This is a genomic window from Haloarcula sp. H-hyl6 (assembly GCF_056934455.1).
Map to the genome: position 1 here is coordinate 1,204,449 of NZ_JBRIIK010000001.1, position 54,344 is coordinate 1,258,792.

Annotated in this window: 56 protein-coding genes (2 of these 56 cut by a window edge); 32 read left to right on the top strand and 24 right to left on the bottom strand. The window is 68.0% G+C overall.

What is annotated here, in order from left to right; genetic code table 11:
- Positions 1-212, bottom strand: the 5' end (the start) of a protein-coding gene (locus Hhyl6_RS06325) for an inositol monophosphatase family protein (protein WP_483738369.1). It extends 577 nt beyond the left edge of the window; the window shows 212 of its 789 coding nt (coding positions 1-212); the start codon lies at positions 210-212; its stop codon lies off the left edge, out of view.
- A 116-nt stretch (positions 213-328) separates the two neighbouring features.
- On the opposite strand from Hhyl6_RS06325, the gene Hhyl6_RS06330 reads away from it, so the two are divergent.
- A complete protein-coding gene (locus Hhyl6_RS06330; RefSeq protein WP_483738370.1) occupies positions 329-1,102 on the top strand; it encodes a coenzyme F420-0:L-glutamate ligase in 774 nt (257 codons plus the stop codon).
- A complete protein-coding gene (locus Hhyl6_RS06335) occupies positions 1,089-2,072 on the top strand; it encodes a 5,10-methylenetetrahydromethanopterin reductase (RefSeq protein ID WP_483738371.1) in 984 nt (327 codons plus the stop codon). The genes Hhyl6_RS06330 and Hhyl6_RS06335 overlap by 14 nt, the downstream gene beginning before the upstream one ends.
- On the opposite strand, the gene Hhyl6_RS06340 is transcribed toward Hhyl6_RS06335, so the two are convergent.
- Positions 2,020-2,247: a DUF8024 family protein gene (locus tag Hhyl6_RS06340; RefSeq protein WP_483738372.1), complete on the bottom strand. Its 228-nt coding sequence runs from the start codon at positions 2,245-2,247 to the stop codon at positions 2,020-2,022. The genes Hhyl6_RS06335 and Hhyl6_RS06340 overlap by 53 nt on opposite strands.
- A gap of 91 nt (positions 2,248-2,338) precedes the next feature.
- Between Hhyl6_RS06340 and Hhyl6_RS06345 the strand changes: the two genes are divergently transcribed.
- The 6 genes from Hhyl6_RS06345 to Hhyl6_RS06370 all read left to right on the top strand — a co-directional run bounded on the left by Hhyl6_RS06345 (position 2,339) and on the right by Hhyl6_RS06370 (position 8,792).
- On the top strand, positions 2,339-2,638 hold the full coding sequence (locus Hhyl6_RS06345) for a DUF7573 domain-containing protein (protein ID WP_483738373.1): 300 nt from the start codon (positions 2,339-2,341) through the stop codon (positions 2,636-2,638).
- Positions 2,639-2,813: 175 nt separating this feature from the next.
- Positions 2,814-3,773 (top strand): AAA family ATPase, encoded by a 960-nt coding sequence (locus Hhyl6_RS06350; RefSeq protein WP_483738374.1) that lies wholly within the window; start codon positions 2,814-2,816, stop codon positions 3,771-3,773.
- Position 3,774: 1 nt separating this feature from the next.
- A complete protein-coding gene (locus Hhyl6_RS06355) occupies positions 3,775-4,749 on the top strand; it encodes a DUF58 domain-containing protein (RefSeq protein ID WP_483738375.1) in 975 nt (324 codons plus the stop codon).
- Positions 4,746-6,974 (top strand): transglutaminase TgpA family protein, encoded by a 2,229-nt coding sequence (locus tag Hhyl6_RS06360; protein ID WP_483738376.1) that lies wholly within the window; start codon positions 4,746-4,748, stop codon positions 6,972-6,974. Before Hhyl6_RS06355 ends, Hhyl6_RS06360 begins: the two co-directional genes overlap by 4 nt.
- A 54-nt stretch (positions 6,975-7,028) precedes the next feature.
- Positions 7,029-7,322 (top strand): stress response translation initiation inhibitor YciH, encoded by a 294-nt coding sequence (gene yciH, locus Hhyl6_RS06365; RefSeq protein WP_004516073.1) that lies wholly within the window; start codon positions 7,029-7,031, stop codon positions 7,320-7,322.
- Between the two features lie 105 nt (positions 7,323-7,427).
- The gene (locus tag Hhyl6_RS06370) at positions 7,428-8,792 is read left to right on the top strand and encodes a sensor histidine kinase (protein ID WP_483738377.1); all 1,365 of its coding nucleotides are present in this window, start codon (positions 7,428-7,430) and stop codon (positions 8,790-8,792) included.
- Positions 8,793-8,856: 64 nt separating this feature from the next.
- Here Hhyl6_RS06370 and engB read toward each other — a convergent pair whose 3' ends face one another.
- Positions 8,857-9,474, bottom strand: a complete 618-nt coding sequence (engB, locus tag Hhyl6_RS06375) for a GTP-binding protein EngB (protein WP_483738378.1) — start codon at positions 9,472-9,474, stop codon at positions 8,857-8,859.
- A 102-nt stretch (positions 9,475-9,576) separates the two neighbouring features.
- Between engB and Hhyl6_RS06380 the strand changes: the two genes are divergently transcribed.
- Together Hhyl6_RS06380 and Hhyl6_RS06385 are read left to right on the top strand one after the other, a co-directional pair.
- Positions 9,577-10,857 (top strand): TIGR00341 family protein, encoded by a 1,281-nt coding sequence (locus tag Hhyl6_RS06380; RefSeq protein ID WP_483738379.1) that lies wholly within the window; start codon positions 9,577-9,579, stop codon positions 10,855-10,857.
- Positions 10,858-10,918: 61 nt separating this feature from the next.
- Positions 10,919-11,632, top strand: coding sequence for an SIMPL domain-containing protein (locus Hhyl6_RS06385; protein ID WP_483738380.1), 714 nt, complete (start codon positions 10,919-10,921; stop codon positions 11,630-11,632).
- Between the two features lie 44 nt (positions 11,633-11,676).
- Here the strand turns inward: Hhyl6_RS06385 and Hhyl6_RS06390 are convergent, their stop codons facing one another.
- Together Hhyl6_RS06390 and Hhyl6_RS06395 are read right to left on the bottom strand one after the other, a co-directional pair.
- Positions 11,677-12,102 (bottom strand): hypothetical protein, encoded by a 426-nt coding sequence (locus tag Hhyl6_RS06390; RefSeq protein ID WP_483738381.1) that lies wholly within the window; start codon positions 12,100-12,102, stop codon positions 11,677-11,679.
- Positions 12,103-12,429: 327 nt separating this feature from the next.
- Positions 12,430-13,428 (bottom strand): NOG1 family protein, encoded by a 999-nt coding sequence (locus Hhyl6_RS06395; RefSeq protein WP_483738382.1) that lies wholly within the window; start codon positions 13,426-13,428, stop codon positions 12,430-12,432.
- Between the two features lie 147 nt (positions 13,429-13,575).
- Here Hhyl6_RS06395 and Hhyl6_RS06400 point away from each other — a divergent pair, with 147 nt between their 5' ends.
- On the top strand, positions 13,576-14,604 hold the full coding sequence (locus Hhyl6_RS06400; protein WP_483738383.1) for a DUF7972 family membrane protein: 1,029 nt from the start codon (positions 13,576-13,578) through the stop codon (positions 14,602-14,604).
- Positions 14,605-14,682: 78 nt separating this feature from the next.
- Positions 14,683-15,003, top strand: a complete 321-nt coding sequence (locus Hhyl6_RS06405; protein ID WP_483738384.1) for an ASCH domain-containing protein — start codon at positions 14,683-14,685, stop codon at positions 15,001-15,003.
- 36 nt (positions 15,004-15,039) lie between these two features.
- Here the strand turns inward: Hhyl6_RS06405 and Hhyl6_RS06410 are convergent, their stop codons facing one another.
- From Hhyl6_RS06410 to pdxT, 3 genes are all read right to left on the bottom strand, one after another.
- Entirely contained in the window at positions 15,040-16,917 is a 1,878-nt protein-coding gene (locus Hhyl6_RS06410; protein ID WP_483738385.1) for a PAS domain-containing sensor histidine kinase, read from the bottom strand.
- Positions 16,918-17,129: 212 nt separating this feature from the next.
- Entirely contained in the window at positions 17,130-17,423 is a 294-nt protein-coding gene (gene hisE, locus Hhyl6_RS06415) for a phosphoribosyl-ATP diphosphatase (RefSeq protein WP_483738386.1), read from the bottom strand.
- A 42-nt stretch (positions 17,424-17,465) separates the two neighbouring features.
- Positions 17,466-18,059, bottom strand: a complete 594-nt coding sequence (gene pdxT / locus Hhyl6_RS06420; protein WP_483738387.1) for a pyridoxal 5'-phosphate synthase glutaminase subunit PdxT — start codon at positions 18,057-18,059, stop codon at positions 17,466-17,468.
- A gap of 146 nt (positions 18,060-18,205) precedes the next feature.
- On the opposite strand from pdxT, the gene Hhyl6_RS06425 reads away from it, so the two are divergent.
- On the top strand, positions 18,206-19,240 hold the full coding sequence (locus Hhyl6_RS06425; protein ID WP_483738388.1) for a PrsW family intramembrane metalloprotease: 1,035 nt from the start codon (positions 18,206-18,208) through the stop codon (positions 19,238-19,240).
- On the opposite strand, the gene Hhyl6_RS06430 is transcribed toward Hhyl6_RS06425, so the two are convergent.
- A complete protein-coding gene (locus tag Hhyl6_RS06430; protein ID WP_483738389.1) occupies positions 19,237-19,872 on the bottom strand; it encodes a riboflavin synthase in 636 nt (211 codons plus the stop codon). The genes Hhyl6_RS06425 and Hhyl6_RS06430 overlap by 4 nt on opposite strands.
- Positions 19,873-20,016: 144 nt before the next feature.
- Here Hhyl6_RS06430 and Hhyl6_RS06435 point away from each other — a divergent pair, with 144 nt between their 5' ends.
- Positions 20,017-20,160: a hypothetical protein gene (locus tag Hhyl6_RS06435; protein ID WP_483738390.1), complete on the top strand. Its 144-nt coding sequence runs from the start codon at positions 20,017-20,019 to the stop codon at positions 20,158-20,160.
- On the opposite strand, the gene Hhyl6_RS06440 is transcribed toward Hhyl6_RS06435, so the two are convergent.
- Entirely contained in the window at positions 20,157-21,362 is a 1,206-nt protein-coding gene (locus Hhyl6_RS06440; RefSeq protein ID WP_483738391.1) for a phosphoglycerate kinase, read from the bottom strand. The genes Hhyl6_RS06435 and Hhyl6_RS06440 overlap by 4 nt on opposite strands.
- A gap of 162 nt (positions 21,363-21,524) precedes the next feature.
- The gene (gene gap / locus Hhyl6_RS06445; protein ID WP_483738392.1) at positions 21,525-22,532 is read right to left on the bottom strand and encodes a type I glyceraldehyde-3-phosphate dehydrogenase; all 1,008 of its coding nucleotides are present in this window, start codon (positions 22,530-22,532) and stop codon (positions 21,525-21,527) included.
- Positions 22,533-22,730: 198 nt separating this feature from the next.
- Here gap and Hhyl6_RS06450 point away from each other — a divergent pair, with 198 nt between their 5' ends.
- Positions 22,731-23,117, top strand: coding sequence for an Hsp20/alpha crystallin family protein (locus tag Hhyl6_RS06450; protein ID WP_483738393.1), 387 nt, complete (start codon positions 22,731-22,733; stop codon positions 23,115-23,117).
- A 181-nt stretch (positions 23,118-23,298) separates the two neighbouring features.
- Here the strand turns inward: Hhyl6_RS06450 and Hhyl6_RS06455 are convergent, their stop codons facing one another.
- Entirely contained in the window at positions 23,299-24,177 is an 879-nt protein-coding gene (locus Hhyl6_RS06455) for an ATP-grasp domain-containing protein (protein ID WP_483738394.1), read from the bottom strand.
- Between the two features lie 145 nt (positions 24,178-24,322).
- Here Hhyl6_RS06455 and Hhyl6_RS06460 point away from each other — a divergent pair, with 145 nt between their 5' ends.
- From Hhyl6_RS06460 to Hhyl6_RS06470, 3 genes are all read left to right on the top strand, one after another.
- Entirely contained in the window at positions 24,323-25,555 is a 1,233-nt protein-coding gene (locus Hhyl6_RS06460; protein WP_483738395.1) for a hypothetical protein, read from the top strand.
- Positions 25,556-25,640: 85 nt separating this feature from the next.
- Positions 25,641-26,000, top strand: coding sequence for an ArsR/SmtB family transcription factor (locus Hhyl6_RS06465; RefSeq protein WP_483738396.1), 360 nt, complete (start codon positions 25,641-25,643; stop codon positions 25,998-26,000).
- Between the two features lies 1 nt (position 26,001).
- Positions 26,002-26,334, top strand: coding sequence for a DUF7521 family protein (locus Hhyl6_RS06470; RefSeq protein WP_483738397.1), 333 nt, complete (start codon positions 26,002-26,004; stop codon positions 26,332-26,334).
- A 37-nt stretch (positions 26,335-26,371) separates the two neighbouring features.
- On the opposite strand, the gene Hhyl6_RS06475 is transcribed toward Hhyl6_RS06470, so the two are convergent.
- Both Hhyl6_RS06475 and Hhyl6_RS06480 read right to left on the bottom strand, forming a co-directional pair.
- Positions 26,372-26,578, bottom strand: a complete 207-nt coding sequence (locus tag Hhyl6_RS06475; RefSeq protein ID WP_483738398.1) for a hypothetical protein — start codon at positions 26,576-26,578, stop codon at positions 26,372-26,374.
- A 159-nt stretch (positions 26,579-26,737) separates the two neighbouring features.
- Positions 26,738-27,271 (bottom strand): 50S ribosomal protein L16, encoded by a 534-nt coding sequence (locus tag Hhyl6_RS06480; RefSeq protein ID WP_483738399.1) that lies wholly within the window; start codon positions 27,269-27,271, stop codon positions 26,738-26,740.
- A gap of 172 nt (positions 27,272-27,443) precedes the next feature.
- Here Hhyl6_RS06480 and Hhyl6_RS06485 point away from each other — a divergent pair, with 172 nt between their 5' ends.
- Positions 27,444-28,442 carry a glutathione S-transferase family protein gene (locus tag Hhyl6_RS06485; RefSeq protein WP_483738400.1) on the top strand — a complete coding sequence of 333 codons (999 nt, stop codon included), beginning with the start codon at positions 27,444-27,446 and terminating at the stop codon, positions 28,440-28,442.
- A gap of 86 nt (positions 28,443-28,528) precedes the next feature.
- The gene (locus Hhyl6_RS06490; RefSeq protein WP_483738401.1) at positions 28,529-29,029 is read left to right on the top strand and encodes a type IV pilin domain-containing protein; all 501 of its coding nucleotides are present in this window, start codon (positions 28,529-28,531) and stop codon (positions 29,027-29,029) included.
- On the opposite strand, the gene Hhyl6_RS06495 is transcribed toward Hhyl6_RS06490, so the two are convergent.
- Complete coding sequence (locus Hhyl6_RS06495) at positions 29,026-30,075, bottom strand: TrmB family transcriptional regulator (RefSeq protein WP_483738402.1); 1,050 nt, start codon at positions 30,073-30,075, stop codon at positions 29,026-29,028. The genes Hhyl6_RS06490 and Hhyl6_RS06495 overlap by 4 nt on opposite strands.
- Before the next feature lie 136 nt (positions 30,076-30,211).
- Here Hhyl6_RS06495 and Hhyl6_RS06500 point away from each other — a divergent pair, with 136 nt between their 5' ends.
- Both Hhyl6_RS06500 and Hhyl6_RS06505 read left to right on the top strand, forming a co-directional pair.
- A complete protein-coding gene (locus Hhyl6_RS06500) occupies positions 30,212-32,611 on the top strand; it encodes a glycoside hydrolase family 15 protein (RefSeq protein ID WP_483738403.1) in 2,400 nt (799 codons plus the stop codon).
- Positions 32,612-32,690: 79 nt separating this feature from the next.
- Positions 32,691-34,709, top strand: a complete 2,019-nt coding sequence (locus Hhyl6_RS06505) for a DUF7997 domain-containing protein (protein WP_483738404.1) — start codon at positions 32,691-32,693, stop codon at positions 34,707-34,709.
- A gap of 119 nt (positions 34,710-34,828) precedes the next feature.
- On the opposite strand, the gene Hhyl6_RS06510 is transcribed toward Hhyl6_RS06505, so the two are convergent.
- Positions 34,829-35,995 carry an ABC transporter ATP-binding protein gene (locus Hhyl6_RS06510; RefSeq protein WP_483738405.1) on the bottom strand — a complete coding sequence of 389 codons (1,167 nt, stop codon included), beginning with the start codon at positions 35,993-35,995 and terminating at the stop codon, positions 34,829-34,831.
- Between the two features lie 139 nt (positions 35,996-36,134).
- Here Hhyl6_RS06510 and Hhyl6_RS06515 point away from each other — a divergent pair, with 139 nt between their 5' ends.
- Positions 36,135-38,690, top strand: a complete 2,556-nt coding sequence (locus Hhyl6_RS06515; RefSeq protein ID WP_483738406.1) for a glycoside hydrolase family 15 protein — start codon at positions 36,135-36,137, stop codon at positions 38,688-38,690.
- Positions 38,691-38,710: 20 nt separating this feature from the next.
- Here Hhyl6_RS06515 and Hhyl6_RS06520 read toward each other — a convergent pair whose 3' ends face one another.
- Positions 38,711-40,780, bottom strand: coding sequence for an alpha-amylase family glycosyl hydrolase (locus Hhyl6_RS06520; protein ID WP_483738407.1), 2,070 nt, complete (start codon positions 40,778-40,780; stop codon positions 38,711-38,713).
- A gap of 297 nt (positions 40,781-41,077) precedes the next feature.
- Between Hhyl6_RS06520 and Hhyl6_RS06525 the strand changes: the two genes are divergently transcribed.
- The 3 genes from Hhyl6_RS06525 to Hhyl6_RS06535 are packed head-to-tail and all read left to right on the top strand — an operon-like array spanning position 41,078 to position 44,418.
- Positions 41,078-42,361 carry an extracellular solute-binding protein gene (locus Hhyl6_RS06525; RefSeq protein ID WP_483738408.1) on the top strand — a complete coding sequence of 428 codons (1,284 nt, stop codon included), beginning with the start codon at positions 41,078-41,080 and terminating at the stop codon, positions 42,359-42,361.
- Between the two features lie 12 nt (positions 42,362-42,373).
- Positions 42,374-43,336, top strand: coding sequence for a carbohydrate ABC transporter permease (locus Hhyl6_RS06530; RefSeq protein ID WP_483738409.1), 963 nt, complete (start codon positions 42,374-42,376; stop codon positions 43,334-43,336).
- Positions 43,336-44,418, top strand: coding sequence for a sugar ABC transporter permease (locus tag Hhyl6_RS06535; protein ID WP_483738410.1), 1,083 nt, complete (start codon positions 43,336-43,338; stop codon positions 44,416-44,418). Before Hhyl6_RS06530 ends, Hhyl6_RS06535 begins: the two co-directional genes overlap by 1 nt.
- Before the next feature lie 16 nt (positions 44,419-44,434).
- On the opposite strand, the gene Hhyl6_RS06540 is transcribed toward Hhyl6_RS06535, so the two are convergent.
- Positions 44,435-45,169, bottom strand: a complete 735-nt coding sequence (locus Hhyl6_RS06540) for a nucleotidyltransferase family protein (RefSeq protein ID WP_483738411.1) — start codon at positions 45,167-45,169, stop codon at positions 44,435-44,437.
- Positions 45,170-45,375: 206 nt separating this feature from the next.
- On the opposite strand from Hhyl6_RS06540, the gene Hhyl6_RS06545 reads away from it, so the two are divergent.
- A complete protein-coding gene (locus Hhyl6_RS06545) occupies positions 45,376-46,119 on the top strand; it encodes a DUF429 domain-containing protein (RefSeq protein WP_483738412.1) in 744 nt (247 codons plus the stop codon).
- 55 nt (positions 46,120-46,174) lie between these two features.
- On the opposite strand, the gene Hhyl6_RS06550 is transcribed toward Hhyl6_RS06545, so the two are convergent.
- From Hhyl6_RS06550 to Hhyl6_RS06560, 3 genes are read right to left on the bottom strand one after another with little or no spacing between them, the layout of a single operon-like run.
- A complete protein-coding gene (locus Hhyl6_RS06550; RefSeq protein WP_123537499.1) occupies positions 46,175-46,369 on the bottom strand; it encodes a cold-shock protein in 195 nt (64 codons plus the stop codon).
- Positions 46,370-46,371: 2 nt separating this feature from the next.
- Positions 46,372-46,566, bottom strand: a complete 195-nt coding sequence (locus tag Hhyl6_RS06555) for a cold-shock protein (RefSeq protein ID WP_220617916.1) — start codon at positions 46,564-46,566, stop codon at positions 46,372-46,374.
- A 2-nt stretch (positions 46,567-46,568) separates the two neighbouring features.
- Positions 46,569-46,763: a cold-shock protein gene (locus tag Hhyl6_RS06560; RefSeq protein ID WP_166968122.1), complete on the bottom strand. Its 195-nt coding sequence runs from the start codon at positions 46,761-46,763 to the stop codon at positions 46,569-46,571.
- A gap of 155 nt (positions 46,764-46,918) precedes the next feature.
- Between Hhyl6_RS06560 and Hhyl6_RS06565 the strand changes: the two genes are divergently transcribed.
- Together Hhyl6_RS06565 and Hhyl6_RS06570 are read left to right on the top strand one after the other, a co-directional pair.
- Complete coding sequence (locus Hhyl6_RS06565) at positions 46,919-47,983, top strand: ATP-binding protein (RefSeq protein WP_483738413.1); 1,065 nt, start codon at positions 46,919-46,921, stop codon at positions 47,981-47,983.
- Between the two features lie 38 nt (positions 47,984-48,021).
- Positions 48,022-48,531 carry a hypothetical protein gene (locus Hhyl6_RS06570; protein ID WP_483738414.1) on the top strand — a complete coding sequence of 170 codons (510 nt, stop codon included), beginning with the start codon at positions 48,022-48,024 and terminating at the stop codon, positions 48,529-48,531.
- On the opposite strand, the gene Hhyl6_RS06575 is transcribed toward Hhyl6_RS06570, so the two are convergent.
- On the bottom strand, positions 48,525-49,550 hold the full coding sequence (locus Hhyl6_RS06575; RefSeq protein WP_483738415.1) for an NADP-dependent oxidoreductase: 1,026 nt from the start codon (positions 49,548-49,550) through the stop codon (positions 48,525-48,527). The two genes, Hhyl6_RS06570 and Hhyl6_RS06575, sit on opposite strands and share 7 nt — an antisense overlap.
- 117 nt (positions 49,551-49,667) lie before the next feature.
- Here Hhyl6_RS06575 and Hhyl6_RS06580 point away from each other — a divergent pair, with 117 nt between their 5' ends.
- The gene (locus tag Hhyl6_RS06580) at positions 49,668-50,006 is read left to right on the top strand and encodes a hypothetical protein (RefSeq protein WP_483738416.1); all 339 of its coding nucleotides are present in this window, start codon (positions 49,668-49,670) and stop codon (positions 50,004-50,006) included.
- A gap of 82 nt (positions 50,007-50,088) precedes the next feature.
- A complete protein-coding gene (locus tag Hhyl6_RS06585; protein WP_483738417.1) occupies positions 50,089-51,084 on the top strand; it encodes a DUF7972 family membrane protein in 996 nt (331 codons plus the stop codon).
- A gap of 1 nt (position 51,085) precedes the next feature.
- On the opposite strand, the gene Hhyl6_RS06590 is transcribed toward Hhyl6_RS06585, so the two are convergent.
- Both Hhyl6_RS06590 and Hhyl6_RS06595 read right to left on the bottom strand, forming a co-directional pair.
- Positions 51,086-52,900: an outer membrane protein assembly factor BamB family protein gene (locus Hhyl6_RS06590; protein WP_483738418.1), complete on the bottom strand. Its 1,815-nt coding sequence runs from the start codon at positions 52,898-52,900 to the stop codon at positions 51,086-51,088.
- A 130-nt stretch (positions 52,901-53,030) separates the two neighbouring features.
- Positions 53,031-53,570 carry a hypothetical protein gene (locus tag Hhyl6_RS06595; protein ID WP_483738419.1) on the bottom strand — a complete coding sequence of 180 codons (540 nt, stop codon included), beginning with the start codon at positions 53,568-53,570 and terminating at the stop codon, positions 53,031-53,033.
- Between the two features lie 149 nt (positions 53,571-53,719).
- Between Hhyl6_RS06595 and Hhyl6_RS06600 the strand changes: the two genes are divergently transcribed.
- Positions 53,720-54,344: the 5' portion of a DUF5995 family protein gene (locus tag Hhyl6_RS06600; RefSeq protein WP_483738420.1), read on the top strand. Its footprint extends 245 nt past the window's final position; 625 of the gene's 870 nt are visible here — the first part of the coding sequence; its start codon is at positions 53,720-53,722; the stop codon falls past the right edge of the window.

Below are 54,344 nucleotides of genomic sequence, written 5' to 3' on the forward strand. Positions count from 1 at the left end.
TGGTGGCCGGACTCCTCGGCCGTGATGCCGTGGTCGGGGAACCTGTCGCGGACGGCCTCGACGGCCAACCGCTCGGCCTCGCGGTCTGCGTGCGCCTTCACGTCGGTCGTCAGGTAGTCTGCGTCGGTCGTCCCGTCGGTAAACCGCTCGCGGAGGTACCCTCCGGCGGCCTCCGCTGCGGTCCGAGCGACGGTGGCGAGTTCGTCAGTCACGCCCCCACCGACAGTCGCGTACCCCTCGGTCGTTTCGGTTCCCGGCAGCGATTGCCACCGTCCGACGCGCTTGCTACTAACGGCGTCCTTTTTCCCGCGGAACCCACAGGAGACGTATGGACGTCTCCGCGGTCGAGGGACTGCCCGAGGTGCGCCCCGGCGACGACGTGGCCGAACTCGTCGCCGAGTGTGCGGACCTGCAGGACGGCGACGTGCTCTGCGTGGCCAGCACCATCGTCTCGAAGGCGGCGGGCCGGCAGGCCGACCTCGACGACTTCGAGGCGAGCGAGCGTGCCCGGGACATCGCCGACCGCATCGCCGCCATCGCTGGCGAGGAGAAAGACCCCCGGTTCGCGCAAGCGGTCATCGAGGAGAGCGAAGAGATTCTGGTCGACGCGCCGTTCATCCTCGCGGTGACGCGCTTCGGCCACATCACGGTCAACGCGGGCATCGACCGCTCGAACGTGCCCGACGCCGACCTGCTCTTGCTCCCCGAGGACCCGACGGACTGCGCCGAACGGATTCGGGCGGGCATCCGAGAGCGAACCGGTGCGGACGTCGCGGTCGTCGTCACGGACACCTCGGGCCGGCCGTTCCGCCTCGGACAGCGAGGCGTCGCGCTGGGGTGGGCCGGCATCCACGCCGCCCGCGACTGGCGCGGCGAACACGACAGGGACGGGCGCGAACTCGGCGTCACCGTGCAGGCCGTCGTCGACGAACTCGCCGCCGCGGGCAACCTCGTCACCGGCGAGGGCGACGGCGGCACCCCGGTCGCTCTGATTCGGGGCTTCGAGTTCGGCGACCACGGCGGGAGCGACGACCTCTACCGCTCGCCGGAGAAAGACGTCGTCCGGCAGGCACTCAGGGAATGGTCTCATGTACGGGATTGAACTCACTCCGGAACACCCAGTCGCACAGCTATCCGACTTCGCCGTGCAGGCCGAAGAGGCGGGCTTCGACGCCGTCTTCGCCAGCCACCACTACAACAACCGCGACCAGTTCATGGCGCTGGGCGGGATGGCCAGTCGGACCGACGAGGTTCTGCTCGGCCCCGGCATCGCCAACCCCTACGAGACCCACCCGGTGACGCTGGCCTCGCGGGCCGCGACCCTCGCGGAGATGAGCGACGGGCGGGCCGTCTTCGGCGTCGGGCCGGGCGACAAGTCCACCATCCGCAACCTCGGGTTCGACCACGACGACGCGCTCCGTCGCGTGCTGGAGACGATGAAGGTGGCCCAGCGCCTCTGGGACGGCGAACGCGTGGACCACGACGGCACCTTCACGGCCGACGACGCGGGCCTGAACTACGAGGTCGGCGAGATACCGGTCTACGTCGGCGCGCAGGGACCGCACATGACGCGGATGGCCGCCAAACACGCCGACGGGGCGCTGTACAACGGCGCGCACCCGAAGGACCTCGCGTGGGCCCGCGAACAGGTCGAAGACATGGCCGACGACCGGGTGGCCGACAGCGAGTTCGACCTCGCGGCCTACGCCAGCGTCTCCGTCGCCGAGGACGCCGACGCGGCCCGGGAGGCCGCCCGCCCACCGGTCGCGTTCGTCGCCGCCGGGTCGCCGCCGCCGGTGCTGGACCGCCACGGCATCGACCGCGAGGTGGCCAGCGACGTCGGCGACGCCATCTCGGCCGGCGAGTTCGAGGAGGCGTTCGGGCTGGTCACGGAGTCGATGCTAGAGGCGTTCTGCATCGCCGGCACGCCCGAGGACGTCGCCGAGCGGACCCGAGAACTGCGAGAACACGCCGACAGCGTCGTCTTCGCCTCGCCGCTCGGCCCGGACGTCGAGGCGGCTATCGGGCTTCTCGGGGCGGCGGTGAGCGACCACCGCTCCCCGGGCGCATGAACAGCGAGAAGAACGCGCCCAGCGAGAGGTAGCCGAAGACGGCGGAAGCGCCGCCGACGAACAGCACCCCGAAGAGCATGAGGAGCGCTGACAGTGGGTCCGAGAGCGCGACGTCTGCGAACCGGGCCGGCATCTCGACGATACTCTGGATAAGCTGTGTGAGTAGCCCTTGCATACGCGCCGGTTAGCGGTCGCCCCACTTTGCGTTTCCGTTCGCGGCGACCGAGCCACACAGCTATTTGGCGCTCCCGGCCACAGGGGGAAGCATGGGAGAAGACGCCTCGCTCGACCGGTTCCTTGGCGGCGAGAGCGACGAGGAGGGCGGAGCGGAGCAGACGCCGTCGGAGGCGGCGGAGGATAGTTCCTCCGAGGCCGACCAGACCGACGCCGACGAGCAGGCCCCGGAGTCGACGGGCGACGGAGCGCCCCCGGACCCGGCGACGACCACCTACGCGTGGACCCCCGAGGGCGCACCGTGTGCGGCGTGTGGCGAGGTCGTCGAGTGCCGCTGGCAACAGGACGGCGCTCTCGTCTGCCCGGACTGCAAGGCGTGGGACCGGGCGTAGCGCGGCCGCGTGTCAAAAGTGCGCATCCAGCAGAGTTACGTGTTCTCGCCACCAACGTCGCTCAACTGGAACTTCGCACGACGGCGGCGAGCGCGGGCAGAAAACACTTACTCGTCGTCGGGGCAAGTCGAGCCATCCGCCCCGAGCGAGGAGCCGTCGTGCGGAACCTCCACCCATGACAGACACGGACACTACACGCGGCCGACAGTCGGACAGTGCGCTCCGTGACGCGACCCGCGTCGCGACACAGGTTATCGAGAACGTAGAGGAGGTCATCGTCGGTCACCACGAGGAGATAGAGCACATCGTCACGGCCATGCTGGGCCGTGGCCACGTCCTGTTGGAGGACGTCCCGGGCGTCGGTAAGACGATGCTCGCCCGCTCTGTCGCCGCCTCCTTCGACGGGGAGTTCAAGCGCGTCCAGTTCACCCCGGACCTCCTGCCGACGGACGTCACCGGCGTCAACGTCTACAACCAGAAGACACAGGAGTTCGAGTTCAGGCGCGGCCCCATCTTCGGCAACGTCGTGCTGGGCGACGAGATAAACCGCGCCCCGCCGAAGACCCAGTCCGCACTGCTGGAGGCGATGGAGGAGGGGCAGGTGTCCGTCGACGGGACGACCCACGCCGTCCCCCAACCGTTCACCGTCATCGCCACGCAGAACACCGTCGAGCAGAACAAGGCCTACGACCTCCCGATGGCCGAACTCGACCGGTTCATGACGAAGCTCCATCTGGGCTACCCCGAGGCTGACGAGGAGGCGGCGATGCTCGGCGAAGTCGTCGGCCACCACCCGATAGAGGAACTGTCGGCGGTGGCGACGCTCGACGACCTACAGGCGGCCCGCGACACCGTCGCCGACGTGACCGTCGAGGAGCCGATTCGGGCTTACGCGACGCGACTCGCCCGCTACACCCGGGAGAACGCCCAGTTGGGCGTCAGCCCTCGCGGGAGCATCTCGCTGTTGCGGGCCGCGCAGGCCCGGGCGGTGCTTGACAACCGCGACTACGTCGTCCCCGACGACGTCCAGCAGGAAGCGCCCGTAGTGCTCCCCCACCGAATCCGGACCGATAGCACCGAGCAGACGGCCGCGGACCTCGTCACCGCGGCGCTGAACACGGTCGACGTCGAGTAAGATGCGTCCCACACGTCGCGGCGTCGGCGTCCTGTTGGTCGCCGGTGCCGCCGTCGCCGTCGGGTCCCAGTTCGGTCAACAGGCGCTCGGTGCCGTCGCCGGCCCCCTGCTGGTCGCCGTCGTCGCGGCCGCCGGACAGGTGTACTGGGCCGGCACGCCGACCGTCGACCGGACCCCGCCACGTCGGGGGTTCCCCGGTGAGCGTCGGACCGTCGAACTCGACGTCGAGGGGAACGGGGTCGCCCGCGTCACCGACCGACTGTCCGACGGCATCAGCGGGACGGCCACCGCCACGCGGTCGCTCCCCACCACCGTCACCTACGACGTGACCTACGAGCGCCGCGGCGACCACCGCATCGGCCCGGTCGACGTGCGACTGACGGACTCGCTGGGGCTGGTCGTCTCGACGACCACCGTCGAGGTCACGGACGACCTGCTGGTGTACCCGGAGGTGTACCGACTGGGCGGGCCGGACGCGTTCGTGCGGACCCTCGTCCCCGACGCCGAGGACCGACAGGCGTTCGACCGCCTCCGGGAGTACGTCCCGGGCGACTCGCTGCGGGACGTCCACTGGAAGTCAAGCGCCAAGCGCGACGACCTGTTGGTCAAGGAGTTCGCCGACCGGAACAGCGACCGCGGCCTCCTCGTCGTGGCCGAGTCCGCGGAGGGTCACGCGGACGAGATGGCCGCCGCCGCCGCGACGGTGGCGATGGGTGCCCTCGAGAGCGGGTTGACCGTGGAACTGGTCGCGCCCGACGCCACCGTCCCCGCCGGGTACGGCGACACGCACCGGACCCGTCTGCTGGAGACGCTTGCACGGACGACCGCCGGCGAGACGGGACGGGCCGACGACGCGGACGTGCTGATAACCGCAGACGACGGCGGCGTCACCGTCACCGTCGAGGGCCGCCGGCAGGCATTCGACGACGTGACGACGGGCCGTGACAACCCGCTCGCGGGGGAGGTCGGCGCGTGAGCGGCGTACCCGCTCGCCTCGGGGGGCGACTCCCGTGGGACGAGACGCGACTGCTGGCGCTCCTGTCGGTGGCGCTGGCCCTCGGGGCACCCCTCCGGACGATGTACCATCTCATCGACGTGGTCGGTTCGCCCACGGTGTTCCTCGCCGTGAGCGGCGTCTCGCTCGCGGCCGCGGCGCTGTTGGCCCGTGTCCTGCGCCCGGTGTTGGCTATCGCCGTCGGGACGGTCCTGTTCGGCGCGGGACTGGTGTGGTACGTCACGAACCTCTCGACGGACCCCGCGCTGACCGCGCTCCTGCGCGACACCGCGGCGCTGTTGAGCGGCCGGCGACTGCTCCAGATAGCCAACGTGCGCCTGTGGGTCATCTCCTTCGCCCCCGCACCGGTGTTCCTCACGACGTACTTCGCGCTCCGGCGCTGGTACGTCACGGCGGTACTCGCGGCGGGGACGACGCTCGGCTTCTTCGTCCTCACGACTGACGCCGGCGTGGTCACCACCTTGCTCGGCGTCGTCGGCGGGTTCGCCGCCGTCGGCTTCGGCACCCTCGATACGCTCTCTCCGCCCGGCGACGAACCCATCACAACCGCCGAAGAGCGGACCGGCGTCGACGCCGACGACAGAGACGAGGACGGCGTCGACTCGGGGCGTCGGGGCGTCCTCGAACTGCTGGCGGCGATAATCGTCCTGCCGGCGATACTCTCGCGCCTCCCCTCCGTCACCGGGACGTCGCTGTCCTTCGCCGACGCCGAGAGCCCGACCGTCGAGGGGAGCCTCGTCAACGCCGACGAGTCGCTGACGGTGCAGGGAGACATCTCTCTGACGCCGACCGTCCGGTACACCGTCGAGAGCGACGAGAGCCGGTACTGGCGCGTCGCGGCCTACGACCGCTACACCGGTGACGGGTGGGTCCGGACCGGCAACAGCAACCCGTACGACGGGAACCGACTCGATGGGCCGCCCGGCGACAGTCGGACGCTCCGGCAGTCCTTCGAGGCCGAGTCGGACATCGCCACGGTGCCCGCCGTCTGGAAACCGGTCCGGTACAACGGCGACCCCGACGTCGAGTTGACGAGTCACGGCGGCCTCCAACCGGTCGACGGCCTCGTCGCCGGCGACAGCTATCGGGTCGTCAGCGAGGCCGTCGTCGCGACGCCGCGGCAGTTGCGCGATGCCGGCGAGGACTACCCAGACCAGGTCTCCCGGCGCTACCTGCAACTGCCCGACAGCACGCCGGACCGGGTCGCGGAGACGACGGCGACGCTGACGGCCAACGCAGAGAACCCCTACGAGACGGCGCTGGTCGTCGAACAGTGGCTTCAGAACAACCGCGAGTACTCGCTGGACGTCGAGCGACCGGACCGCAACGTCGCCGACCGGTTCCTCCACGCCATGAACCGCGGCTACTGCGTCTACTTCGCGACGACGATGGTCGTGATGTTGCGCACACAGGGGATTCCCGCCCGCATGACCGTCGGCTACACGCCCGGCGAACGGGTCGGGGAGAACCGCTGGGTGGTCCGGGGACTCGACTCCCACGCGTGGGTCGAGGCGTACTTCCCCGGCCACGGCTGGATTCAGTTCGACCCGACGCCCAGCGAACCGCGGGCGGCCGCCGAACAGGCCCGCATCGAGGAGGCCCGGGCCGAGGGCGAGGACGACGTCGACACGGGTGAGACGGGCAACAACTCGGAGTACACCCAGACTGAGACGCCCACCCCGCCGCCGCTGACCGAGACCACCGAGACCAACGAGACGGAGACACCAACGCCGTCGAACACCACCGCCGAGACGGCGACGCCGCTCCGACCAGGCGGCGACACCGGCACCGAACCCGGCGACACCGGGCCGACGCTCCCGGACCTCCCGTCGCGGGAGGAGACGGCGCTCGGGCTGGTCGCTCTTCTCGGGACGGCGGCCGGCATCCGGCGGTCGGGCGTCGCTGGCCGTCTCTCTCGGGCCGTCTGGCTCCGCTACCAGCGGCGCGAAGACCCCGAGACGGACGTCGAGCGAGCGTTCCAGCGCGTCCAGTACGTACTGGCGGAGGACTACCGGCCGCGCGAGGACGGCGAGACGGTCCGGACGTACCTCGACGCTATCGACGCCGACGAGGACGTCCGTCGCCTCGCCACCCTGCGGGAGCGACTCCGATACGGCGGGACAGTCTCGCAAGAAGCGGCCGACGAGGCCGTCGAAATCGCCGACAGCGTCGTCTCGAACCGGTAAGCCCCGCTTTCCCCCGACAGTGTTTAATACGAAGGTTTCGTACGGGCCGATGTAATGTCGGAAGTCTGCTCGACGTGCGGGCTGCCTGAGGAGCTCTGCGTCTGCGAGGACGTCGCCAAAGAGTCCCAGGAGATTAACATCCGCATCGACGAGCGCCGCTACGGTAAGGAGGTAACGATAATCGAGGGGTTCGACCCGAAAGACGTCGACATGGACTCGCTGTCCTCGGACTTGAAGTCCAAGTTCGCCTGCGGCGGGACTGTCGAAGACGGGCAAATAGAGCTCCAAGGCAACCACACCGGTCGCGTCGAGGACTTCCTCCGCGACAAAGGCTTCAACGTCGCCTAACTCCTTCCCCGACGGTTCTGCGGTAGCGAAGTCGTGAGCTACTGCTGTCGGGAGTGGTGTCGGCCGAAACAATGACGTTCGAACGGACGGTGATAGCGCCCATAGATGGCGGGTGGAGATACGTCGGCGGTCCTGGTCGTCTCCGACGGTGGGACGGAGGCGGCCGAACTCGAAGCGAGGGTGGACGGGAGCGTGGAGTCGGTCACCGTCCTGACGGACCTGACGGCGGTGTTCGACGAACTGACCAACTCCGTCTACGGGTGTCTCGCCCTCCCGGCGACGGTCGGTGACCAGTCCGGGACCCGAATCGCCTACGGAATCACCGCGCTGTTCCCCGACCTCCCCGTGGTCGTCGCTGGCGTCGACCCGGTGGCGGTCCCGGCGGACCTGTGCGTGGTCGCCGTCGAATCGTCGCTCGGTTCGCGGCCCGCGGCCGACGCGGTTCGACAGGGACTTGACGGCGACGCCCCGTCGGTGGCGGGGCGACCACCCTCCCCGATGGAGACGCTGTTAGTCTCGCTGTTCGCCGAGATGCCGGACCACCTGTACGCGAAAGACGACCGGGCGAGACACGTGCTGATGGGGCGTGGGTTCAACGAACCGACCGACCGACTCGGCCTCACCGACCGGGAAGTGTCGGAACTGGCCGACGAACACGCCGAGGCGGCCTACCGCGACGAGATGGACCTCCTCGAGAACGAGACCGAGCGCATCGACGTCGAGGAGTTTCTGGACCTCGAGGCGTCGTACGTTCGGACCCGCAAAGTCCCGTGGTACGACGCCGACGGCGACGTGCAGGGACTCGTCGGCCTCACGCAGGACATCACCGCGCGGAAGGCCCGCGAACACGAGTTGCGGCGACAGCACGAACGGATGGTGAAAATCGCGCTCGTCGCGGCCCACGAGTTCCGGAACGAACTGCAAATCGTACACGGACGCCTCGAACTGCTGGACGACGACGCGCAGATTGCCCCCATCGAGGAGTCGCTGTCGCGCATCTCCTCGCTGGTGGACACGGTGGTACAACTCTCGGCGAGCGAGCACGAGCGACAGGAACAGAAGCCGGTGTGGCTCTCACGGCTCAGCCGGGAGGTGTGGGAGACGGTGGCCGACGAGCACGCGACCCTCGACGTCGACGGCGACGCCCGCGTCGTCACCGACCAGGAGTCCGCGAGTCTCCTCCTGCAGTTCCTGTTCCAGAACGCGCTGGAACACGGCGGACCCGCCGTCACGGTGACGGTCGGCAGGACGCCCGACGGCTTCTTCGTCGAGAACGACGGCCCGGGAGTCGCGGTCACGCCGCCAGAGCGCGTGTTCGACGCCGGTTACACGACGGTCGAGGGGAACACCGGGTTCGGCCTCTACATCGCGAAGTCGGTCGCCGAAGACCAGGACTGGTCGCTCTCGCTCGCGAACGTCACCGACGGGTCGGTCCGGTTCGAAATCGGGAACGTCGTCCTGCAAGAGTAGGGTCGACAGCGGCGCTGAAGACCATTCAGCACCGGGACCGGGGAGGAGTCACCAAAACGGCCGTTCAGAAGAACTGGAACAGGTCGTCGCGCTGAGCCTCGTGGAGGTGGTGTCGAACCGCCTCGTTCAGCGCCGAGACGTTGCCCCGTTTGGCTGAGATGGGGGCGATGGTCTCCTGCCACTGCTTCCACGGCGGGTAGAGCCCCAGACGGTCACACAGGTCGTTCAGACGCTCGTCCTCGTCGTCCACCTTGTCCATCTTGTTGACGGCGACGACGGGTTCGACGCCCACCTCCCGGAGGAAGTGGAACATCTCGACGTCGTGGGGTATCTCGTCGGGGCCGGAGTGGCGGTCGATGATGTCGATGACCGACTTCCCGTCGACGACGAGGATGCCGACCAGAATCTTCTCCGCGTTGGCCTCGACGTATCGGACCACGTCGGTCTTTATCTGCTCGCGGACGTCCTCGGGGACGCCCTTCATGAACCCGAACCCGGGGAGGTCGGTGATGACGAAGTCCGGGCCGGCCCAGTCGTAGTGGTTGGGTTTGCGGGTGACGCCGGGTCGCTGGCCGGTGTCGAAGGTGTGGCCGGTCACCTCCCGCATCAGCGTCGACTTGCCGACGTTCGACCGGCCGACGAGCACCACTTCGGCGTCGCGGTCCGGGCGTGACTCGAACATATCCCCCGTACAGCGCCGACGGGGAAAAGCGCGTCAGTTTGGTCCGGACCGCGGCGACGCTCACCACCCGGGTTTTTGTCCGGCGGCGTCGCACGGATAGCCGTGCGGTTGGTACATCTCTCGGTCCCGACGGGCAAGCGCGAGGCGGCGCTCGGCGTCCTCGACGACGAGGGCATCGACTACGTCGTGAGCGACGAGACGAGCAGTCGGGAAATCGCCGCCGTCGTCTCCTTCCCGCTCCCGACGAACGCGCTGGAACCCGTCCTCGAAGCCCTGCGTGCGGTGGGTATCGACGACGACGCCTACACCGTCGTCGTCGAGGCCAACACCGTCATCTCGCGCCGTTTCGACGACCTCGAGGACCGCTACGCCGAGGAGGAAGACGAGGACCGCATCGCCCGCGAGGAACTGACCGCGAAGGCCAACGAACTCGCCCCCTCCCTGCCGACGTACGCCATCATGACCGTCATCAGCGCGGTCATCGCCACCGCCGGTCTCCTGTTGGACTCGCCGGCCGTCGTCGTCGGGTCGATGGTCATCGCGCCGCTCATCGGCCCGGCGATGACCGCCAACGTCGGCACCGTCGTCGACGACCACGAACTGTTCGTCCGCGGCGTGAAGTTGCAGGCGTTCGGCCTGCTGTTGGCAATCGCCAGCGCCACCGCCTTCGCCCTGTTCGTGCGGACGGCGAACGTCGTCCCGCCGCTCGCCGAAGTCACGTCCGTCGACCAGATACGCGAGCGAGTCGCGCCGGACTTCCTCTCGCTGGTCGTGGCCCTCGGCGCGGGCGCGGCCGGCGTCATCAGCCTCACGTCCGGCGTCTCGACGGCGCTCGTGGGAGTGATGATAGCCGTCGCGCTCATTCCGCCGGCGGCGACCGTGGGCATCGGTATCGCGTGGGGCGAGCCGCTGGTCAGCATCGGGTCCAGCGTCCTGCTTCTCGTGAACGTCCTCTCGATCAACCTCGCCGTCCTCGTCGGCCTCTGGTATCAGGGGTATCGTCCGGAACACTGGTTCCGCGAGGGGAACGCCCGCGCGGCGACGGTCAAGCGAATCGGCGTCCTCGTGGCCGCCATCCTCGTCCTCTCGGCGTTCCTCGGCGGGGTCACGCTCGACACCTTCCAGCGGGCGACCACCGAGGCGTCGGTACAGGACCGGGTCGAAGGGGCCGTCGACGAACCGTTTCAGGTCCTCGACGTCGACGTCGAACAGACCAACACCGTCATCTTCCAGCGACCGCGGCGGGTCGTCGTCACGGTCGGCATCCCACCGGGCACCGACCCTCCCGGATTGGCCGCGAAACTGGACGAGGTGGCCGACGCGGCCGCCGGCCGGGACGTCGAAACGTCGGTCCACTACGTCGTCGTCGAGACGGCGTCGTGACGCTCAAACCGGCGTTTGAACGTCCGACGAGGTAAATACGGAGTGTTGCGTTGAGTCTCGTATGGTCTCCAGACCACTCGCAGTTGCAGGCGTATTGGCCCTCCTGTTGGCCGGCGGTGCCGGGTTCGCACTCGCGGATAGCGGCGGCGCGCCGACGGCGGAGAACGCCACCGTGAGCGTCAGCGCGGACGCGACGGTCGAACGCGCACCCGACCGAGCGACGGTCACCGTGGCCGCCGTCGGCCGCGGCGAGACGGCGGCGGCCGCGCGGGACAACCTCACGGGCGACGCCGACGCCGTCCAGCAGGCCCTCGAAGACGCGGGCGCGAACGTCACCTCCTCGCGGTTCAGCATCTACCCCGAGTACGAGCGCACCGAACGGGGCCGCGAACAGGTCGGCTACGTCGCGGTCCACACCGTCGAAGCCGAGACGAACGACGTCGATGCGGTCGGGTCTCTCATCGACACCGCCGTCGACGCCGGGGCCGACCGGGTGGAAGGCATCCGCTACGAACTGAGCGAGGACACCCGACAGGCCGCCCGCGAGGAGGCCCTCACCACGGCGATGGAACGGGCCCGCGCCGACGCCGAGACGGTCGCCGCCGCCGAAGGCCGGACCCTCGACGGCGTCGCCAGCATCCAGACGAGCGACAGCGGCCGGTACGTCGTCCGGACGGAGGCCGCGTTCGCCGCCGACGCCGGCGGCAGCACGACCATCTCGCCCGGCCCCGTCACCGTCGACGCGACGGTGCAGGTGACCTACGAGTTGAACTGAGCGGAAAAACGGCTTTTTCGGATTATTCGACGAGCCGTACCGAATCAGGAAGCGGGCGGGCAGTCGGGGTTCCCGTCGTCCTCTGTCGAATCGTCATCGCTCTCGTCCGTCTCGTTAGCGGTGTACCTGTCGTCGGCCGGGTCGAAGTCCATCTCGGTCGACGGCACCTCGTCAGTCTCGACTGCGAGGTCGCCCTCGTAGTAGACCCGGAGGTTCACCGATTCGTTCTCGGTGACGTCGACGAGGAGGAACGTCTCCTCGACGGTGCCGGACTCGTTCAGACTCGTCTCGTAAGTGACGTTCTCCAAGTTGTCGGTGCTCTCGCCGCTCCCGTCGTTCCGAACGACGTAGCCCGCGAGGCCGTCGTCCGAGTCGATGCCGTAGGGGACGACGGTCAGGCTGACGTCACAGTTTCCGGGCAGCGACGCGTTCTCGCTCCCGTCACAGGCGTTAGTGTCTTGGGACGCCATCGCAGCGGCCTGCGAACCTGAGGCGCCGAGCGCACCACCGACGAGAGCGACGGTACTGCCGAGGAGGAGTGCCGATACGACTACGATAAGGACCGATGTTCGTTTCGTTCGTGGGTTCATTGAACTGTCTCGTTGATAGCCGGCAACGGCAGGTGCGTCACGAAACTGCGAAGGGCCGTTGGGGCTGAGAGAGTCAACAAACCGACCAATCATACTTACTGTGTAAATAACGTGGTAAAATGTCCGATTAACGGTGTTCGAGGAGAAGGTCCGAGACGACCACCGACCAACGTGACTCGCTACCGACTGCACCCCGCGGTGGGACGGTCACTCCTCGTCGAACGGCAACTCTATCTCGTATCCGACGGCGTCGATGGCCGCCTGCAACACCGCGTCGACGTTGTCGTCCTCGGTGACGCTCATGTAGTGGTCGGCCTCGACGTCCGTCGAGCGGTCGCTCTTGTTGGCGATGGTCAGCACCGGAGCACCGAATCGTGACTCGATGTCGTTCCGGAGGTCGAGTTGCTGGTCGAGCGGGTAGCCACACTCCTCGCTCGGGTCGACGAGGACGAGGACGGCGTCGGCGACGTGTTCCAGCGCGCTCACGGCCTGTGACTCGATTTCGTTGCGCTCCTCCGGCGGTCGGTCGAGTAGTCCGGGCGTGTCGACGAGTTGGTAGCGGATGCGCTGGTCCTCGACGTGACCGACCCGAATCTGGGTCGTCGTGAACGGGTAGGAGGCTATCTCGTTGTCGGCCCGCGTCACCCGGTTGACGAACGAGGACTTCCCGACGTTGGGGTAGCCGGCGACGACGACGGTGGGTTCGTCCGGGCGGATGTCCGGGATGCCCTTCAGCGCGTCCCGAGCGGTCGAGACGGCCGCGAGGTCGTCTTCGACCTCCTCGACCACGTCGGCCATGCGGGCGAACGCCTGCTTGCGGAGTTTGCGGGCGGTGTCCTTGTCGCCGCGGACGAGGCGGCCCTCGTACTCCTGTCGAATCTCCTTGGCCTTCCGGCCGGCCCACGACACCTCCGAGAGGTGCTGTTTCAGGGCGTCGACGCCCGGGTCGTCCTCGGCGGGGTAGGCGTCGCCGACGATGGCGTCGGCGAGTTCGACGTAGAAGGGGTCCAAGTCGTCGATGGTCGGCCACGACTGCGCGACGTTCTGGAGGTTGTCGGAGACGATGTTCGAGGCCGTCATCAGCATGGACTGCTGGGCCTCGACGCCGTCTTTGGCGCCGCCGGCCCGCGTCGCCCGCGAGAAGGCCTTGTCGATGACCTCCTCGGCGGTCGGCGTAGTCGGCAGATTTTCGAACGGATGGCTCATTACGGCGCTGTAGACGGCCGGCGCGTAAAAACGCGTCCACTCGCCACGCAGCGTCACCCCATGGCATATTACCCCCGAGGCCGAGAGGTTGGAGCGCATGCTCGCGTTCGGATGGACACGCGTCGGCGAGGGGGCGCGGCCGCCCGTATGACAGACCGCACGTCGTGGCTCCGGTTCGAGGCACGGTTGTTCAGGGACGACGCCCTCGAGTGGTTCCTGTTGACCGGCGACCGGCGTCTCGTCAGCACCCTCCAACTCGGTGTGTTGGTGACCACGGTCACGACGGTCGTAAACTCCAGCCTCGTGCCACTGCAGTCGGACACGCCGGTCCTGTTCCTCCTGTTCGCGCTCATCGCCGGCAACTTCACGCTCATCGCCATCGTCACGTCGCTCAGCCAGTTCGTCCTCGGTCGACGCCTCGAGTCCCCGGGCGAGATTCGGGCGGAGATAGAGGAGACCATCGCCTATCGCCGGGACGTCGGCGAGACGAGTGGCCAGCGTCTCATGCCGGTGAAACCCGACGCGTTCCTGTTGCAACTCTACCGGAACGCCCGGGACGACCTCGAATCGCTCACCGCCGTGACCGACGAGACGCGGACGAAGCGGACCCGCGAGGAACTCGAAGACCTCGTGGCGGGACTGGAGACACACATCGACTACGTCATCAACCTCCTGAGACTGCCGTCGAGCGGGCTGAAACACGCGCTGTTCGTCACGCTGGCGACGGACTACGAGAACTACGTCCACCGCACGTGGTACCTCCAGACGGAGTACGACGACGAGTACACGGACGAGGTCAACGAACCGCTCACTCGGTTGACGGAGACCCTGGAACACATGGTCGTCGCCACCCGGATGTTCAAGACGACGTTCATCGAGGCGGAGGTGGCCGAGCTATCGCGGTACCTCCTCTACGTCGGGTTGCCGGCCCAGATAGCGGCGGTGCTGGTGACGCTGCTCTACACGACCCCCGGGACGCCGCCGTCGGTGTCGAGCGGGACCCTCGAACTGCTCGTGCCGGCCGTCCTGAGTGCCGGGTTCGCGCCGTTTCTCGTCTTGAGTTCCTACGTCGTCCGACTCGCTATCGTGGCCCGTCGCACCGCCGAGAGCTTCCCGTTCAGTTCGCAACTCGACAGCGCGCTCACGTCTCGCGGCGAGTTCGGTGACGACACCTGACGCCGTCGTACCCCGCCGCGACGCCGGACCGAGCGGCGGGCGGCACACGTTTTTCTCCGTGGCGTCCCGAACGCCGGTATGGCACACATCGACGCCGGCGAAGTGCTGCCCAACGAGCACGTCCAGCAGATGGCCGCCGCGGGCCGCGTGACACAGATGCACCGCGGCCACCAGTACGCCGAGGAGGGCGACACCTTCGAGATAGACGGCCAGCGCTTCGAGGTGACGGACGTGACCCACCGGACGCTGGGCGACCTGACCGACGAGGACGCCCGGCGCGAGGGGTCGGAAGACTTAGACGCGTACCGCGAGCGACTGGACCGCGTCCATGACGAGTTCGAGTGGGACGACGACAGCGAGGTCGTCCGGCACAGGTTCGAGCCGGTGTCGTCGGAATGAGCGAGAGGACGCGCCCGGTCGGGGAGTCCGTCGCTCTCAGTCGTCGCCGACGTCGACGCCGGTGACCTCGAATCGAGCGCCGCCGTCGTCGCTCTCGGTGACCCGCACGTCCCAGCCGTGAGCCTCGACAATCTGTCGGACGATGGCGAGGCCGAACCCGGTGCCGTCTGACTTCGTGGAGTAGCCGCTCTCGAAAACCGAGTCCCGGTCGTCCTCGGGAATCCCGCACCCGTCGTCGGCGACGTAGAACCCGCCGGGACAGTCGCCGACCGTGACGGTCACGGCTTCGCCGCCGTGCTCCACGGCGTTCCGAAAGAGGTTCTCCAGTACCTGTTTGAGTCGGGTCGGGTCGGCGCGAATCGTGCGGTCCGTCTCGACGGCGAGCGTCGCCCCGCCCGTCTCGACGGTGGCCCAACACTCCTCGACCACCGACCCGAGCACCACCGGTTCGAGTTCCCCGATGGCCTCGCCGGTCCGGGCGAGCAACAGGAGGTCTTCGATGAGCGCCTCCATCCGGTCCAGCGAGCGCTCGATGGCGTCGAAGTGGCCGCTGTCGCACTCCTCGCGGGCCAGCGTCAGTCGGCCGGACGCGACGTTCAGCGGGTTCCGCAGGTCGTGGCTCACCATGCTGGCGAACTGTTCGAGTCGGTCGTTCTGAGCCGCCAGCGTCCGTTCGCGTTCCCGCAACTCCTCGTCGCGCGCGACGGCGTCGAGGGCCGCCTCCATGTTCGCCGCGAGGACCCGCCCGAGAGCGACGTCGGCGTCGTCGAACACGCCGGGAACCGTCGAGGCGGCGATGAGGACCCCGTGGTCACCGAGCGGGAGGTACAGTTCGCTCTGAATGGGCGTGTCGCTGTTGTACACGTCCGGGTCGTCCCGAACGTTGCCGATAGCAGTCACCTCGTCGCGCTCGAACGCCCGCCACGCGATACTCTCGGCCCCGGTGAACGTGGGTAGGTCGCCGACGAGTTCGCGCAACTCGGCCGTCGCGGCGACGGGGACGAGGGCCCCGTCCTCGTCGACGAGGTGGACGGCGTTCGCGTCGAGGCCGAGAATCTCCGAGGCCGCCGCGACGCCGATTCCGGCCACCGTCTCGGACCGCTCCCCGCCCATCAACTTCCGCGTGGCCTCGTGGAGCGCTTCGAGACGCTGTTCGCGGGAGTCGCGCTCGGTGGCCCTGCGGAAGATGGTGACGACGGCGTCGTCTCCGTCCCACGTGATGTCGGAGAACGTCGCCGTGACCGAGACGGGGGCCCCGGTCGTCGGCCGGACCGTCGCCTCTCGCGTGCGTGCCGCGGCGTTGGCCCGCCCCGCCGGCCGGAACGTCTCGTCCCCGACGTCGACGAGGTCGGTGGCCGGTCGCCCGACGAGCGTGGCCGTTCCCCCACTTCCGAACAGGTCGGCGGCGTTCCGGTTGGCGTAGGCGACTGTCCCCTCGACTGTGACGAGAATCGCGTCGGGTGCGGCGTCGAGGAGCGCCTCGATACTCGTCTGCTCCACGCACGCTTGCTGTTTCGCTCGCGCGTACTCGGCCGCGTTCCGCACCCGCCGGGCGAGGAGTCGATACTGTTCGTCGGACCCGTCCCGTCGCATGTAGTCGGTGACGCCGGCCGCGATGGCCTCGCTAGCGACCGACTCGCTCCCCCGGGCCGTGGCGATGACGAACGGGAACTCCGGGTCCTCGGCCCGGACCGCCTGCAGGAAGGCGAGTCCGTCCACGTCTGCCATGGCGTACTCGCTGACGATGCAGTCGAACGCCTCGTCCCGGAACCGTGCGAGCGCCTCGGCCGCACCCGTCGCCGTGGCCACCTCGAACCCCTCGTCTACGTCTTCGAGCGCCGTCGCCACGACGTCGAGAGTCTCCGCGTCGTCGTCGACGTAGAGTACCTCGATGGTGGCCGGTTCGGCGCACATGGGGAGAAACGAGGGCGGAACGAACTTAAATTATCTACCTGCCAGTGTGGGGAACGTGTCGTCGCTCAGCGCCTCGCTCTTGTTCCGCGGTTCCCTGCGGTCACCGCGTCGTTTTTCGAGCCCTCTCAATTCGTTCGGGCGCTCGCTCTTGCTCCACGGGTCACTTCGTTCCCCGTTCCGCTTCGAGGCCCCTCGCTGCACTCAGCGCCTCGCTACCGCCGCTTCCCCAGTTCGGCCCGCAAGTCGGCCACGTCCATGTCCTTCATCGCCAACAGCACCAGCAGGTGGTAGACGATGTCGGCAGACTCGTGGGCCAGTTCCTCGCGGTCGTCGTCTTTCGCGGCCAGAATCAGTTCGGTCGTCTCCTCGCCCAGTTTCTCCAACACGGCGTTCTCACCCTTCTCGTGGGTGAACAGCGACGTGGTGTAGGAGCCCTCTGGGAGGTTCTCCTTGCGGTCCTCGATGACCGCGAACAGGTCGTCGATGACGTCGTCGGCGTCGTCCATACGCCGGGAGACGTCCGGGCGCGCCTTCAGGCCGTCGAACCCCTACGACTCCACGGTGTCGAAGAAGGCGAGGTCGTGGATGCGAGGGTCCTCGGTCAGTTCGGGGTGGAACGAGGTGCCGACGACGGGACCGTCGCGCACCGCGACGGGGCGGTCGTCCCACGAGGCCAGTACCTCGACGCCGTCGCCGACGTAGTCGATGACCGGCGCGCGGATGAACACCGCTGGGAACGGCGATTCTAGCCCGTCCACGTCCAGCGGTGCCTCGAAACTGTCCTTCTGCCGGCCGAAGGCGTTGCGCTCGACGGTCACGTCCAGCACGTTCAGCGTGTCCACCCGGTCGTCGTGGGCGTCGCTGGCGGCGACGATGAGGCCCGCACACGTCGCCAGCACCGGTTTCCCGGCCTCGACGTGGGCCGTGATTTCGCTGTCGATACCCTCCCGGCGGACGAGTCGAGAGATGGTCGTCGACTCCCCGCCGGGCATCAGGAGGACGTCGCAGTCGGGGACCAACCCCGACTCCCGTATCTCGACGACCTCCGCCGTCTCGCCGTGGGCCGCCGCCGCACGCTCGATGGCCGCCGCGTGCTCGGAGACGTCGCCCTGCACGGCGAGGACGCCTGCCCGTAGACTCATATGCAGGGCGGTAGGCGGGGCACCGTCAAAACCCTCTCGTCTCCGCGGAGAATTGTCGGCGTCTGCCGCCGATGCCGTCGAGGAGCGACGGCCGACGCGGGACCGGGAGCCAAACCGTTAGGTGGCGCGCTACCCAGAGAGAGAGCATGGGAAAACGACGGCGAGACCCGGTAGCGTCGAACGCCGACCGGTCGGCGGACCTCTACGAGATAGCCGACTGGGAGGTCCGCTCACGGTTGGACCGGTTCGCACACTGGCTCTATCATGCCGGCCTGTGGGCGCTTCGCGGACTGGTCATCCTCGCCGCCGTCGCCATACTGGTGTTACAGGTCGCCTTCGGCAGTCTGGGCGCGCTGGGCGTCCAACCCCTGTTCGCCGGCCTCGCCGCCCTCTCGGCAGTGCCGGCGCTGTTGCTCGCGGCCTACATCTGGTACGCCGACGTGACCACCGCCGAACCGCTGACGCTACTGGTCGGGACGTTCCTGCTGGGGGTGCTGTTCGCCGGGTTCGCCGGGTTGCTGAACGTCGTCCTCGGCGGGCCGGTACAGGCCATCGGGTCCGGATTCGGTCTGTTCCAACCGGCCGGGACGCTCTTTTTCTTCTTTCTCGTCGTCGGCCCCGTCGAGGAGAGCGTGAAACTGCTCGCGGTTCGGCTGTACGCCTTCCGTGACGACCGGTTCGACGCGGTCATCGACGGCGCGGTGTACGGTGCGGCGGCGGGACTCGGCTTCGCCACCATCGAGAACGCGCTGTACATCGTCCAGAACACGGACGTGGTCACCGGAACGCTGGCGGCGTTCGACGCGGGCAGCGACATCGCGGCGGTGCGGGCGCTGGCCGGTCCGGGCCACGTCATCTACTCCGCGTTCGCCGGGTACTACCTCGGACTGGCGAAGTTCAACCCCGACGACGCCGGCCCCATCGTCCTGAAGGGATTGCTCATCGCCACGGTCATCCACGCTACCTACAACTCGCTGTCGGGCGTGGCGACCGGCGTCCTCTCGCTAGTGTTCGGCGTCGACCAGCTAGTGGCGTTCTTCGCGTTCGTGTTGGTGTACGACGGCGTCTTCGGCCTGCTCCTGTTGCGGAAACTCGACGCCTATCGACAGGCCTACCGAGCGGCCAACAGTCCGCCGGCAGACGCCCCTCGTACCCCCGAGCAGACCGAGTTCGACCCCTAACAGAGCTGTTCGACGTACTTCGCGACCACGTCGACTTCCAGATGCACGGGGTCGCCGACGGACTTCTCCGAGAGGGTCGTCTCCGCGTACGTCGTCGGGATGATGGCCACGTCGAAGGACTCCGCGCGCCGGTCGGCGACGGTCAGGCTGATGCCGTCGACGGTGATGGAGCCCTTCTCCACGAGGTAGTCACGCTGGCTCTCCGGGAGCGAGAACGTGAACGTCCAGTCACCGTCGTACTCGCTCCCCTCGGACGACGAGGCCCCACTCGCGTCGCTCGCGGGACCGTCCCCCTCTCGCTCGATATCCGTGATTTCGGCGGTGGCGTCGACGTGTCCCTGCACGATGTGACCGTCGAACCGGCCGTCGGCCGGCATCGCCCGTTCGAGGTTGACCGCGTCGCCCTCGGCGAGGCCGTCGAAGTACGTCCGGGCCAGCGTCTCGCGGGCGAGGAACACCTCGAACCACTCGCCGTCGGCGTACTCCTCGACGGTCAGACAGGCCCCACTCACGCTTATCGACTGGCCGTGGTCGAGGCCGGAGAAGGGCGCACCGATGCGCACACGGCGGCCGCCCTCGTCGTCCACGACTGCCCGTACCTCCCCCGTCGCCTCCACGATGCCGGTGAACATACCGGACGGAGGGACGCCGGCGTCGAAAACACTTCGACTCGCGGAGCGGCCGGCCGCCGGAGACGAGACACTTACTCGCAGGCGAGTTGTATTTTTACATAATCAATCGCAAGGAATTTAGTCGCCTCGCTCGTAGCAGGTCGTATGCCTGCGATGGCTCCCCGAAAGCGCGACGACGGAGATTGGACGGCCCGACACGCGCGAACGCGCTCCCGCGAGAAGCGGCCGGCGGCGGTCTACGACCCCGAAGAGGGGCGCGGGCGCCGTCACGCCATGACGAAACGCTAGCGCTGGAGTACTTCGACACCCACCAGTTCTGCGCCGGTCAGCGCCCGGATGTAGGCCCCGCCCGCGATGGAGACGTGGCCGAACTCCTCCTCAGACATCCCGTACATCTCGATGGCCCGAGAGGTGTCCCCGCCGCCGACGACTGAGAAGCAGTCGGTGTCCGCGATGGCCTCGAGGACGCCCGCCGTCCCCACGGAGAAGCGCTCGTCCTCGAACATCCCGAGCGCGCCCTTCACGAAGACGGCCTCCGAGTCGCGGATGACCGGTGAGTACTCCATGACCGTCTCGCTGCCCACGTCGAGGTAGGAGACGGTCTTCTCCTCGATGTCGTCGACGCTCTGTTCGGCCCGAGAGCCGTCCTCGTCCTCGTACGCGAGGTCGACCGCGAGCGTAATCTGGTCGCGGTGGTCCTCGAGCATCGACTCGATTTTGTCGCTGTTTGTCTCCCACTGCTCGTCGTAGAGGTTGGCGTCGTCGATGTCGTAGCCGACCGGGTAGCCCGCCGCGCGCAGGAACAGTTCGCCGGCGATGCCGCCCAGCAGGAAGTCGTCGACCTTCTCGTCCAGGTGGGTCATCACGTCGATGACGTCTGTCGCTTTCGTGCCGCCGACGACCATCGTGACGTTGCCCTCGAACTCCTTCTCGGCGATGGCGGTGTTGGCCTCGTACTCCGTCTCCATGACGCGGCCGGCGTAGGCGTCCATCACCAGCGGGAAGCCCACGAGCGAGGCGTGCGAGCGGTGGGCCGCCGAGTAGGCGTCGTTGACGTACGCGTCGAACTCACCTTTCAGCGTCTGGACGAACTCCGTCTGGGACTTGACCTCTGGGTCCTCCTCGGGGAGTTCCTCGTCACACATCCGGGTGTTCTCAAGGACGAGGACGTCGCCGGCCTCCAGCCCCGCTATCTCGTGGATGGCGTCGGGACCGAAGGTGTCCGCGACGAACTCGACGTCGCTGTCGATGTGGTCCGCGAGGATGTCTGCGTGCTGTTCGAGCGAGACGAAGTCGTCCCGGCCGGGGCGGCCCTGATGGGCCATGACCGCGATTTCGAAGTCCCGGTCGACCAGTTCCCGGATGGTCTCTGCGTGGCGGTCGAACCGGCGGTTGTCCTGTACCTCGCCGTCCTCTACGGGCGAGTTGAGGTCGAGTCGGACGAGGACGCGCTGGCCGTCCTCGATGTCGTCGAGCGTCTGGAAGGTCATCACGCGGGACAACGCCGGCCCCGTGTATAGGCGTTTCCGAGTCGGGCGGTCTGCGTCGGCGGTCCGGGCCTCCAGCGCGCGCGAGACGGCCGTGAACCGGCGGCGAGACCAGTCGGTCGACGGGCGACGCGCGAAAGAAACGCTGCGGGCGGAGACCGACGGTTACTGCTCGGTGATGTACTGAGCGACGTCCAGCATCCGGTTCGAGAAGCCGTACTCGTTGTCGTACCACGTCAGAATCTTCGTCATCCCTTCGACGACGTTCGTCGACTGGAGGTCGACCTGCGTGGAGTAGGGGTCCCCGAGGATGTCGGAGGAGACGACGTCCTCGCTCGTGACGCCCAGCACGCCTTCGAGTTCGCCGGCGGCGGCCTCCTCGAAGGCGGCGTTGACGTCGCTCTCGGTGACGTCGTCGTCGAGGTCGACGACGAACTCCGTGATGGAGCCGTTCGGGACCGGGACGCGGATGGCCATCCCGTCCAGTTTGCCCTCCAGTTCGGGCAGGACCTCGGTGGCGGCCTGTGCGGCGCCGGTCGAGGTGGGGATGATGTTCTCGGCGGCGGCGCGGCGACGGCGCGGCTTGCTGTTGGGGCCGTCCATCAGGTTCTGCGAACCGGTGTACGCGTGGACCGTCGTCAACTGGCCGGCGTTGATGCCGAACTCCTCGTCGAGCACCTTCGCGACGGGGGTGATGGAGTTGGTCGTACAGGAGGCGTTCGAGACGACGTCCTCGCCGTCGTACTCGTCCTCGTTGACGCCGTAGACGATTTGCTTGACCGGTTCGTCGCCCTTCGGCGGTGCGGAGATGAGCACCTTGTCGGCGCCCGCCGCGAGGTGTTGGCTGGCGTCCTCCTTAGTGCGGAAGATGCCGGTCGCTTCGAAGGCGACGTCGACGTCGAGGTCGTCCCACGGGAGTTCCGTCGGGTCCGTCTCGTGGAAGACGCCGGCCTCGAAGTCGGTGCCGTCGACGGTCAGCACGCCGTCGTCGACGCTTGCACCCTCGAGGTTGCCCATCACGGTGTCGTACTGGGCGAAGTAGTCTATCTCGCTGTCGTCCATCACGTCGTTGACGCCGACGATTTCGACGTCGTCGTTCTCCAGCGAAGCGCGGAATACGTTGCGGCCGATGCGGCCGAAGCCGTTGAGGCCAACACGAACTGGGTCGCTCATACCGCCTAGTAAACCTGCGCTACGGAGTAAAGTGTTTTCGGAGTTGTCTGGGGCGTGATTGTTTATGTTTATTCCGTATCGATTCTGTGGTCACAGTTCACACACGCATCCGAGTGGTGCGTGCGAGACGAGGGGTCGAAGCAAAGAGTGAGACCGTCAGAAGGCTTTTCAGACAGAGCGACGTACCGCTTCTTACTGATGAGACGGGACGACAACGACGACCCCTTCGACGAGTTCTTCCGGGAAATCGAGCGCATGATGAACGACATGATGGGCGCCGAAGGGGACGTCCACATCGACCGCGACGGCGCGACCGACGGCGGCGACCTGCACGTCGACGTGCACGAAACTGACGACGAGGTCCGCGTGGTCGCCGACATCCCCGGCGTCGAGAAGGACGCTATCGACCTCAAGTGCGACGGCAGCGTCCTCACCATCGACGCCGGTAGCCACCAGCGAGAGTACCACGAGCGACTCACCCTCCCGAGCAAGGTCGACGAGCACTCCGCGTCGGCCACCTACAACAACGGCATCCTCGAGGTCACCTTCGACCGAGAGGAAGACTCCGCGGACATCGAACTGTAAGGTCGTCCCGCCTTCGTCTCCTCCCCCTCGCGTTGCTGCGCTCTCGACCGGACAGCCACGCTACCAGTCCAGCGCAGTTCGCCGAATCGACCCCGCCAAATCGCCCCGAGACCACGTTTTTCGCCGAGTGGTGCGCGAAGCGGACCCGAGGACGAAAAACGTGGGCGAAAAAGCCGCCCGCTCACTCCGTTCGCGGCCGGTCCAGCGCAGTCCGCCGAATCAACCCCGCCAAATCGTCCCAGAAGCCGTCCTCGTACTTCGTCGCGCTGTCGATGGTCGGTCGGGCGTTCGTCTCGTTGACCACGGCCCGGTCGTCGGTCACGAGCAAGTCGACCCCGAGGTACTGTACGTCGAGTACCTCGGCCGTCCGTTCGGCGAGCGTGCGCAACTCCGCTGGTAAGTCGACGCCCTCGGCGTCGGCCCCGCGGTGGACGTTGTGCTTCCAGCGGCCCCGCTCGCGGGCCGTCGTCGGGAGACGGCGCTCGACGGCACCGACGTACTGCCCGTCGACGATCATCGCCCGGTAGTCCCGCGCGTCGGGGAGGAACTCCTGCACCAGAAACGAGCGGTCGCCGGTCGCGCGGTAGTCGTGGACCAAATCGAGGTAGTCCGCGACGCCCAGAAACGAGTCGAGGTCGTGCACCGTCGTCACGCCCACTCCGCGCGTGGTCGAGTTGGGCTTGACGACCACCGGCGGGCCGATTCGCTCGAAGGCCGCGACGAGGTCGGCCTCGTCTGCGGGGTTCGACACCAGCACCGTCTCGGGGACCGACACGTCGGCGCGGCCGAGTCGAGCGAGCACGTCGGCCTTGTTCCGGGAGCGCAGAATCGCCTCGCGGTCGTTGACCCACGGCACGTCCAGCATCGCGTCGGCGACGCCACCCTCCATGAGTCGCGAGGGGTAAACGAACCCCACGTCGTAGTCGTCGAACGGGTTCTCCGCAAGCGGTACCGCCCGTTCGCTGGCGTCGACGTAGCCGACGGCGATGTCGCGGGCCGCGAGCGGGTCGGCCATCCGCTCGAACGTCTCGGCCCGGGTCGTGACGGCGAGGTCCAGCATCGTCGGTGCTTGGGTCGGTCGCTACATAGGTGTGTTTGCTCCCGGCGGCGAACGGCCTCGTATAAAAATCCCGAGGCCGGTCCGCAGGAGTGCGCGAACGACCCACCCACTCTTTATTTCGGACCCGGTACGCTCGGACACGACGATGGTCTCCGACGACCCCTCCACCGAACAGTCCCGCCGCGGGTTCCTCCGGCGCGGGTTCGGCGCCGTCGCGGCCGGTGCGGCGGCCAGTACCGCTGGTTGCCTCTCCAGCCTCCCGCCACTCGGCGGGTCGCTGAGCTACGGCCGCCTCGACGTCCCCCCGTCCGCTGACCCCGTCTACCGTCGCTGGCTCCCGACGCCCGCCGCCTTCGACGGTCGATACGACGGGGGCTACCCCTTCGCCTACGTCGAACCCGGGCCGTACGTGCCTCGCGCGCCGCAGAAATTCCGGGCCCGCCGTGCGTTCGCCAAGCGGGACCTGGACTACTTCGGCGTCGGGTACGCGAACTTCGACCGAGTGGTGTCCTGCGACCTCGGGACCGTCCTCGAAGGCGAGTTCGACCGCCACACGGTGACGACGACGCTGGCCGACAGCGGCTACCGCGCGGCCGGAACCTACCGCGGGTTCGCCCTGTACGAGCGAGCGGACACCCGGCGACGGGCCGCCGTGGGCGACGGCGTCGTCGTCTGGACGACCGCGCGTCTCGACGACCACCCCGACCTCGAACTGCTCGTCGACACGGGCCTCGGCGACCGGGAGCGCTACCACGAGGCCGACGCGGCGTTCGCGTCGGTCAGCGAGGCCGCCGGGGCGACCCGGCAACTGGTCGCCGGGCCGTACAGCATGGACCCTCGTGACTACTCGGAGTTCGGCGCGGACGCGTTCCGCCTCGGCGACGACGCGGCGTATCAGGTGCTGACGATGTCGTTCGCCGAGGGGCGGACGCCCACGCAGGACGCCCTCGAATCGGCGTTTCGCGACAGCTACCGGCTCACCGAGGCTCGCGAGGGCACCGAGGTACTCGTCGACGGCTCGCTGGCGACGGTGGCCGCCCGCGCATCCTTCCGTGGTCCGGTCGATGCGACACCCGCATCGGACCCGCCACAGGTCACGTGGGGCGGCTCGTACGACCCCGAGACGGAGACGCTCACCCTCCGCCACGAGGCCGGCGACCCGGTCCCCGGGTCGTGGCTCCACCTCGACTTCACGGACGAACCGAACCGGCACGAAATCGAGTACGTCCCCGTCTGGAGCGGGGCCCGGCGCGTCGGGCCCGGCGATACGACCACGGTCGACCTGAGCGAGCGCCCGACCGCGACTGCCGTGTCGCTCCTGCTCTCGCCCGGCGAGCGTGGCGTTGCGACCCTGTACCGCTACGAGCTACCCCGTTGACTGGACGATGTACAGAACGCACCCGCCGGCCGGCCGTACCGGCCCCGCGACCGCACGAACCGAGACAAACAGCTATGACCGCAGGATGATAGACGAGAGTGTGTCCGAGGAGTCCGACCTGTCTTCGCTCATCGAGGTGCTCGACGACGAACACGTCAGACGTATCCTCGTCGCGACGAGCGTCGAACCGCGGTCCGCCACCGAGTTGAGCGAGCGGTGTGACGTGTCGGTCTCGACCGTCTACCGCCGGGTCGAGCGACTGACCGACCTCGACCTGCTCGCAGAGCGGACCCGTCCGCGGGCCGACGGCCACCACGACACCGTCTACGTCGCGACGCTCGAGCGGTTCGAACTCACGCTGGACGACGGCGACATGGAGTGGACCGTCGACCGACGCGGCGAGGACGTGGCCGACCAGTTGACCCGCCTGTGGGGGAACTTCTGAGATGCCACCGTTCGCCTCACCCGTCGCCCTCCTCGCCGGCGTCGCCGCCACCGGGTCGGCCGTCGTCGGCCTCTACATCGGCTACCACGCCTACCGCGGCCTCCGGCGGAACGACGACCGGTCGATGCGGTTCCTTTCAATCGGGATGATACTGCTGTTCGGCCTCGCGTACGCGCTCGCGCTGGCCGGACAGGGACTCGTCGCGTTCCGCGTCGTCTCCATCCAGTATCAGGCAGTCGTCCGACTGGTCGTCCGGGTCGTCCAACTGGTCGGCCTCCTGTGTATCGCCTATTCGCTCCGTATCGCGACGGCCCGCCGGTCGACGGCGGAGTGACGACCCGGTCCACCGCATAGTTCGAAAACGCGTCGTCTCACTCCTCGGCATCGGCGCGCCCGCGGCCCTTGAGCAGGACCCACAGCACGATGATTGCGCCCTCTGCACGCGCGACGGAGTACACCCACGGTTTGAGTTCGACGTCGCCGTCCTCCGCGGCGAGGTTCATCCAGAAGTCGACCATCTGTCGGGGCGCGGCCAGTTCGAGGAGTCCGACCACGAGCAGTAGCAGTCTGAGTGCCATGTCTCTAGGTACGACATGTTGACTCAATACGATTTCGGCGGTGGCGTCGGAGTCGGCCGCCGTCGAGTGTCGGTGGCGACGGCGCGCCAGCGCACCCGCTCTGCGGTGAAGCGATAGTCGCCGAGGGCGGCGACTCGTCGAACGCGTTCGTCGCGCGGATTACGCGATGAGCAGTTCCTCGCCGCGCTCGACTTTGATGCGGCAGGAGGGGGTAATCTTGTTGTAGGCGCGGCGGAACGCCTCTTTGACGTGTTCGGCGTCCTCGACGTTGCAGTAGGCGGTGAAGAGCTGTTCGCCGGCCTGCACGCGGGCGGCGGTGCCCACGATTTTGCCGAAGGCCTGTCGCATCCCGTCTGAGACACGGTCGGCCCCGGCACCGGTCGCCTGCTTGTTCTCGCGCAGGACCTGGTGGGGGAACTTCCGCAGCGTCATGCGGTAGTCGCCGTCCTCGCCGAGTTGCTTGATGAGGTGGCGGTTGGCCGACAGGCGGGAGGCCTCCAGCGACCCGTGACGCAGCTGGACGGACTCTTCGACGATGAGGCTAATCTGGACGGGGTAGTCCTCTTTCTCGGCCTGCTTGCGACCCATCTCGTGCTGTGCAATCTTCGAACCGGGGATGCCCGTGATGTACTCGCGCCGGGTGTACGACGGCTTGTCGATGTCCCGGTACATCGAGGCAGGTTTGTCCGACATAGGTACTCTTGGCGGATACGTGGCCGAGCGCCCCAATAAGGGCTTCGAAGGGCGGGCGAGGGAGTGCGTCGGCCTCACACACCACGTAGCGGCCCTGACGGCGCGACAGCGGTGACACGGATGTTACCTCGCTGGGGTGTTTATTCCGGTCGAGCGCCAACCGGCGGGCACGATGAACATGCTCGTCGACGGGGAGTGGCGGACCGACGCCTACGAGAGCACGAACGAGGACGGGGAGTTCGACCGGCAGGACACGACCTTCCGGAACTGGGTCGAGGACGACCCTGACGCCCGCTTCCAGCCGGAAGCCGGTCGCTACCACCTCTACGTCTCGCTCGCCTGTCCGTGGGCCCACCGGACGCTGCTCGTGCGCAAACTGAAGGGGCTCGACGACGCCATCGGCGTCGACGTCGTCGACCCCTACCGCGACGACGACGGCTGGCAGTTCACGCCGGAGAAGGAGGGGTGTACCGAGGACTCGCTGTACGGGTCGGACTACCTCCGGGACCTGTACGTGAAAGCCGACCCGGACGCCACCTGTCGCGTGACGGTGCCGGTGCTGTGGGACAAACGGGAGGAGACCATCGTCAACAACGAGTCGAAAGAGATTCTCCGGATGCTCGACACGGCGTTCGACGACGTGGCCGAGAACGACGTCGACCTCTACCCCGAGGGGTATCAGGACGAGATAGACCGCGTCATCGACGACATCTACGAGCCGATCAACAACGGCGTCTACCGGGCCGGGTTCGCGGACACGCAGGAGGCCTACGACGACGCCGTCGCGGAGCTGTTCGACGCGCTGGACTACTGGGACGACGTGCTGGCCGACCAGCGGTATCTCGCGGGTGACCGCCTGACCGAGGCGGACATCTGCATGTTCACGACGCTGGTGCGCTTCGACGAGGTGTACCACACCCACTTCATGTGCAACCACCAGTTCGTCCGGGAGTACGACAACCTCTGGCCGTACCTCCGTGACCTCTACCAGACGCCCGGTGTGGCCGAGACGGTGAACATGGCCCACATCAAGGAACACTACTACACCACCCACCCCGACGTCAGTCCGAAGCGCATCGTGCCGATGGGGCCAGACCCCGACTTCGAGGCTGCCCACGACCGGGACGAACTGCCCGGCGACGCCCCCGAAGACCTGTTCGCGGCGGTCTGAAGCCACGTTCGAGTGCCCCTGTCGGACGGTATCGAGCGGTGAGGCCGAGCGAGCGCTTTTCTGTCGAACCGAGAGAGGAGGTACGTATGGGTGGGGACACAGCGCGAGGCGTAAGCCCGGTCGTCGGCGTCGTCCTCGTCGTCGCTATCGTCGTGGTCCTGTCGGCGACGGTCGGCGTCTATCTGCTCGGTCTGGCCGACGGGCAACCCGTACAGGCCCCGCAGACGGCCATCGTGGCCGACTACAGCGAGCGGACGACCGGCAACGGCGAGTACCTGAACCTGAGTTTCGAGAGCGGCGACACGCTCGACCGTGCGAAACTCTCGCTCGTCGTCAGCGGGGCACGCGACTCCACCGGCATCGACGCGACCCTGACGGGGGACCCCCTCGGGACGCAGGCACCGACCAGCATCACGTCGGGCGTCGAACTCTCGATTCACGCGGGTCACTTCGCCGAAGTCGACACGGCGGCCGGAGAACACCTCGACCTGAGCGAGGCGACGCTCCGTCTGGTCTGGGACCCCGACCCCGCGACGGAGAGCGAGACGTACGTCGTCTATCGCTGGCCGGACCCCAGTCGTCGTTAGGGTTCCGAGAGCGTGACTTCGGTCGTCTCGTAGTCTTCGAGGAACGAACCGGGACCGCCGATAGTCACCGTCTCTTCGCCGGTGTCGACGACGAGTGTGTGTTCGATGGGGTACGAGTTCGTCTTCGGTTCGACGAGCCCTTGGCGGGTGTCGACGACGGTGCCCGTGACCCGCTCCCGCTGGTCGGCCGCCTGAACCGGCTGGACCGACGCCTCGATAGCGACCGCCGAGTCCTCGCGCAGTCGGAGCGTCGCTTGGAGCACGGCGGCTCTGAAGTTGGCGTACGTCGCCGGGAGCGGCCGTGGGTCGGCGACGTAACACTCCTCGGCCATCGGCCAGTAGTTACCGAGGAACGACCCGGAGATTATCGGCACGACCTGTTGCTGTCCGAACGCGATAGCCCGCTGGTCGGAGTTCGACCGGATTATCATCTCCGCGGGGACGACGACGCCGAACGTGCCGTCGATAGTAAGGATAATCGGCATGTCCGGTTCGTGTGCCCGCACGACCGAGGCGCAGCCGGCGATTGAGTCCGGGTCGATGTCGCTGGTCGAACTGACTATCAGCAGGACCATCACCCCCCGGTCGACGGCGGCTTCCAGTTCGTCCGAAACCTCCGAGAGATACTGCTCCGGAACCGACAGCATGACCTCGTCCTCGGCGTTCGAGAGGTACTCGGTCAGCCGCTTGACCACCGTGACCCGGGACTTGATGACGTCGAACTGCTGGATGTCCCGTTCCGTGTTCGAGTAGCGGTCGTCCAGGGCGGACCCCATCTCCTCTAACTGGTCCGAGAGCGACTCGATGACCTCCGAGGGCGGGCGAGCGCGTATCGTGGTCGGGACGACGTGGTCGTTGACCTCCACGAATCCCCGTTTCTCCAGCGATTCGCTGATACTGTAGACGTACCGCTTCGAGACGCCGGTGTCGTCCGCGATTTCGCTGGCCTTCGCCTCGCCGCTCCGCAGAATCGAGAGATACGTGTCCACCTCCTTCTCCGAGAGCCCCAGTTGCGTGAGTCTGTCCGCGAGCGTCGAATCGTCCATGCTAATTCATCATCTCCGGTGTGGTATGTAATTTCGTTTCGGTACCGGTCGGTCGCTGCCGCCGGACGAGACGATGGTTGTAATAATTCATTACGTATTGAGAAAGCATTAAGGTACTGGTCGTACAGGGTCCCGTATGACACACCGCGAGCCACCGACTGACGCGGCCGACGCCACGTGGACCGTCGGCGAGAAGTACGGGTTCGGGACCGTCTGTGACCACGCCGACGCCGACCCCTCCCGGGTCTGGTACACCCTGACGGCAGGCGCGGTCACCGAAGTCCGGTTCCCCCGCGTCGACGTGATGAACGTCCGCGAACTCGACTTTCTGGTCACCGACGGCGAGGGGTACGCCGCTCGGACGTTCCGCGAGCGACGGGACCTGCCGACCACCGTCGACCGCTCCGCGGAGGCCGTCAGCGAGGACGCCCTCCTCTTTCGCCAGACCGCTCGTCCGACCGACGACCACGACTGGACGCTGACCGTCGAACACGTCGCCCATCCGGACGAGGACGTCCTCCTCCTCGATGTCGACTTCGAGGGCGAGAGGTACGACTGTCACGTCGTCGTCGACCCGGCGCTGTCCGCACACGCAGACCACGACGTGGCCCGCGCCCGCGACGACGCCCTCCTCGCGGCCCACGACCGACCCGCCGACGCGGACCCGGCGTTCCGCGACGAGAACGGCGACCCGATAGACGTGGGACTGGCGCTGTCGAGCGCCGACGGGTTCGACTGGACCACCGCCGACGTCCGCGAGGGCGACGTGGAGACGGCGCTACTGGAGACCGGTTCGACCGACGCGCGACACGACGAGGCCCGTGGCAACGTCGTCCTCGCCGGGACCCTGTCGAGTCACGACACCACGCTGGCCCTCGGGTTCGCCGAGGGGAGCGACGACGAGGCCGCACTGGCGGCCGCCGAGTCGGCCCTCGACGACGCCGTCGAGGACGTCCGCGCCGCCTACGTCGACTCGTGGGAGCGCTACCTCGACGAGGTGGCGGTGCCCGACAGCGTCGCCGGCGACCACGATTTGCTGGCCCAGTACAAGACGGCCGTGATGGTGATGAAGGCCGCCGACTCGAAGCAGTTCCCCGGTGCTGGCATCGCCTCCCCGTCGGTCCCGTGGGGCGACGCCGTCGACGCCAACGACCCCATCGACTACGGGTACAACTACGTCTGGCCGCGGGACCTCTATCAGGCGTACACCGCCTTCGAGGCGATGGGCGACGTCGAGAGTGCCATCGACGCCACCGAGTACCTCTACGCGTACCAGCAGGACGAGGACGGCTTCTTCCCCCAGAACACGTTTCTCGACGGGCGCACCCGCTGGGGCGGCGAGCAGATGGACGAGATAGCCTTCCCGCAGGTGATGGCCCAGCAACTGAAGGAACGCCACGGCTACGACTTCGAGGAGGCGGACTACGACTACGAGAACGTCCGCCTGTCGAGCGACTACGTGGTCGCCACCGGCCCGCACACCCAGCAGGAGCGCTGGGAGGAGGAGAGCGGCTACTCCCCCTCGACGACGGCCGCCGAGATAGCCGGCCTCGTCTGTGCCGCCGACCTCGCACTCGACACCGACGACCCCGCCGACGCCGTCGCCTACCTCGGCGTGGCCGACCACTGGGTCGACCGACTCGAAGACTGGCACGCGACGACGACGGGGACGCCGAAGCACGCGAACACGCCGTACTACGTGCGTATCACCGACGAAGGCAACCCCGACGACGGCGAACTCCGCACCCACAACAACGGCGGCGGGATGCTGGACGAGCGGAACGTCTTGGACGGCGGCTTCCTCGAACTCGTCCGTCTGGGCGTCCTGCCCGCCGACGACGAGATGGTCCGAAACACCGTCGTCGAGTACGACGACGACATCATGGTCGAGACGCCCCACGGCCCGGCGTGGTACCGATACACCGGCGACGGCTACGGCGAGAAGCGCGTCCAACCCGGCGCGCCGTGGGCACCCGACGAAACCGGGAAGGGGCGTCTGTGGCCCTTCTTCACCGGCGAGCGCGGCGAGTACGAACTCCTGTTGGACGACCCGACGTTCGACCCCGAGGACCTGCTCGAGACGCTCGCGTCCTTCGCCAACGAGGGTCGGATGCTCCCCGAACAGGTGTGGGACGAACCGGGCGAGAACGACTTCGACTGGGAGTTCGGGTCGGGCACGTCGAGTGCGACGCCGCTGTCGTGGACCAACGCCCAGTTCGTCCGCCTCGCGTGGAGCATCGACGCGGGCGAACCCGTCGAGACTCCCGCCGTCGTCCGAGAGCGGTACGGCGGGTCCGCGCCAGCAGACGGACCGGACCTCGACGTGAGTATCGAGCGTGACGGAGAGGCGGCCCGCGTCACCGGCCACAGCGACGGCGACGACGTCGTCGTGAAGACCCGGAGGGAGACGGTCAACGTCTCGGGCGGAGACGTCGACGTGACCGTCGCCACCGACCCGGACGCCCGCGTCACCGTCGTCGCCGCGACCGGCGACCTCCCGGACGTCGCCACCACCATCGACTACGAGCGGGTCTGAGCGCTCCGCCGTGACGCCCTGTAAGTGCGAAAAATAATTACACCACAATTTATGGTCGATGGCGTGTAGCGTAGTGACAATGACGCTCCGGACTTCGTTGAACGATTACAAACGTCACCGGGACGACGACCGGAAGTTTCCGGGTGAACTTCGCTCTACGACAGGTCTCTTCGCCGGGCAGGACGACCGACTCGTCCACGTCGAGGAAGACGGGTCCCTGCGGGACTACTCCTATCCGCTCGGCGGTCTCTCCGGCATCGACGCCTCTCGCTTCGGGGTCGGCGACGACTGGTTCGACGCGGCCGCCGCCCAACGGTATCGCGGCGAGACGGGCGTGGTCGAGACGGTCCACGACAACGGCGCGTGGCGGGTCGTCCAGCGGGACCTGACGCTCGGTCGCGCACACGTCACGCGGTTCGAACTCGGCGGCGACGCCCCATCCGACCTCGATTTGCGCGCGTACGTGCGGTTCGCCCCGGACGGCCGCGAGGGCCAGACGAGTCTGCTGGTCCACGACCGCGCCGTCGAGGCGTACCACCGGCGCGAACACGACTACGTCGGCGTCTCGACGGCCCTCTCCGCGGTTCACGGCCAGATTCCGGAGCGGTTCGACGAACTCGTCGACGACGCGCCCGTGGAGTTCCCCCGCACGACCGACGGGGAGCGCTACGAGGACGAGGTGATGACCGGCGCTAGCCTGCTGACCGCGCCCTTCGAGGAGGGCAGCGTCACCCTCGTCACGTTGCTCGCCGAGGCCGGGGAGACCGACCGGAGCGAGGCTCTCTCGACGCTCGCGCGAACCGCGTCTGAGTACGACGACGCGGACGCGCTGGACGAGGCGAGTGCGGAACGGCGGGAGTGGGGCGTGCCGGAGACGGTCGCCCGCCGCGAGGCGGTCGTCGACGACCTGCGAGTCGTCTCCATGCTGTCGGCAGAGAACGGGGCCCGCATCGCCGGCCCGGACTTCGACCCCTTCTACGTCACCTCCGGCGGATACGGCTACACGTGGTTCCGCGACGACGCCGAAATCTCCCGGTTCCTGCTCGACGGGAGCGAGGCGCTTGACGTCGACCTGACCCACTGGCACCAGCGCTCGGCAGAGTTCTACTGCCGAACCCAACTCGACGACGGGAGTTGGCCCCACCGCGTGTGGCCCGGCGACGAGACGCTGGCGCCGGGGTGGGCCAACGCCCGCATCGAGAGCGGCGCGGACACGGACTATCAGGCCGACCAGAGCGGGAGCGTCGCTGGCTTCCTCGCCACGTACCTCCGGCGGGGCGACCCCGAGGACCCCGAGCGCATCGAGGCGGCCATCGAACGGGCCGTCGAGAGCTTAGACGACACGCTAGAGGACGACGGCCTCCCCATCGCCTGCCAGAACGCGTGGGAGAACATGCAGGGGCGGTTCGTCCACACCGCCGCCACCTTCCTCCACGCCTACGCGGCCATCGCTCGGGCCCCGGTGGCGACGGCCCTCCGCGACCACGCGCGGGCGCAGGCCGACGCCGTGGCCGAGGGACTGGACCGCCTGTGGACCGGCGAGCACTACGCCCTCCGGGAGCGGGATGGGGTACTTGACGAACGACTCGACTCCGGGTCGCTGGCCCTCCCCGCGGCGATGCGCGAGTACGCCGAGGTGGCGACCCTCGACGAGAGGACGCTGGGCCGACTCGTCGCCCACGTCAAGGCCACGCTCGACGGCCTCGAACGCGAGACGGAGGCCGTCCGCGGCCTCGTCCGCTTCGAGGGCGACGACTGGCGACAGCACGGACAGGACGCCGAGAAGGTGTGGACCGTCTCGACGGCGTGGGGCGCCAACGCCGCCGCCGAACTCGGCAGTCTCCTCGAAAGCCGCGGGGACGCCCGGGCGGCCGACGCCTTCCGTCGCTCGCGTGACCTCCTCGGCGAGATTCTCCCCGGCGGGTCCCTCGCCCGACAGGGCGGCTACCTCCCCGAGCAACTGTTCGACGACGGGACGCCCGACTCGGCGACGCCGCTCGGGTGGCCGCACGCGCTCCGACTGGCGACCATCGCCCACCTCGGCGAGGCCGACGAACTGCGGGCGGGAGCGGGGGAGGCGAGGGCTCGAACCGAGTGAGGGGCCCCGCTGTGCGACGCGGTGACCGCGGGGAACCCGGGACAAGAACGAGAGCGTAGCGACTCGAAGACACGAACGCGAGCACCGGCAGGCGAAAAGAGAGCGGGGGCCGGACGTCGTTACTGGGTCGGCGTGACGGCCTCGGCGTCGGGGGCCGTGACGGCCTCGCCGGTTTCGACGTCGAACAGGTGGACCGACGACTCCTCGAAGGCGAGTTGGACCACGTCGCCGACTTCGGGTTCGATGTCGGCGGGGACGCGGGCGATGAAGTCGGGGGCGTCCTCGGTGTCGAAGCTACGGGACTCCGTGCCGAGGTCCAGATACAGGTAGTTGTCGCTGCCGATGGGTTCGACGACGTCCACCGTCGCCGGGATGGCGTCGTTGCCTGCCGCCTCGCTGACGGAGACGTGTTCGGGGCGGATGCCGAGGACGTACGAGCCACCGGCGATGTCGCCGAAGGCACCGGCCCGTTCGGCGGTCAGGTCGTAGGAGAAGCGTCCGTCGGACCCGGTCAGGCGGACGCCGCCGTCGAAGGGGTCGGCCTCGACGTCGAGGAAGTTCATCGACGGCGACCCGACGAACCCGGCGACGAACTGGTTGGTCGGGTTCTGGTACACGTCGGTCGGTTTGCCCGTCTGCTGGAGTTTCCCGTCGTTGAGGATGACGATGCGGTCGCCCATCGTCATCGCCTCCTCTTGGTCGTGGGTGACGTACACCGACGTGATGCCCAGTTCCTCCTGCAGGCGCTGAATCTCGGTCCGCATCGTCGTCCGGAGCTTCGCGTCCAGATTGCTGAGCGGTTCGTCGAAGAGGAACACGTCCGGTTCCCGGACGATGGCGCGGCCCAGCGCCACGCGCTGTTTCTGCCCGCCGGAGAGTTCGCCGGGGGTGTCGTCCAGCAAGTCCTCGATGCCCATCATCTCGGCGGCGTCGTACACTCGCTGTTCGCGCTCTTCGGCGGACATGTCGGTGCTCATCCGGAGGCCGAAGGCCATGTTCTGCTGGATGGTCTTGTGCGGGTACAGCGCGTAGTTCTGGAACACCATGGCCACGTCGCGGTGGCGGGCGTGGACGTCGGTGATGTCCGCGCCGTCGACGTGGATGCGACCGCTCGTCGGTCGCTCCAGTCCGGCAATCATCCGCAGCGTCGTCGACTTCCCACAGCCAGACGGCCCGACCACCGTCACGAACTCCCCGTCCTCGATTTCGAGGTTCAGGTCGTCGACTGCGACGATAGACCCGCCGTCGAACTCCTTGCGAAGCGATTTCAGTTCGAGACTCGCCATTACTCCCTGTGTATCTGTCCCGCATGATAAATGTTCCCCAAAACTTCGAATTTGTGAGGGAAAATTTCGTAGACTTTTTTCTCCGGGAGTCCGAGGGGTAGTCAATGGTTCACGTCCCACGGTCGACCGGGAGGCACGGATGAGACGGCGACGCGACTTCATGCGGACCGCGGCGGGCGTCGGTCTCGCGGGACTGGCCGGGTGTCCCGGTCAGACGAGCGGTGACGACACCGACGGCGAGGACACCGAGACGGGCACCGAAGCGACGGCGACGGAGACATCGCTCGACGTCCGGCCGCCGCGCTGGACCACCGGGAAGAAGTACGGCGTGGCGACGGTGCCGGACCACGGGACGGAGGACCCCTCGCGGGTGTGGGCGACGTTCACCGCCGGGGCGGTGACGGAAGTTCGGTTCCCTCGAATCGACCTGCTGAACCTCCGGACGCTGGAGTTGCTCGTCGTCGACCCCGAGGAGGGGCGGACGTGGCGGACCCACGACGCCGACCGGACCATCGACGACGGCGTCGAGAGGTCGACGACCCTCGCCACCGACGAGGCCCTCCACTACGAACAGGCCGCTACTCCGACCGACGGGGACTGGGCGCTGACCGTCGAGTGGGTCACGGACCCCGACCGGGACGCACTCGTCGGAGACGTGACCTTCGAGGGCGACGACTCCCTGGAGGTGTACGCCGTCGCTCGCACCGCCTGCTCACAGAGCGCCGGGGCCGACGTGGGGCGCGTGGCGGGTGCAGACGGTGACGCCCTCGTCGCGTGGGACGGCACCGAGAACGACAGCCAGCACGTCGTCCGCGAGGACAGCGAACCCTACGCCGTGGCGATGGGGCTGGCCTGTGAAGGCGGGTTCGACCGCGCCAGCGCGCTCTCGGTCGACGACGGACAGCGACTCCTCGAAACCGTCGCGTGGACCGACAGCGACGAGGCCGAGGACGTGGTGACGCTGGCCGGCCGCGTGCTGTCGGGGTCGGGCGAGACGACGCTGGCGGTAGGCTTTGCGACCGACCGGGACGAGGCCGCCGCCCGCGAGACGGCGACGGCCGCCGCCGACGCCGACCACGAAGTCGTCCGGACGGCGTATCTGGACGCGTGGCGCGAGTACCTCGGCGAACTCGACGTGCCCGACAGCGTCACAGCGGACGCCGACCTCCTGACCCAGTACCGGGTGGCGGCGATGACGCTCGCGGCCGTCGAGGACAAGACCTACCTCGGGGCCAGCATCGCCTCGCCCTCGGTCCCGTGGGGGTCGGCCGTCGGCGCGGCGAACCCCAGCGACTTCGGCTACAACTTCGTCTGGGCGCGGGACCTCTACCAGTCCTTCACCACGCTCCGGGCGATGGGCGACGTCGAGGGCGCGCGCCGCGCCGTCGAGTACGTCTTCGAGTACCAGCAGGACGACTCGGGGTTCGTCTCCCAGAACACGTTCCTCGACGGGCGCACCCGCTGGGGCGGCGAGCAGATGGACGAAATCGCCTTCCCGCTGGTGATGGCCTACCAGTTGGCCGACCGCCACGGCATCGCGTTCGAGGACGCGAGCTACGACTTCGAGAACGTCCGAGCCTCGGCGGACTACGTCGCCAACAGCGGGCCGGCGACCGAACAGGAACGGTGGGAGGAAGAGAGCGGCTACTCCCCGTCGACCATCGCCGCCGAAATCGCCGGGCTGACCGCGGCGGCGTCGCTGGCGGCCGACGCTGGCGAACGGGACGACGCACTGCGATGGCTGGCGACGGCCGACGACTGGGCGCGCAACGTCGAGGAGTGGTGCGCGACGACGACGGGCACCGACGAACACACGACGACACCGTACTATTTCCGGGTCGACGACGACGCGGACCCCGACGACGGCGCGGACCGCGACCTCGCCAACGGCGGGCCGACGCTCGACGAGCGAAACGTCGTCGACGCCGGCTTCCTCGAACTCGTCCGTCTCGGCGTCCTGCCCGCCGACGACCCGACCGTCGAGAACTCCGTCGCCGTCGTCGACGACGCCATCCGCGTCGACACGCCCAACGGCCCGGCGTGGTACCGCTACAACGGCGACGGCTACGGCGAACCCGAGAGCGGCGACCCGTGGACGAGCGAGGGACAGGGGCGTCTCTGGCCCATCTTCACCGGCGAGCGCGGCGAGTACGAACTCCGACGGGCCGACAGCCCCGACGACGTCGCGCCCGAGGCGTTGCTCGAAGCGATGGCGAACTTCGCCAACGAGGGCCGGATGATTCCAGAGCAGGTGTGGGACCGCGAGGAACCCACCGAGTACGGTTGGGCGTTCGGCGAGGGTACCGGGTCCGCGACGCCGCTGTCGTGGTCGATGGCTCAGTTCGTCCGTCTCGCCCACGGCATCGACGCGGGCGAACCCGTCGAGACGCCCGCCGTCGTCGCCGAGCGGTTCGGCACGGAGCGGCCACGACCCTCCCTGTCGGTCGCGGACCTCCCGACGACCACCGAGAACTCGCCCGTCACCGTCGAGGCGGAGACGGACGCCCCCGAAGTGCTCGTCCACGCCGACGGGACGACCCGGCGAGCCACCGTCAGCGAGGGGAGCGCGACCGTCGACGTCCCCCTCTCGGGCATCCGCACGACGATTACCGTCGTCGCCGTCGAGGACCCCGGCGAGTTGGTCGAGGCGTCGCTGGCCGTCGACCGACAGACGGTGACCTACACCGGAGACTGAAGCGGCGAGAAACCGGACCGCTACTCTTCGACCGGCGTGACGACCACGTCGGCCACCCGGAGTCCCTCCTCGGCCGCCACGTCCGTCCCCGAGAGCAGGTCGTGACCGCTCACGTCGGCGTCCAGCGCCACCGTCGCGTCCTCGCTCCCGAAGTTCAGCACGACGGCCAGCGTCTCGTCGCCGTCCGAGCGAGTGTACGCGACGACGGTCTCCGGGTCGCCGGAGACGACGGTCCACTCGGCCGGGTCGACGCCCGGAGCGCGCAGGGCGGGGTGGGCCTGTCGGAGCGCCACCAGTCGGCGGTGGAAGTCGGTGAGGTCGGCGTCGCCGTCGTGCCAGCGCATCGTCCCTCGCTGGTCCTCGACGCCGCGTTCCTGCCCGTAGTAAATCATCGGCGCGCCGGGGACGGTGAACGTCGCGCCGACGGCGGCCCGCAGGGGCGTCTCGCCACAGTCGTCGCGGTAGCGGTCCTCGTCGTGGTTCTCGACGTAACGCATGTGGACCGACCGGTCGGGGTAGCCCCGGCGCGGCGACTCCTCCAAGGCGTCGAACAGCGCCGTCGCCGGTTCCTCTCCGTTGCCGACGTCGCGGAGCGTGAAGTAGAAGTCCGTGTCGTAGTGGACGTCGAACTCGTTCTCGCGGAAACCGGGGTCCCGCGGGACCGTCTCGTCCAGCAGGAGGAACTCGGCGTCCTCGGCTTTCACCCGCTCGCGGACCTCCTTCCAGAAGCCGTGGGGGACCCCCCACGCCACGTCACAGCGGAAGCCGTCGACCTCGCCGGCCCACTCGTCGACCACGTCGAGCATCCAGCGCCGGACGTCGAGCGAGTCGTAGTTCACGTTCGGAATCTTCGTCCAGTTGAAGTACAGGCCCGCCGCGTCGTCGCCGGCCCAGTCGACGCCCGTGACGTTCTGGGACTCGGGAATCCGCTCGTAGTAGTCCTCGTAGCCGGGGACGCCCGAACGGTGGAACTGGAAGTACGGGTGGTCCCGCGAGGTGTGGTTGACGACCAAGTCGAAGACGACCCGGATGCCCGCGTCGTGGAGCGCATCGACCAGCGACGCGAACTCCTCGCGCGTGCCGAGGTCCGTCGCCGTGTCGAACAGGTCGGTGATGTGATAGCCGTGTCGCGTGGGACTCTGGACGACGGGGGTGAACCACACCACGTCGACGCCAAGCGACTCGATGTAGGGCACGCGGCGCTCGATTTCCGCGAAGGACGTCTCGGCGACGTCGCCGACGAACTCGCGGACGAATATCTCGTAGATGGTGGCGTCGCTGGCCCACTCGGGGGCGTCCGCGGGCCGTTCGAAGGAGACGTCCTCGCCCGCGTGGACAGTCAGCGTGTCGGCGATGCTGTGCTGTTCGGCCACAGCGACGGCGTGAATCCGCGAGAGGACGGGGAGGGAGTCGGCGGGCACGCGCAGTTCCTCGTCCTCGACGGTCACGTCGGCCTCGGCGAGGGCGTCCCGGTCGTCGAGGTGGAACTCCACGTCGGGGTCGCTCCCGTCGGGGGCCGCGCGTGCGTCGGCGGTGACGACGACGGTGTCCCCCTCGCATCGCCCCTGCAGTTCGACGCGGGGTCGGCCCGCGCCATCGACGGTCACCTCGTCGTCGGCGAAGGGGTCGAACTCCCCGTCGAACGCGAAGATGACGCTGTGGGTGCCCGGCGGGAGGTCCGTCTCGAAGACCCACTCGCCGTCGTTCTCCTCGGTGGCCCAGTGGGTCCCCATCGTGAAGTCGTTGAACCGGCCCATGATGACGCAGTTCTCGGCGTCGGCGACCGCCTCGGGGTCGCCCTCGACCACGTCGTCGGCGGTGACCCTGAACCGGACCGACTCGCGCGCGGAAGCAGGGAAGGCCCGAACAGTCTGGGTGTGCGTGCCGTCCGGTGCGTCCAGTTCCGCGCGGTAGGTGCCGGGCGCGTCCGGTTCGAGGTGGACGACTGGACCGTCGTCGAGCGAGATAGTGCTGTCTGCGGGCGCGTCGGCGAGTCGCCACCGGAACGTGGCCTCCGAATCTGGTCGTCGCGGCGCCAGTTCGACAGCCTCACCGACCGTACAGAATCGCGGCGGACCGGGGTGGTGCATACGCCATGGCTTGCTACCTCGGTATTTTACTGTTCCCCTTGATTTCGACGTGTGGTCGAGAAGTCGAGCAATCGTTCAACCACCACGTTTCAGGGACGAGGTATAATTTCGTAGTATTTTTGTGCATGGAGGATAATCATAGACGTGTCGGGCTGGCACATCGACGGCACGACGCGGCCGTCGGCTCTCGTTTTTCGCGACCTCGACGAGCGGCTGGAATCGGCGCATATATGATAATCGTTTGTGACCATCCGAATGATTTAAGTTGTGAAAGACTATTTCATCCATTATCCATCCATGACAATGGACCGCAGAACGCTGATAAAGCAGATCGGTGGCGTCGGTGCGGCGGCGGCACTGGCAGGATGTAGCGTGCAGGAAGACAGCGGCGACGGTAGCTCCGGGTCTGGCGGGGAGTCCAACGGCAGTTCGGACGGCAGCAGCGGGACCGAGAGTCAGGGCCCCGCCGGCACGGCGACCGCGTGGTACTCGCTGGCCGAGAGCGAACTGGCGACCCGCGAAGAGGTCCTCACCACGTTCAACGACCAGAGCCGCCACACCGTCGACGGAGCGGACATCTCCGACCTCCAGCAGAAGACCTCGAGCGCGATTCCGGCCGGCGAGGGCCCCCAGATTTTCGACTGGGCGCACGACTGGGCCGGCAACTCCTACGAGCAGGGGTTCGTCGTCGACCAGAGCGACCAGGTGTCGGTCAGCCTCGACCAGTTCACCGAGACGGCCCGGAACGCCGTCCAGTACGACGGGAACCTCGTCGGCCTGCCGTACGGCGCGGAGACGGTGACCCCAATCGCGAACCTCGACATCGTCGACTCGGTGCCCGGTAGCGTCGACGAGATGGTGTCGATGATGGAAGAGCACCACGACCCCGACAACGGCCAGTACGGCCTCGGCTACCCCTTCGACCCGTACTTCGCCAGCGCGTGGCTGCAGGCGTTCGGCGGCTACTACTTCGACCCGGCCGCGGACGAACCGCTCGGCGTCGCCAAGGACGAGACCGTTCGCGGACTGGAGTTCGCGCTGGAGAACCTCCGTCCGTACATGCCGAACGACCCGAGCTACGAACCGCAGGCCGCCGCCTTCGCCGAGGGCAACGCCGCGTTCACCATCAACGGTCCGTGGTCGCTGTCGGGCATCAACAGCAACGACATCAACTACGAGGTGTTCAGCTTCCCCGAGATGAGCGACGGGACTCCGAGCCCGTACACGGGTATCTCGGTCTGGTACTTCGCCAAGCCGATGGCCGAGGGCGGCGCCGCCGCGAAGGCCGGCCGACAGTTCGTCGAGTGGTTCGTCACCAACGAGGACCACCTGAGCAGTCTGGCCGAAGAGCAGGGCGCCATCCCCGTCCTCGACAGCCTCGTCGGCAGCAGCGACCTGCCCGCGGCGGTGCAGGCCTACTCGGAGTCTGCCGGACAAGGCGTCCCGATGCCCAGCGCGCCGCGCATGGACGACGTGTGGGGCCCGGTCGGTACCGCGCTCACGCAGGCGTTCAACGGCGACGCCAGCCCGCAGGGCGCACTAGAAAACGCCGCACAGCAGATTCGCAGCAACTGGGAGTAAGCCCGAGCCAGAATGAGTACGGCAACTCGCGTCGCGAACCGCGTCGAGAAGGTTCCCTTCCTCAGCCGCGGCGACGCCTCGCTCCTGCTGGTGCTCCCGGGTCTGTTCATCTTCTCGGCGTTCATGCTGTTCCCGGTCGTCTATCTCGTCGGGATTTCGTTCACCAACGCGGAACCCGCGAACCTCTTCGCCGGCGAGGGCGTCGTCTCGATTCTGACGTTCGGCGACGCCACCTACGTCGGACTAGAGAACTACGCCGACGTGCTCACCGACCCGCAGTTCTGGAACTCCTTCGGCGTGACGTGGCTGTTCGTCGCCACCAGCGTCGTACTGAAGGTGCTGACCAGCATCTCTATCGCGCTGGTGGTCACCAGCGACCTCGTCCGCGGGAAGCGGTTCCTGCGGTCGTTCATCATCTTCCCGATGGGCCTGCCGGCCATCTTCACCATCACGGTGTGGCGCGGCATCTTCAGTTCGGCGCAGTTCGGGCTGATGAACCAGTTCCTCACCGGCTTCGGGTTCGAACCGGTCGCGTGGCTCTCGGGCCGCTGGACCGCGTTCATGGCCTACAACATCACGGAGGCGTGGCTCGCGTACCCGTTTATGGTCATCATCACCGTGAGCGCCCTACAGGACGTCTCCGAGGAACTCCACGAGGCCGCCGTCGTCGACGGCGCAGGCTTCGTCTCCCGGTTCCTCCACGTGACGCTCCCGTCCATCAAACGGCCGGTGCTGTTCGCGACCATCCTGACCTCGGCGGCCTCCTTCCAGCAGTTCCTCATCCCCTTCGTGTTCAACCAAGGGGGGCCCGCGCGAGCGAACGAACTGCTGGTCGTCTACGGCTACCGCGAAGCGCTCCAGTTCCAGGAGTACGGTCGCGGGGCCGCCATCAGCATCGTCGCGCTGGTGTTCATCGGCGCATTCATGTGGCTCAACGTCAAGAAAGGGCGCCTCGCCGACGGGGTGAGTGACTGATGGGACTCCTCTCGAACATCGGCCGGAAGCTCTCCTCCGACGCGAAGAACCTCGCGACGACGCCCGTCGACACGCTCAGGCAGTGGAAGTACACCGCCGAAGCCGTCCAGCGCGGCGAAGTGCCGGCCTCCGAAGTCGTGAAAGTCGCCGTCTCGACGGTGCTGGCGACGATGATGGTGCTGGCGCTTCTCTTCCCCATCTACTGGATTCTGATGGCCGCGCTGTCGGGTAGCGGCGCGTCGCTGTACACCTCCGAGAGCTTCACGCTGATTCCGGCCGACCCGACCCTGAAACCGTTCATCTGGGTGGTCGGCGACCTCATCGTCCCGGGGTACGCCATCTCCGTCAGCATCCCGCTGACCGACCTCGCGCTCGTGTTCAACACGCCCGAGGTGACGCTGCTCGACGCCGCGAACTACGGGGTCGAGCGGCCGTCGGACTTCAAGAAGTTCCTCTGGAACAGCGTCACCGTCGCCATCCCGACGGTGCTCATCGCGATGTCGCTCATCATCCCGGCGTCGTACGCGCTCTCCCGGCGCGAGTTCCTCTTCCGCCGGAAGATTCTGTTCGTCTACGTGCTCCTGACGCAGGTCGGCGGCGGTCTCGGCGTCGCCCTGCTCATCGGGATGTACGCCATCTACGTCCAGTTCGGCATCAACAACAGCAAACTGGCGCTGGCGGTGTACTACGCCGCGACGGCCGTGCCGTTCAACACGTGGCTGTTGAAGACGTACATGGACGGCATCCCCGTCTCCTACGAGGAGGCCGCCGTCGTCGACGGCGCGCCACCGTGGCGCGTGGTCACGGAGGTCATCCTCCCGATGTCCGCCGCCGGACTGGCGACGGTGTTCATCTTCATATTCCTGACCGGGTGGACCGAGTTCGTCGTCGCCCAGACGCTGCTGGGCACGGAGAACTACACCCTGCCGGTCGGCCTCTACTCGCTCGTCGGCGAGTACTCCATCCCGTGGGCGCGCTTCTCCGCCTTCGCGCTCACCTTCGCGACGCCCATCATGCTCGTGTACCTCTTCGCACAGCGGTACATCGAGGGTGGCCTGTCGTTCAGCGGGATGGAAGGCTGAGGCCCTCGCACCAACCTCACTCTCCGTTCTCTGTACCGTCGAGCGACTGCAACCGGTCGGTCACCGCCGCCCGGTCGGCAGGGTCGTTGACGTTCCGACACCACCCCGCCAGTTCGACCGTCTCCACGCGGTGGCCCGCCCGCACGAGGCGGTCGATGGCGTCGGCCAGTTCGTACTCACCGCGGGCCGACGGCGTGACGTCCGCGACGGCGGGTTCGATTGCGGCGTCGAAGGCGTAGAACCCGCGCGTGACGAGCGTCGACGGTAGGTCGTCGGGTTTCTCCACGAGGCCGGTGACCCGGCCCTCGGCGTCCGTCTCGACGACGCCGGTCTGCCGGGCCTGTTCGCGGGACACGCGTTCGACCAGCAGGGTCGCCGCCGCGTCCGTCTCGCGGTGCCCCCCGACCACCGCGTCGAGGTTCGCCCGGCAGACGTTGTCCCCGTTCAGCACGACGAGCGGCGGCGACACGACCGGGAACGCCTGTTCCAGCGCGTGGGCGGTCCCCAGCCGTTCGTCCTGTCTGACGTACTCGAGCGGGGTCTCCCGATAGCTGCCGCCGTAGTGGTCGACGACGTCTTCCCCCCGGTAGCCCACGACGACGACCAACCGGTCGGCGCCGACCGACAGGAGCGCGTCGAACGCGTGCGAGAGGAGGGGGCAGCCGTCGACTTCCACGAGTCCCTTCGGTCGGTCGGCCGTCAGCGGGCGCATCCGGGTCCCTTCGCCGGCGGCCAGTACGACACCGTCCATAGGTGACTGGTCGGGTGCGACGCGAAAAAGCGTCCCGGCGGGTCGTTTTTCACCGCCGACGGTCTAGACGGGTGGCAGACCTGTGCTGTCCCCACTGCGGCGCGCGTCTGCGGACGGTGTTCGTCGGGTCCGAGGAGTGAGACGGACTGTCGAGCGAGCGCCCAGACCGGGTCAGACCTTTGTACGCCCGTCACCGATATCCACCGATGGCTGGGCAACTGTACGTCGGCGTCCACTGGAGCGGCGGCCCGTGGGTGGCCGTCGCCTTCGGTCCGGACGGCTACGACCACGCGTCGGTGTTCGACGGCGTCGGCGACTGCTGGGCGCGCTACGAGGAGACGGCCGCACGGATACTGGTCGACGTGCCCGTCGGCCTCGTCGAGTCCGGCGACCCGGTCCGGCGCTGTGACGCGCTCGCGCGGTCGGTGCTGGGCCCCCAGAGTTCGACGGTCTTCGACCCGCCGGTTCGGGAAGCGACCAGAAAGCGGCGGTACTCCGCGGCCAATCGAGTCCACGAGCGCAAGACGGGCGACCCCCTCTCCGAAGACGCCTTCGAGGCCAGAGCGGGCATCGCGATGTGCGACGAACTCCTGCGGGAAGTGCCGGAGGCCGCCGCCCTCGTCCGGGAGGCTCACCCGGAGGTCTGTTTCCGAGCGCTCGCCGGCGAGCCACTCTCGTACGACCGCGAGACGGCCGGCGGCTACGCCGAGCGGATGCGGACGCTGGCCCACTACGACAGGGACGCCGCGCCCGTCGTCCAGCGGGCGGCCGAGGCCACCGACGGCCACGAGGTGGCGGTGGCCGACGTCCTCGACGCCGTGGTGCTCGCCTACACCTCCCGGCCCGGCGACAGCGACCTGCGGACGCTCCCCGCGGACCCGCCGACGGACGCGACTGGTCGGCCGATGGAACTCGTCTATCGCGCGGCGACGCCGCTCACGGAGTCCTGACCGTCGCGGTCGCTCCTCGGTGAAAATACTGTGCTGGCTGAAGACAGAACCCGTCTTACAGCCGTTCGAGGTTCGTCGCACGCGGACCCTTGTCCGCCTGCTCGATGTCGAACTCGACTTCCTGCCCCTCTTCGAGGTCAGGACCGCCGACGTCTTCCATGTGGAAGAAGACGTCCTCGTCCGCGTCGTCTGTGTCGATGAAACCGTACCCGCCAGTGTCGTTGAAGAAATCGACTTTGCCTTTCGCCATCGTTAGAGCCTCGTGACGTTCGTCGCACGCGGACCCTTGTCCGCCTGCTCGATGTCGAACTCGACTTCCTGCCCCTCTTCGAGGTCAGGACCGCCGACGTCTTCCATGTGGAAGAAGACGTCCTCGTCCGCGTCGTCGGTGTCGATGAAGCCGTACCCGCCAGTGTCGTTGAAGAAGTCGACTTTGCCTTTCGCCATCGTTAGAGCCTCGTGACGTTGGTCGCGCGCGGACCCTTGTCTGCCTCTTCGATGTCGAATTCGAGTTCCTGTCCTTCTTCGAGGTCCGGACCGCCAACGTCCTCCATGTGGAAGAAAACGTCCTCGTCCGCGTCCTCAGTTTCGATAAAACCGTAACCGCCAGTGTCGTTGAAGAAATCAACCGTTCCTTTCGCCATTGCACTCGGAGAGTGACCGGGACCACGGATAACAGTTCCGGTACGGCCACCGTCGACCGAGTAAGGCCGATACAGCCACTCTACCGACGGTATTTCGATGCTGTCGCGCTCCGCTCGTTCACAAGAACTATGACTTTACTGAGGATATCCGACGCATGGACCGGACGGCGGGACACCAGGCGGCACCGTGGTTGCTCACCGGCCTCGGGGTGGCACTGTCTGGGATGGCCGCCGTGTGGCATCTCGGTGTCGAAGCCAGTGCGCTGGGCGGGCTGAACGGCCCGGCCGTCGCGTTCGCGCTCGACGGAGTCCTCCCGTTGGCGCTCGTCTACGGGAGCTACCGACTGGTTCGGAACGGGTTTCCCACCGAGCGAATCTGGACGGTGTCCGTCTGGAGTCTCCTGGGCGGATTACTGTTCGCCGTCGTCATCGGGCTGAGCGTCCTCGTCCGGTGGTCTGAGGGACGGGTCGTCGCCGAACCCGAGTTCGTCATGCTGTTGGCAGCCGACACGGGAGCCGTCGCCGGGGCCGTCGCCGGCTACTTCGCCGCCCGGACCCGGCAAGACGCTGACCGGGCCGAGCGCGCCGCACACACGCTCACGTTCGTCAACGGCCTCCTCCGCCACGACATCACCAACGGACTGACCGTCATCGACGGACGTGCGAACGTCCTGCTGAGCGACGCCCAGTCCGAGGCGACGCGGACGGCGGCGCGGGCCATCGAACGACAGGTCGGGGAGATGGACGAACTCGTCACCAACGCCGGTGCCATCGCGGCCGCGCTGTCCTCCGAAACCGGGTTCGACCGCGTCGACCTCGTGCCCGTCGTCGACGACGTCCTCGATACGGCCCGGGACACCTACGAGGCGACGCTCACGCTCGACGCGCCCGAGGAAGCGACGGTCCGCGCGAACGAGGCGGTCCAACCGGTCGTGAAGAACCTCGTCGAGAACGCCATCGAACACAACGACGGGGTCCCGACGGTGGCCGTCACCGTCGAACGAACCGCCGAGACGGTCCGACTCCACGTCGTAGACGACGGACCGGGCATCCCGCCGGACAGACGCGGGGACATATTCACCGCGCGCGCAGGCGAGACACACGGTGGCGGCCTCCACCTCGTCGAGACGCTGGTCGAGAGTTTCGGCGGGGGCATCTGTCTGGCCGAGGACGGCCACCCGGGAACCCACTTCGTCGTCGAACTGCCACGGGCCGCGTAGGGACACCGTTCTTGTGAGTCCCCGTCATGAGTGGTGGTATGCTCCGCCGACTGCGGGAGAACGGGCCGGTGGTACTCGTACCGCTGGCGTGGACGTTCGCCACCGCCGCACATCTGGACGCGCTGACGCTGCGGACCGTCCTCATCGCGCACTTCGTCATGGACGGCATCATCGCCGCCTTCGCCGTCCTCTCGTGGCGCGAGATGACCGACGGCGTGTTGCTGGCGTGGCGTCGAGTCCTGCTCGTGGGACTCGTCGTCACGCTCGCCGGCACCGCCGGTTTGCTGGCCGACCCGCCGTTCGACCCGCTCCTTACCGCCACCGTCCTCGGGTGGATGCTCGTCCCCGCCGCGGGCCTCGCGTACACGGGCCTGCACGTGGACAGACATCCCCGGGCGTACACCGTCGGCGCGGCTCTGAGCGTCGGCGGGGCCGTCGCGTACGCCGTCGGCGTCTTCGCATCTCTCTCCGCGTTCGTTCTCGCGGGTCTGGCGTCGACGAACGTCGGGCAGACCGCCGGAATCGTCGCCGCCGTCTACGACTACTGACCGGGGTCCCGCTCTGCGACCTGCACGAGTTGCTTCCCGACGTTCTCGCCCTCGAACAGGCCGAGGAAGGCGTCCGGAGCGTTCTCCAACCCTTCGGTAACGGTCTCGCGGTAGTCGACGTCGCCCGAGGCGACCCACTGGCCGAGGCGCTCGGCCGCCTGCTCGAACCGAGGTTCGAAGTCCCCGACGAGGAACCCCTCGACGCTGGCGCGGGTCTGGATGAGTTGGGCGAGTTTGCGCGGGCCGACGGGCACCTCCTCGTCGTTGTACATCGAAATCTGTCCGCAGACCGCCACGCTCGCGTCCACGTTCAACCGCGTGAACACCGCGTCGGTTATCTCGCCGCCGACGTTGTCGAAGTAGGCGTCGACGCCGTCCGGCGCGGCCTCGTCGAGCGCCGCCCGGTAGTCGTCGGTCGTCTTGTAGTTGATGGCGGCGTCGAAGCCGAGTTCGTCCTCGACGAAGGCGACTTTCTCGTCGGACCCGGTGAACCCGACGACGCGGGCGCCCTGCAGTTTCGCCAGTTGACCGGCGACGGACCCGACGGCGCCGGCCGCTCCGGTGACGACGAACGTGTCGCCGGCCGACGGTTGGGCGACCTCTCGCGTCCCGAAGTAGGCGGTCAGGCCGGGCATCCCGAGGACGCCGAGTCGCGTCGAGAGCGGCGCGACGTCGGGGTCGACGGGCGTCAGTTCCGTCCCCGGCGCGGTGGAGTAGTCGGCCCACCGGAGGTTGCCCGTGACCACGTCGCCGGCCTCGAGGCCCGCGCCGTTCGATTCGACGACTTCGCCGACGACGCCGCCGCGAAGCGCGTCGCCCACGTCCCACGGGTCGGCGTAGGACTCGCCCTCGCGCATCCGGTCGCGCATGTACGGGTCGACGGAGAGGTACAGCGTCCGGACGAGCGCCTCGCCCGGGCCGGGGTCCGGAACCGCCTCCTCGGACAGTTCGAAGGTGTCTCGCGCCGGTGTTCCCTCGGGGCGTTTCGCCAACCGATAGACGCGGTTCGTCTCTGACATCGGGGACCGTAGACCGGACACCCGAAAGGGGGCTTCGAAAGGAGAAACAACCACCGGTTGAAAGTTTATTCGTCGGTGGCCGCAGGGCATAACCGGCACAGGCCCCACCGGTCGAGTATGGTCGACGACGACCTCGGCACGGCGACGATAGTGTACGAAACACCGGAGGACGGCACCGTCGAACGGACCGTCGAGAACGAACACATCGCCTACTTCCAGGACCACTGGATACTCAAGACCGACGAGGACGAGGACCGGGACGTCGTCCGCCGGATTCCGAGACAGCGGGTCCACTACGTCGAGCGGTCGGTCGACGAGTTCGAACAGGAGGTCAGCACGCTCCGGAATCAGGTCGAGTCGTTCGCGGACGACGTGCGCTCGAAACTCCTCGGGAGCGACGAGCGGTCAGAGCAGGAGGCCCACCACATCGACGTCGAGACGGACGACGAGAAGTAGGCCCCTCCCGGAACGCCGCCGCCGTCTCGCTCCGCGGAACCTCCACTTATTGTGCTGGCATCTGAACCGACGACGCAGTTGCATGTCCGAGACCGAACGGTCCGGCTGGTCGGGTCCGACCGACCTCCCGGCCAAGCGCTGGGTACTGTTGACCGGGAGCAGGACGGCGCTGTCGGCCGTCGCGCTCCTGTCGCTGGTCGGACTGACCGGCGGCCTGATAGCCGCGGGCGTCGTCTACGTCGGACCGGGTAGCACGTTCGCCTCCGTGCTGTCGAGCGGGATGCTCGGTGCGCTGGCGACCATCGTCACCGTCACCCTCTCCATCAACCAACTCATCCTCTCGCGGGTGTTCGGCGCTCCGGCCGACCTCACGGACCGACTGGAGGGGAACCTCGACTTCCGGCGCTCCGTCGAGGACATCGCGGGCGTCGACGCGAGTCCGAACGACCCCGGGTCGTTCCTCTCGCTGGTCGCCCGCACCCTCGAAGAGCGGGCGGCCGAACTCGAGCGGCAGGTCGAGCAAGCGGACGACGTGAGCGAGGCCCACCGCGAGACCACCAAGTCGCTGGCGTCGGACCTCGTGACCTACGCCGCCCACCTCGAATCCGGCGAGGACTCCGAGAGCACGTTCGAGGTGCTCGCGCTCACTTTCGGCACCGAGTACGCCGACCTCATCGACGACGCACGGGCGCTCGAACGGGGGGCCGACCGCGAACTCCCCGAGTCGGCCGCGGAGGCCCTCGAGGACATCCTCGAACTGCTGAAGGGTATCGCCACTATCCGGCAGTTCTTCAAGACGCTGGCCGTCCAGCAGGACCTCGCGGCCCTCTCCCGGCAACTCATCTACACGGGCGTCCCGGCCCTGTTGGTCACCTTCTACCTCGCGCAGGTGTACGGCGGGCCGAGTGGGTCGACGACCCTCCCCGTGGCGTCCCTCCCGGTGGTCGCCAGCGTCGCCACCGGCGTCGTCTTCTCGCCGCTCGCGGTCCTCGTCGTCTACATCCTCCGCGTGGCGACGGTGACGCTGTACACGGTCTCCGTCGGGTCGTTCATCCCGCCGGAGGAACGCGCCGAGTAGGTCAGTCGCCGACGTGCAGGACGATGGCCGCCTCGTCGGTGACGCCCTGTTCGTCGGTGACCGTCAGCGAGACGCGCCAGTCGCCACAGACGCCGTCCAGTTCGACGGTCGTCGCCACGCCGGAGCGCTCGTCGTGCCCGTTGACGGTCCACTCGTAGGACGCGATATCGCTGGTCCCGGCCGTCGAGGCGCTGGCGTCGAGGTCCACCGTCGCGCCGCTCTCGAACGTCCGGTCCTCGGCGTCGGCCGGGTCCGTCTCGATGCGGGCCACCGGCCCCTCGTAGGTGTTCTCGGAGACGGAGACGGTCTTGCCTATCGAGGCGGTCCACCCGTAGTCGTTCTCGACGGTGAGCGTCACCGTCTGCTGGCCGCTCTCCTCGAACGTGTGCTCTGCGGACTCGGTCACGTCGTCGGTCCGAACGTCCGTCTCGCCGTCGCCGTCGAAGTCCCACCGGAACGTCGCCCCGCCGGCGACGGCGGTGAAGTCGCCGAACGAGTCGGAGCGGTTCTCGAAGGACGCTGGCATCCCCCGCAACACCTCGTCGGGGGCGTCGAAGGCCGGGTCGGGTTCGGCCGAGGCGGCCGACTCCTCGCCCGATTCCAGCGCGACGAGGGACGGCGCGGCGTCGTCCGCCTCGGAGAACTCGCCGACGTACACCCGCCCGTCGACGGCCACCGGTGGGACGATGACCCGCACGTCGGGGCTGGACCGGTACTGCCCGACGGGGTCGCCGCTGGCGGCGTCCAGCGCGTACACGCCCGCTCGCTCGGTCCCGACGTAGACGGTGTCGCCGGCGACCGACGGCGAACTGCTGACGGTCACCTGTGACGGCTCGAACGTCCACTCCCGTTCGCCGGAGGCCGCGTCGAACGCGGACAGGCCGTCCCCGTCCGGGAAGTAGACGGTGCCGTCCGCGACGGCGGGCGACTGCTCGGTGAAGTACCGGGGCGTGAACCCGTCGATTGTGGCCCGCCACTGCTCGGCCCCGTCGAGCGAGAAGGCGAAGACGGCGTTGTTGGTGGCGAAAAAGACCCGGCCGCCAGCGACGGTCGGAGTCGCGATGTTGCCGGTGTACCGCCCTTCGCGGGGGAAGCCTGCGCCCCACTGCTGTTCGCCGCTGGCGGCGTCGACGGCGTACAGTTCGCCGAGGCCGGCGTCCGTGCCCACGGCGAAGTAGGCGACGCCGTCGGCGACGGCCGCCGAGGTCATCGACATCGGGCTGCCGGGCAGGACTGGGGCGAGCGACCACTGCTCGGTACCGTCGGCCGTGTTCAGCGCGGCGAACTCACCGTCCCGGGCCGGATGGGGGAGATAGACGGTGCCGTCGGCGACCGTCGGTGACGATTCGTACTGGCTTCCGGTGTCGCCGAGCGACCACCGTTGCTCGCCGGTCGCGGCGTCCAACGCGACCAGCGTCCCCGCGCGACCCCAGACGAACACCAGTCCGTCGGCTATCGCCGGTGAACACTGCGCCACGTCCGTCTCCGTGCGCCACTTTTCGGTCCCGTCCGCGTTCACGGCTTGGACGATACCGGTGCGCCCCGAGGTGTTCGAGACGACGTACAGCGTTCCGTCTGCTATCGCGGGCGCGGAGGCGCACCCTGACGCGCCGGTGCGCCGGAACCGCCACGCCGGCCGGAGTTTCGTCGAGGGCGCGGCGGCGTCCGTGTATCCGGTCTTGGCGGCGTCGTACTGTAGTTGGGAGGAGGGGACCGAAGTGGACTGGGCGGCGGCGTAGACCGCGTCCCCCGCCGCGACCCCGCCTGCGGCGAGACCGAGGGCAGTGAGAACGCTCCGCCTACTGAGGTGTTGCATACGGACACAGATGCGGCCACTCCCTATTCCTATGAATCAGATATGTCTCCTGCAGTACGCTTAATCAGAGGTTAACCGAACCTCCCGGGAGCGACGCCGAGCGTCAGCGTCGGCGGTCTGCCGAGACGAGTCAGGTCACGTCCCGGCGTTCGCTGAACGTCGCCGACCCGCCGTTCCAGTGGACCACCGTCTCGATGGTCACCTGCCCGTCGTTCTGCTTTATCTTCGCGCCGCCAACCAACCCGACGTCGATGCGCTTGGTCCGGGTGCGCGTCTCGTCGGAGGCGAGCGCCCCCAGCGACTCCTCGCCCTGCCAGACGGAGTCGTTCCCCGAGTAGATGGTCGTCGTGACCGTGACGTTCTCCCGCGCGTTCCCGCCGTTGTTCGTGATGGAGACGGTCACGTCACGACAGGTCTCCCCGCACTGTTCGATGTTCCGGATGTCGATAGTGAACGGGCGCACGTGGTCCTCAGGCGGCGCCTCGCCACCGCCGTCGGAGGCGGACGGCGTCGCCTGTGCCGGCGCGTCGCCACCGCCGGCGAACGGACCGACGCCGAGGGCGACCATCCCACCGACGGCGAGGACGAGGACACCGACCACCACGCCGACCGCGACGACCGTCACACTCGCTCGCTGTGACTTCTCTACGCCCGACTGCGAATCTCTCATGGCCCGTCGTACCTCCCGGCAAGGGTTGCTTATTTGCCGGCTAATCGACACCGGATTCTTCGGCCGACCGGTTCGTGCCCGTTCGCTGATGCTACCGAGTGGACGCCCACCGCGGAAACGGTTATTCCGTCCCGTGACCAGAGAGTCGTATGGCACCGACCACGCCGGCCGGGGGCCGGCGCACCAGACAGGCCCGGTCCGCGGCCCGCGCCGTCCGCGAGCGACGGCCCGGTCCCGCCGACCGCGAGGGCGACCCGGCCCTCCTGGCGCTGGTCGAGACGCCGTACGCGGACGTCGAAGACGCCCACCGACGCCTGCGGGCGTTACAGACCGCCTTCGAGTCGCGGGCCGACCGCCGGGCCGTCTTTCTCACCATCTACGCCCGGATGACGGCAACCGTCGCCGGGCGCGTCGGGCGGGGCGAGTTCGCCGACCCCGACTGGGTGGGGGCGTACCTCGTGGCGTTCGCGAACCGCTACCGGCAAGCAGTGTTCGACTACGAGCGCGGCGCTCTCTCCGCCCTGCCGACCCCGTGGCGTCTGGCGTTCGACGCCGCCGACCGCGGCGAGTCGCTGGTCGTACAGGACGCCGCCCTCGGCGTGAACGCTCACATCAACTACGACCTCGCTCTGGCGCTCGACGACGTCGGCGTCGGGTCCGGCGCGGTCCGGGCGAGGAGGCGCACCGACCACGACGCCGTCATCGAGGTCATCGCCGGCCTCGTGGACGGGGCACAGCACTCGCTGGCCGACCGCGACGCCGACGGCCTCGCGG

Bases quoted from the DNA above. Each gene is read 5' to 3' on its own strand.
- Hhyl6_RS06330 (WP_483738370.1), top strand. From the start codon at position 329: ATGGACGTCTCCGCGGTCGAGGGACTGCCCGAGGTGCGCCCCGGCGAC.
- Hhyl6_RS06335 (WP_483738371.1), top strand. From the start codon at position 1,089: ATGTACGGGATTGAACTCACTCCGGAACACCCAGTCGCACAGCTATCC.
- Hhyl6_RS06340 (WP_483738372.1), bottom strand. From the start codon at position 2,247: ATGCAAGGGCTACTCACACAGCTTATCCAGAGTATCGTCGAGATGCCG.
- Hhyl6_RS06345 (WP_483738373.1), top strand. From the start codon at position 2,339: ATGGGAGAAGACGCCTCGCTCGACCGGTTCCTTGGCGGCGAGAGCGAC.
- Hhyl6_RS06350 (WP_483738374.1), top strand. From the start codon at position 2,814: ATGACAGACACGGACACTACACGCGGCCGACAGTCGGACAGTGCGCTC.
- Hhyl6_RS06355 (WP_483738375.1), top strand. From the start codon at position 3,775: ATGCGTCCCACACGTCGCGGCGTCGGCGTCCTGTTGGTCGCCGGTGCC.
- yciH (WP_004516073.1), top strand. From the start codon at position 7,029: ATGTCGGAAGTCTGCTCGACGTGCGGGCTGCCTGAGGAGCTCTGCGTC.
- Hhyl6_RS06370 (WP_483738377.1), top strand. From the start codon at position 7,428: ATGGCGGGTGGAGATACGTCGGCGGTCCTGGTCGTCTCCGACGGTGGG.
- engB (WP_483738378.1), bottom strand. From the start codon at position 9,474: ATGTTCGAGTCACGCCCGGACCGCGACGCCGAAGTGGTGCTCGTCGGC.
- Hhyl6_RS06385 (WP_483738380.1), top strand. From the start codon at position 10,919: ATGGTCTCCAGACCACTCGCAGTTGCAGGCGTATTGGCCCTCCTGTTG.
- Hhyl6_RS06390 (WP_483738381.1), bottom strand. From the start codon at position 12,102: ATGGCGTCCCAAGACACTAACGCCTGTGACGGGAGCGAGAACGCGTCG.
- Hhyl6_RS06395 (WP_483738382.1), bottom strand. From the start codon at position 13,428: ATGAGCCATCCGTTCGAAAATCTGCCGACTACGCCGACCGCCGAGGAG.
- Hhyl6_RS06400 (WP_483738383.1), top strand. From the start codon at position 13,576: ATGACAGACCGCACGTCGTGGCTCCGGTTCGAGGCACGGTTGTTCAGG.
- Hhyl6_RS06405 (WP_483738384.1), top strand. From the start codon at position 14,683: ATGGCACACATCGACGCCGGCGAAGTGCTGCCCAACGAGCACGTCCAG.
- Hhyl6_RS06410 (WP_483738385.1), bottom strand. From the start codon at position 16,917: ATGTGCGCCGAACCGGCCACCATCGAGGTACTCTACGTCGACGACGAC.
- hisE (WP_483738386.1), bottom strand. From the start codon at position 17,423: ATGGACGACGCCGACGACGTCATCGACGACCTGTTCGCGGTCATCGAG.
- pdxT (WP_483738387.1), bottom strand. From the start codon at position 18,059: ATGAGTCTACGGGCAGGCGTCCTCGCCGTGCAGGGCGACGTCTCCGAG.
- Hhyl6_RS06425 (WP_483738388.1), top strand. From the start codon at position 18,206: ATGGGAAAACGACGGCGAGACCCGGTAGCGTCGAACGCCGACCGGTCG.
- Hhyl6_RS06430 (WP_483738389.1), bottom strand. From the start codon at position 19,872: ATGTTCACCGGCATCGTGGAGGCGACGGGGGAGGTACGGGCAGTCGTG.
- Hhyl6_RS06435 (WP_483738390.1), top strand. From the start codon at position 20,017: ATGCCTGCGATGGCTCCCCGAAAGCGCGACGACGGAGATTGGACGGCC.
- Hhyl6_RS06440 (WP_483738391.1), bottom strand. From the start codon at position 21,362: ATGACCTTCCAGACGCTCGACGACATCGAGGACGGCCAGCGCGTCCTC.
- gap (WP_483738392.1), bottom strand. From the start codon at position 22,532: ATGAGCGACCCAGTTCGTGTTGGCCTCAACGGCTTCGGCCGCATCGGC.
- Hhyl6_RS06450 (WP_483738393.1), top strand. From the start codon at position 22,731: ATGAGACGGGACGACAACGACGACCCCTTCGACGAGTTCTTCCGGGAA.
- Hhyl6_RS06455 (WP_483738394.1), bottom strand. From the start codon at position 24,177: ATGCTGGACCTCGCCGTCACGACCCGGGCCGAGACGTTCGAGCGGATG.
- Hhyl6_RS06460 (WP_483738395.1), top strand. From the start codon at position 24,323: ATGGTCTCCGACGACCCCTCCACCGAACAGTCCCGCCGCGGGTTCCTC.
- Hhyl6_RS06465 (WP_483738396.1), top strand. From the start codon at position 25,641: ATGATAGACGAGAGTGTGTCCGAGGAGTCCGACCTGTCTTCGCTCATC.
- Hhyl6_RS06470 (WP_483738397.1), top strand. From the start codon at position 26,002: ATGCCACCGTTCGCCTCACCCGTCGCCCTCCTCGCCGGCGTCGCCGCC.
- Hhyl6_RS06475 (WP_483738398.1), bottom strand. From the start codon at position 26,578: ATGGCACTCAGACTGCTACTGCTCGTGGTCGGACTCCTCGAACTGGCC.
- Hhyl6_RS06480 (WP_483738399.1), bottom strand. From the start codon at position 27,271: ATGTCGGACAAACCTGCCTCGATGTACCGGGACATCGACAAGCCGTCG.
- Hhyl6_RS06485 (WP_483738400.1), top strand. From the start codon at position 27,444: ATGAACATGCTCGTCGACGGGGAGTGGCGGACCGACGCCTACGAGAGC.
- Hhyl6_RS06490 (WP_483738401.1), top strand. From the start codon at position 28,529: ATGGGTGGGGACACAGCGCGAGGCGTAAGCCCGGTCGTCGGCGTCGTC.
- Hhyl6_RS06495 (WP_483738402.1), bottom strand. From the start codon at position 30,075: ATGGACGATTCGACGCTCGCGGACAGACTCACGCAACTGGGGCTCTCG.
- Hhyl6_RS06500 (WP_483738403.1), top strand. From the start codon at position 30,212: ATGACACACCGCGAGCCACCGACTGACGCGGCCGACGCCACGTGGACC.
- Hhyl6_RS06505 (WP_483738404.1), top strand. From the start codon at position 32,691: ATGACGCTCCGGACTTCGTTGAACGATTACAAACGTCACCGGGACGAC.
- Hhyl6_RS06510 (WP_483738405.1), bottom strand. From the start codon at position 35,995: ATGGCGAGTCTCGAACTGAAATCGCTTCGCAAGGAGTTCGACGGCGGG.
- Hhyl6_RS06515 (WP_483738406.1), top strand. From the start codon at position 36,135: ATGAGACGGCGACGCGACTTCATGCGGACCGCGGCGGGCGTCGGTCTC.
- Hhyl6_RS06520 (WP_483738407.1), bottom strand. From the start codon at position 40,780: ATGCACCACCCCGGTCCGCCGCGATTCTGTACGGTCGGTGAGGCTGTC.
- Hhyl6_RS06525 (WP_483738408.1), top strand. From the start codon at position 41,078: ATGACAATGGACCGCAGAACGCTGATAAAGCAGATCGGTGGCGTCGGT.
- Hhyl6_RS06530 (WP_483738409.1), top strand. From the start codon at position 42,374: ATGAGTACGGCAACTCGCGTCGCGAACCGCGTCGAGAAGGTTCCCTTC.
- Hhyl6_RS06535 (WP_483738410.1), top strand. From the start codon at position 43,336: ATGGGACTCCTCTCGAACATCGGCCGGAAGCTCTCCTCCGACGCGAAG.
- Hhyl6_RS06540 (WP_483738411.1), bottom strand. From the start codon at position 45,169: ATGGACGGTGTCGTACTGGCCGCCGGCGAAGGGACCCGGATGCGCCCG.
- Hhyl6_RS06545 (WP_483738412.1), top strand. From the start codon at position 45,376: ATGGCTGGGCAACTGTACGTCGGCGTCCACTGGAGCGGCGGCCCGTGG.
- Hhyl6_RS06550 (WP_123537499.1), bottom strand. From the start codon at position 46,369: ATGGCGAAAGGCAAAGTCGATTTCTTCAACGACACTGGCGGGTACGGT.
- Hhyl6_RS06555 (WP_220617916.1), bottom strand. From the start codon at position 46,566: ATGGCGAAAGGCAAAGTCGACTTCTTCAACGACACTGGCGGGTACGGC.
- Hhyl6_RS06560 (WP_166968122.1), bottom strand. From the start codon at position 46,763: ATGGCGAAAGGAACGGTTGATTTCTTCAACGACACTGGCGGTTACGGT.
- Hhyl6_RS06565 (WP_483738413.1), top strand. From the start codon at position 46,919: ATGGACCGGACGGCGGGACACCAGGCGGCACCGTGGTTGCTCACCGGC.
- Hhyl6_RS06570 (WP_483738414.1), top strand. From the start codon at position 48,022: ATGCTCCGCCGACTGCGGGAGAACGGGCCGGTGGTACTCGTACCGCTG.
- Hhyl6_RS06575 (WP_483738415.1), bottom strand. From the start codon at position 49,550: ATGTCAGAGACGAACCGCGTCTATCGGTTGGCGAAACGCCCCGAGGGA.
- Hhyl6_RS06580 (WP_483738416.1), top strand. From the start codon at position 49,668: ATGGTCGACGACGACCTCGGCACGGCGACGATAGTGTACGAAACACCG.
- Hhyl6_RS06585 (WP_483738417.1), top strand. From the start codon at position 50,089: ATGTCCGAGACCGAACGGTCCGGCTGGTCGGGTCCGACCGACCTCCCG.
- Hhyl6_RS06590 (WP_483738418.1), bottom strand. From the start codon at position 52,900: ATGCAACACCTCAGTAGGCGGAGCGTTCTCACTGCCCTCGGTCTCGCC.
- Hhyl6_RS06595 (WP_483738419.1), bottom strand. From the start codon at position 53,570: ATGAGAGATTCGCAGTCGGGCGTAGAGAAGTCACAGCGAGCGAGTGTG.